The organism is Pseudomonas entomophila L48 (assembly GCF_000026105.1).
Classification (GTDB): Bacteria; Pseudomonadota; Gammaproteobacteria; order Pseudomonadales; family Pseudomonadaceae; genus Aquipseudomonas; species Aquipseudomonas entomophila.
Genome location: NC_008027.1, coordinates 3860172 through 3916267 on the forward strand (window position 1 = coordinate 3860172; position 56096 = coordinate 3916267).

Annotated in this window: 48 protein-coding genes and 1 pseudogene (2 of these 49 cut by a window edge); 14 read left to right on the forward strand and 35 right to left on the reverse strand. The window is 63.8% G+C overall.

Annotated features, from left to right (window positions below; genetic code table 11):
• Nucleotides 1–737: the 5' portion of a helix-turn-helix domain-containing protein gene (locus PSEEN_RS16545; protein ID WP_011534696.1), read on the reverse strand. Its footprint begins 76 nt before the window's first position; only the first 737 of its 813 coding nucleotides appear in the window; it begins with the start codon at nucleotides 735–737; its stop codon lies off the left edge, out of view.
• Between the two features lie 123 nt (nucleotides 738–860).
• Between PSEEN_RS16545 and PSEEN_RS16550 the strand changes: the two genes are divergently transcribed.
• Nucleotides 861–1676, forward strand: coding sequence for a carbon-nitrogen hydrolase family protein (locus tag PSEEN_RS16550; RefSeq protein ID WP_011534697.1), 816 nt, complete (start codon nucleotides 861–863; stop codon nucleotides 1674–1676).
• 51 nt (nucleotides 1677–1727) lie between these two features.
• On the opposite strand, the gene PSEEN_RS16555 is transcribed toward PSEEN_RS16550, so the two are convergent.
• Together PSEEN_RS16555 and PSEEN_RS16560 are read right to left on the reverse strand one after the other, a co-directional pair.
• Nucleotides 1728–2939, reverse strand: a complete 1212-nt coding sequence (locus tag PSEEN_RS16555; RefSeq protein WP_011534698.1) for a contractile injection system protein, VgrG/Pvc8 family — start codon at nucleotides 2937–2939, stop codon at nucleotides 1728–1730.
• Nucleotides 2940–3042: 103 nt separating this feature from the next.
• Nucleotides 3043–4146, reverse strand: a complete 1104-nt coding sequence (locus PSEEN_RS16560; protein WP_011534699.1) for a polyamine ABC transporter substrate-binding protein — start codon at nucleotides 4144–4146, stop codon at nucleotides 3043–3045.
• A 139-nt stretch (nucleotides 4147–4285) separates the two neighbouring features.
• Here PSEEN_RS16560 and PSEEN_RS16565 point away from each other — a divergent pair, with 139 nt between their 5' ends.
• Together PSEEN_RS16565 and PSEEN_RS16570 are read left to right on the forward strand one after the other, a co-directional pair.
• Nucleotides 4286–5074 carry a helix-turn-helix transcriptional regulator gene (locus tag PSEEN_RS16565; protein ID WP_011534700.1) on the forward strand — a complete coding sequence of 263 codons (789 nt, stop codon included), beginning with the start codon at nucleotides 4286–4288 and terminating at the stop codon, nucleotides 5072–5074.
• A 323-nt stretch (nucleotides 5075–5397) separates the two neighbouring features.
• Nucleotides 5398–6117: a hypothetical protein gene (locus PSEEN_RS16570; protein WP_011534701.1), complete on the forward strand. Its 720-nt coding sequence runs from the start codon at nucleotides 5398–5400 to the stop codon at nucleotides 6115–6117.
• Nucleotides 6118–6185: 68 nt separating this feature from the next.
• On the opposite strand, the gene PSEEN_RS16575 is transcribed toward PSEEN_RS16570, so the two are convergent.
• Nucleotides 6186–8378, reverse strand: coding sequence for a TonB-dependent receptor (locus PSEEN_RS16575; protein WP_011534702.1), 2193 nt, complete (start codon nucleotides 8376–8378; stop codon nucleotides 6186–6188).
• Between the two features lie 208 nt (nucleotides 8379–8586).
• On the opposite strand from PSEEN_RS16575, the gene PSEEN_RS16580 reads away from it, so the two are divergent.
• Nucleotides 8587–9633 carry an NAD(P)/FAD-dependent oxidoreductase gene (locus PSEEN_RS16580; RefSeq protein ID WP_011534703.1) on the forward strand — a complete coding sequence of 349 codons (1047 nt, stop codon included), beginning with the start codon at nucleotides 8587–8589 and terminating at the stop codon, nucleotides 9631–9633.
• Between the two features lie 46 nt (nucleotides 9634–9679).
• Here the strand turns inward: PSEEN_RS16580 and PSEEN_RS16585 are convergent, their stop codons facing one another.
• The 6 genes from PSEEN_RS16585 to PSEEN_RS16610 form a co-directional block, all read right to left on the reverse strand.
• A complete protein-coding gene (locus PSEEN_RS16585) occupies nucleotides 9680–10180 on the reverse strand; it encodes a DUF6714 family protein (protein ID WP_011534704.1) in 501 nt (166 codons plus the stop codon).
• Nucleotides 10181–10238: 58 nt separating this feature from the next.
• Complete coding sequence (locus PSEEN_RS16590; protein ID WP_044488253.1) at nucleotides 10239–10586, reverse strand: hypothetical protein; 348 nt, start codon at nucleotides 10584–10586, stop codon at nucleotides 10239–10241.
• An 870-nt stretch (nucleotides 10587–11456) separates the two neighbouring features.
• Complete coding sequence (locus tag PSEEN_RS16595) at nucleotides 11457–11816, reverse strand: hypothetical protein (RefSeq protein ID WP_011534706.1); 360 nt, start codon at nucleotides 11814–11816, stop codon at nucleotides 11457–11459.
• A 17-nt stretch (nucleotides 11817–11833) separates the two neighbouring features.
• Nucleotides 11834–16621, reverse strand: a complete 4788-nt coding sequence (locus PSEEN_RS16600; protein WP_011534707.1) for an RHS repeat-associated core domain-containing protein — start codon at nucleotides 16619–16621, stop codon at nucleotides 11834–11836.
• Entirely contained in the window at nucleotides 16618–19545 is a 2928-nt protein-coding gene (locus PSEEN_RS16605) for a type VI secretion system Vgr family protein (RefSeq protein WP_011534708.1), read from the reverse strand. Before PSEEN_RS16605 ends, PSEEN_RS16600 begins: the two co-directional genes overlap by 4 nt.
• Before the next feature lie 85 nt (nucleotides 19546–19630).
• Entirely contained in the window at nucleotides 19631–20149 is a 519-nt protein-coding gene (locus tag PSEEN_RS16610) for an Hcp family type VI secretion system effector (RefSeq protein ID WP_011536257.1), read from the reverse strand.
• A 411-nt stretch (nucleotides 20150–20560) separates the two neighbouring features.
• Between PSEEN_RS16610 and PSEEN_RS16615 the strand changes: the two genes are divergently transcribed.
• Together PSEEN_RS16615 and PSEEN_RS16620 are read left to right on the forward strand one after the other, a co-directional pair.
• Nucleotides 20561–20755 carry a hypothetical protein gene (locus PSEEN_RS16615; RefSeq protein ID WP_011534710.1) on the forward strand — a complete coding sequence of 65 codons (195 nt, stop codon included), beginning with the start codon at nucleotides 20561–20563 and terminating at the stop codon, nucleotides 20753–20755.
• Nucleotides 20752–21084, forward strand: coding sequence for a low molecular weight protein tyrosine phosphatase family protein (locus PSEEN_RS16620; RefSeq protein WP_011534711.1), 333 nt, complete (start codon nucleotides 20752–20754; stop codon nucleotides 21082–21084). The genes PSEEN_RS16615 and PSEEN_RS16620 overlap by 4 nt, the downstream gene beginning before the upstream one ends.
• 7 nt (nucleotides 21085–21091) lie before the next feature.
• On the opposite strand, the gene PSEEN_RS16625 is transcribed toward PSEEN_RS16620, so the two are convergent.
• From PSEEN_RS16625 to PSEEN_RS16635, 3 genes are all read right to left on the reverse strand, one after another.
• Nucleotides 21092–22315 carry an amidohydrolase family protein gene (locus tag PSEEN_RS16625; RefSeq protein WP_011534712.1) on the reverse strand — a complete coding sequence of 408 codons (1224 nt, stop codon included), beginning with the start codon at nucleotides 22313–22315 and terminating at the stop codon, nucleotides 21092–21094.
• Between the two features lie 313 nt (nucleotides 22316–22628).
• Complete coding sequence (cynS, locus tag PSEEN_RS16630) at nucleotides 22629–23099, reverse strand: cyanase (RefSeq protein WP_011534713.1); 471 nt, start codon at nucleotides 23097–23099, stop codon at nucleotides 22629–22631.
• Between the two features lie 29 nt (nucleotides 23100–23128).
• The gene (locus tag PSEEN_RS16635; protein ID WP_011534714.1) at nucleotides 23129–23788 is read right to left on the reverse strand and encodes a carbonic anhydrase; all 660 of its coding nucleotides are present in this window, start codon (nucleotides 23786–23788) and stop codon (nucleotides 23129–23131) included.
• 110 nt (nucleotides 23789–23898) lie between these two features.
• On the opposite strand from PSEEN_RS16635, the gene cynR reads away from it, so the two are divergent.
• The gene (cynR, locus tag PSEEN_RS16640; protein WP_011534715.1) at nucleotides 23899–24789 is read left to right on the forward strand and encodes a transcriptional regulator CynR; all 891 of its coding nucleotides are present in this window, start codon (nucleotides 23899–23901) and stop codon (nucleotides 24787–24789) included.
• Between the two features lie 3 nt (nucleotides 24790–24792).
• Here the strand turns inward: cynR and PSEEN_RS16645 are convergent, their stop codons facing one another.
• Nucleotides 24793–25131 carry a hypothetical protein gene (locus PSEEN_RS16645; protein WP_011534716.1) on the reverse strand — a complete coding sequence of 113 codons (339 nt, stop codon included), beginning with the start codon at nucleotides 25129–25131 and terminating at the stop codon, nucleotides 24793–24795.
• Between the two features lie 79 nt (nucleotides 25132–25210).
• A complete protein-coding gene (locus tag PSEEN_RS16650; protein WP_011534717.1) occupies nucleotides 25211–26125 on the reverse strand; it encodes a LysR family transcriptional regulator in 915 nt (304 codons plus the stop codon).
• A 207-nt stretch (nucleotides 26126–26332) separates the two neighbouring features.
• Between PSEEN_RS16650 and lysA the strand changes: the two genes are divergently transcribed.
• Nucleotides 26333–27562, forward strand: coding sequence for a diaminopimelate decarboxylase (gene lysA, locus PSEEN_RS16655; RefSeq protein WP_011534718.1), 1230 nt, complete (start codon nucleotides 26333–26335; stop codon nucleotides 27560–27562).
• Between the two features lie 85 nt (nucleotides 27563–27647).
• On the opposite strand, the gene PSEEN_RS16660 is transcribed toward lysA, so the two are convergent.
• The 14 genes from PSEEN_RS16660 to PSEEN_RS16725 all read right to left on the reverse strand — a co-directional run bounded on the left by PSEEN_RS16660 (nucleotide 27648) and on the right by PSEEN_RS16725 (nucleotide 41778).
• On the reverse strand, nucleotides 27648–28343 hold the full coding sequence (locus PSEEN_RS16660) for a response regulator (protein WP_011534719.1): 696 nt from the start codon (nucleotides 28341–28343) through the stop codon (nucleotides 27648–27650).
• Nucleotides 28340–30994 carry a sensor histidine kinase gene (locus PSEEN_RS16665; protein WP_011534720.1) on the reverse strand — a complete coding sequence of 885 codons (2655 nt, stop codon included), beginning with the start codon at nucleotides 30992–30994 and terminating at the stop codon, nucleotides 28340–28342. The genes PSEEN_RS16660 and PSEEN_RS16665 overlap by 4 nt, the downstream gene beginning before the upstream one ends.
• A gap of 118 nt (nucleotides 30995–31112) precedes the next feature.
• Nucleotides 31113–31676: a potassium-transporting ATPase subunit KdpC gene (gene kdpC, locus PSEEN_RS16670; protein WP_011534721.1), complete on the reverse strand. Its 564-nt coding sequence runs from the start codon at nucleotides 31674–31676 to the stop codon at nucleotides 31113–31115.
• Between the two features lie 12 nt (nucleotides 31677–31688).
• Nucleotides 31689–33743 carry a potassium-transporting ATPase subunit KdpB gene (kdpB, locus tag PSEEN_RS16675; protein ID WP_011534722.1) on the reverse strand — a complete coding sequence of 685 codons (2055 nt, stop codon included), beginning with the start codon at nucleotides 33741–33743 and terminating at the stop codon, nucleotides 31689–31691.
• Nucleotides 33744–33753: 10 nt separating this feature from the next.
• Entirely contained in the window at nucleotides 33754–35448 is a 1695-nt protein-coding gene (gene kdpA / locus PSEEN_RS16680) for a potassium-transporting ATPase subunit KdpA (RefSeq protein WP_011534723.1), read from the reverse strand.
• A 9-nt stretch (nucleotides 35449–35457) separates the two neighbouring features.
• A complete protein-coding gene (gene kdpF / locus PSEEN_RS16685; protein ID WP_011534724.1) occupies nucleotides 35458–35547 on the reverse strand; it encodes a K(+)-transporting ATPase subunit F in 90 nt (29 codons plus the stop codon).
• 207 nt (nucleotides 35548–35754) lie between these two features.
• On the reverse strand, nucleotides 35755–36807 hold the full coding sequence (locus tag PSEEN_RS16690; RefSeq protein WP_011534725.1) for an AI-2E family transporter: 1053 nt from the start codon (nucleotides 36805–36807) through the stop codon (nucleotides 35755–35757).
• A gap of 10 nt (nucleotides 36808–36817) precedes the next feature.
• On the reverse strand, nucleotides 36818–37612 hold the full coding sequence (locus PSEEN_RS16695; protein ID WP_011534726.1) for a DUF4892 domain-containing protein: 795 nt from the start codon (nucleotides 37610–37612) through the stop codon (nucleotides 36818–36820).
• A 102-nt stretch (nucleotides 37613–37714) separates the two neighbouring features.
• On the reverse strand, nucleotides 37715–38569 hold the full coding sequence (locus PSEEN_RS16700; protein WP_011534727.1) for an alpha/beta fold hydrolase: 855 nt from the start codon (nucleotides 38567–38569) through the stop codon (nucleotides 37715–37717).
• On the reverse strand, nucleotides 38566–39357 hold the full coding sequence (locus tag PSEEN_RS16705; protein ID WP_011534728.1) for an alpha/beta fold hydrolase: 792 nt from the start codon (nucleotides 39355–39357) through the stop codon (nucleotides 38566–38568). The genes PSEEN_RS16700 and PSEEN_RS16705 overlap by 4 nt, the downstream gene beginning before the upstream one ends.
• Before the next feature lie 99 nt (nucleotides 39358–39456).
• Complete coding sequence (locus tag PSEEN_RS16710; protein WP_011534729.1) at nucleotides 39457–39840, reverse strand: hypothetical protein; 384 nt, start codon at nucleotides 39838–39840, stop codon at nucleotides 39457–39459.
• A gap of 98 nt (nucleotides 39841–39938) precedes the next feature.
• Nucleotides 39939–40397: a phosphohistidine phosphatase SixA gene (gene sixA, locus PSEEN_RS16715; protein ID WP_011534730.1), complete on the reverse strand. Its 459-nt coding sequence runs from the start codon at nucleotides 40395–40397 to the stop codon at nucleotides 39939–39941.
• Nucleotides 40394–40741 carry a DUF4389 domain-containing protein gene (locus tag PSEEN_RS16720; RefSeq protein WP_011534731.1) on the reverse strand — a complete coding sequence of 116 codons (348 nt, stop codon included), beginning with the start codon at nucleotides 40739–40741 and terminating at the stop codon, nucleotides 40394–40396. Before PSEEN_RS16720 ends, sixA begins: the two co-directional genes overlap by 4 nt.
• 11 nt (nucleotides 40742–40752) lie before the next feature.
• Nucleotides 40753–41778, reverse strand: a complete 1026-nt coding sequence (locus tag PSEEN_RS16725; RefSeq protein WP_011534732.1) for an NAD(P)H-dependent glycerol-3-phosphate dehydrogenase — start codon at nucleotides 41776–41778, stop codon at nucleotides 40753–40755.
• A gap of 273 nt (nucleotides 41779–42051) precedes the next feature.
• On the opposite strand from PSEEN_RS16725, the gene PSEEN_RS16730 reads away from it, so the two are divergent.
• The 5 genes from PSEEN_RS16730 (at nucleotide 42052) to fabB (ending at nucleotide 48933) form a co-directional block, all read left to right on the forward strand.
• Nucleotides 42052–44166 (forward strand): TonB-dependent receptor plug domain-containing protein, encoded by a 2115-nt coding sequence (locus tag PSEEN_RS16730; protein WP_011534733.1) that lies wholly within the window; start codon nucleotides 42052–42054, stop codon nucleotides 44164–44166.
• Nucleotides 44166–45056 carry an ABC transporter substrate-binding protein gene (locus PSEEN_RS16735; RefSeq protein WP_011534734.1) on the forward strand — a complete coding sequence of 297 codons (891 nt, stop codon included), beginning with the start codon at nucleotides 44166–44168 and terminating at the stop codon, nucleotides 45054–45056. The genes PSEEN_RS16730 and PSEEN_RS16735 overlap by 1 nt, the downstream gene beginning before the upstream one ends.
• Nucleotides 45053–46981 (forward strand): response regulator, encoded by a 1929-nt coding sequence (locus tag PSEEN_RS16740; protein WP_011534735.1) that lies wholly within the window; start codon nucleotides 45053–45055, stop codon nucleotides 46979–46981. Before PSEEN_RS16735 ends, PSEEN_RS16740 begins: the two co-directional genes overlap by 4 nt.
• Nucleotides 46982–47188: 207 nt before the next feature.
• The gene (fabA, locus tag PSEEN_RS16745) at nucleotides 47189–47704 is read left to right on the forward strand and encodes a 3-hydroxyacyl-[acyl-carrier-protein] dehydratase FabA (protein WP_011534736.1); all 516 of its coding nucleotides are present in this window, start codon (nucleotides 47189–47191) and stop codon (nucleotides 47702–47704) included.
• Nucleotides 47705–47715: 11 nt separating this feature from the next.
• Nucleotides 47716–48933 carry a beta-ketoacyl-ACP synthase I gene (gene fabB / locus PSEEN_RS16750; protein WP_011534737.1) on the forward strand — a complete coding sequence of 406 codons (1218 nt, stop codon included), beginning with the start codon at nucleotides 47716–47718 and terminating at the stop codon, nucleotides 48931–48933.
• A 164-nt stretch (nucleotides 48934–49097) separates the two neighbouring features.
• On the opposite strand, the gene PSEEN_RS27345 is transcribed toward fabB, so the two are convergent.
• From PSEEN_RS27345 to PSEEN_RS16760, 3 genes and pseudogenes are all read right to left on the reverse strand, one after another.
• On the reverse strand, nucleotides 49098–49961 hold the full coding sequence (locus PSEEN_RS27345; protein ID WP_420806627.1) for a methyl-accepting chemotaxis protein: 864 nt from the start codon (nucleotides 49959–49961) through the stop codon (nucleotides 49098–49100).
• Nucleotides 49956–50723: pseudogene (locus PSEEN_RS27350) on the reverse strand (MCP four helix bundle domain-containing protein); the annotation flags it as partial. The gene PSEEN_RS27345 and the pseudogene PSEEN_RS27350, both read right to left, overlap by 6 nt.
• 115 nt (nucleotides 50724–50838) lie before the next feature.
• Nucleotides 50839–51846 (reverse strand): amidohydrolase family protein, encoded by a 1008-nt coding sequence (locus PSEEN_RS16760; RefSeq protein WP_011534739.1) that lies wholly within the window; start codon nucleotides 51844–51846, stop codon nucleotides 50839–50841.
• Between the two features lie 116 nt (nucleotides 51847–51962).
• On the opposite strand from PSEEN_RS16760, the gene PSEEN_RS16765 reads away from it, so the two are divergent.
• Nucleotides 51963–52826, forward strand: a complete 864-nt coding sequence (locus PSEEN_RS16765; protein WP_011534740.1) for a pirin family protein — start codon at nucleotides 51963–51965, stop codon at nucleotides 52824–52826.
• 76 nt (nucleotides 52827–52902) lie between these two features.
• Here the strand turns inward: PSEEN_RS16765 and PSEEN_RS16770 are convergent, their stop codons facing one another.
• From PSEEN_RS16770 to PSEEN_RS16780, 3 genes are all read right to left on the reverse strand, one after another.
• Complete coding sequence (locus PSEEN_RS16770) at nucleotides 52903–53628, reverse strand: dienelactone hydrolase family protein (protein WP_011534741.1); 726 nt, start codon at nucleotides 53626–53628, stop codon at nucleotides 52903–52905.
• A 134-nt stretch (nucleotides 53629–53762) separates the two neighbouring features.
• Nucleotides 53763–55670 carry a molecular chaperone HtpG gene (htpG, locus tag PSEEN_RS16775; RefSeq protein WP_011534742.1) on the reverse strand — a complete coding sequence of 636 codons (1908 nt, stop codon included), beginning with the start codon at nucleotides 55668–55670 and terminating at the stop codon, nucleotides 53763–53765.
• A 94-nt stretch (nucleotides 55671–55764) separates the two neighbouring features.
• Nucleotides 55765–56096, reverse strand: the 3' portion of a protein-coding gene (locus PSEEN_RS16780; RefSeq protein WP_011534743.1) for a PaaI family thioesterase. Its footprint extends 127 nt past the window's final position; the window shows 332 of its 459 coding nt (coding positions 128–459); the start codon falls outside the window, past its right edge — the gene reads right to left on this strand; its stop codon occupies nucleotides 55765–55767.

Genomic DNA, 56096 nt, shown 5'->3' on the forward strand with positions numbered 1-56096 from the left:
ACGTCCAGCTTGCGGTACACGTTGCGGCGATGGACCTTCACCGTCTCGGCCGACAGCTGGAGCTTGATGGCCGTCTCCTTGTTCGAATGCCCCGACAGGATCAGCCGCACCACGTCCAGCTCCCGCGCCGTCAGCACCGACTCCAACTGCCGCCGTGCTTCGTCGCGCCCCTGGGCCAGGCCCAGCGCGGGCTTGGCCGGTGCGCGCTCGGGCAGTTGCTCGAAGTGCAGGCGCTGGCGCAGCAGGCCGATCAGCCAGGGGCGCACCAGCTCCAGCTGGGCGATGGCCTGGGCGTCGAAACGTGAGCGCCCGCCCAGCGACAGGCACAGCGTGCGCCCATCGCCCAGGGCCAGGTTGAACTGCACCTCGTCGGCGACCACGTTGTGGGTGAAGTACAGGCGGTAGTAGTCGGTCTGCTGAAACTGCTCCGGGGCCACGTCGGCCAGGCGCACCAGGCCGGTCAGCGGCCGCTCGCGGCTGCTGATGTAGAACGGGTCGAGCAGGTACAGGCCGTTGGCGTACACGCTCACCAGCGGGTCGATGCCCTCGCGCTCGTAAGGGCTCTGGTCGAAGATCAGCGGCTTGTCGTGGCTGAACAGCAGCGCCACCCAGGTATCCACCTCGACGAAGTCGCCGAGCAGCGTGGCCAGGGTACGCCAGAAGCTCGGCCGGTCGAGGTGCTCGATGCATTGGCCCACACCCTGGTGCCACGAAAGATCCTGCAGGCTCAAGCTCATGCCCTACCCCCGGGTTAACCCGTCGAAGTGATTGTTTTGCCAGTGATTGTTTTCATACTTGCACCACCCTTCGCAAATGTCACTCGCCCGCGGAAGGGTCGGGCCCAGCGAGACGGATTGCCCATGAAGATCGAAGTGGTACAGACGACAACCCGCGACGGCGACACCGCCCACAACCTGCGCGGCATCCTCGAGGCCCTGGCCCAGTGCGCGCCGGACACCGATATCCTGCTGTTTCCCGAGTCGCACCTGACCGGTTTTCTCGCTGAGGACGACGTCGGCATGCTGTCCGAAGCCGTCGACGGCGATGCCGTGCAGGCGGTGGTCGAGGCGGCGCGCCGGCACAATGTCGCGGTGGTGCTGGGGCTGTACGAGAACGACGGCGGCACGTTCTACAACACCACCCTGTTCATCGCCCCTGAAGGCATTCTGCTCACCTACCGCAAGACCCACCTGTGGCTGCCGGAGCACGGCATCGTGGTACCGGGCGACCGCTTCGCCACCGTCGAATGGCGTGGCGTGCGCCTGGGCCTGTTGATCTGCTACGACAGCGAGTTCCCCGAGACGGCGCGGGCATTGAAGACCCTGGGCGCGCAGTTGATGCTGATCACCGATGGCCTGGCCGAACCGGAGGATCATGTGCACCGAGTGTCGGTGATGGCCCGGGCGATGGAGAACCAGGTGTTCGCCGTGGTCGCCAACCGCGTGGGCGATGGGCCGGATGGCTGCGTGTTCGTGGGGGCGAGCCTGGCGGTGGACCCGTATGGCCAAATACTGTTCGAGGCCGGGCGCGGTGAGTCGCGGCATAGCGTGACCCTGGACCTGTCGCTGATCGGCAAGGCCCGCGCCTTCCATGACTACAGCGCCAACCAGCGCATCCAGTTGCCGGGTGAGCGGATCGAGCATGCCAACGGGGTGCGGGAGTTGATCATCAACTAGCCATGGGTATTGATGGCCCAAGGCTTATCCCGAGTTACTCCCGGCCAATAATTATTGGCCGGGAGTAACTCTATCCAAACCTCGCCCCTGACAACTGCAGCACACGCAACCACTGATCAGCGGCTGATCAGGATCGCCCTCAAGAAAAGTCACCCTGACCTCCATCCCCGTCCGAGGCGGCATGCTCTCGCAATGCCAGTCGGAGACCAACCGCAGCCAGCAACTGCGCGTATCGCCCACTCGCTCTTCGCGATCCCAGGGGAACTCGACCTTGACCCTGGCCAGGCGCCGATCATTGCGAACCGCCTCGTCCTCCACGGCAACCACCACCGCCGTCTGGTTGCCGGGCACCTGGGGTTTCCTGTGAGCCAACGGCGGGCGGTAGCTCGCGTGCCACGCATACCCCGTGAAGCGGTTACGGTAACCCTGATCAAAATCGCCCTCGTTGCCAGTGGCGAGGTGTTCACCGGAAAACTGTGGCTGCCGCCCTTCATGGATAACCTGGGTCAGCAACCAGGGAGCGTTCCACGCGTTGTGTGGATGGCCCGTGATTTCCAGTACATGGCCACTGGCCAAGCGGGGCTGGTCACTGTGCCCTTCCGTTCGGCGACAAGCCGCGTGGTGGCGCTCCATCAGGTGCTTGATCACCGGCTCGTCGGCGACGCTGTCGGGCGCTTGCCTGTAGGCGGTCGGGATGCCACTTCTGGTAAAGGCCGACTGATGATCGCCCAGCACCAGCACATGCCCCCGCGGACTGTGTTGAAAGTGGAAGTGGATCCCCTCCTCTTCACACAGGCGCTGGACAAAATGCAGGTCCGTTTCGTCGTACTGGGTGCAGATCTCGCGCACGCGGTAGTTCGCCCGCAGCTCAAGCCGGTAGGCGCCGCCCACTATCCCGTGCTCTTCCAGTATCAAGGCAACGATTTCCGGCACCGATAACCGTTGATAGATCCGTTGGTTGATACGGTGGCGCAAGTAGGACAGCTGCGGCACCAGGGCCAGCTTGTAGCGTGGGTCATCACCGCATTGGGCAACGTGGTAGACCCGTCCATGCACACCGTTGCCCTCGGTATCGAAAGCCAGGAAAGCCTCGCGGTCGATCAGGCTGTCGAAGTCCAGGTCAGCCGGTTCGCCGACCAGTTCCACATTGAAGAAGTATGGCCTGCTGATGGCCTCTTCGCCGCTGAACGCGAGCACCTGAAGTCCATGTTCGACACCGTCGATGGTCAAGCTGAAGTGGGTCTGCCGGGCTGGGTTGAACATCCGCTGTTCCCTCTCTACATAAGCCAAGGATGACGCGCACGAAGCCACTGCCTCCATGAACACGGAGGCAGGCATCGGGCAGCAGGCGAAACGTCAGGTCAGGTCAAACGCCACTTTTCACTTTGGTCCAGACCCGGGTGCGGATTCGCTCCAACTTCAACGGCAGGGGTTCGAGCGGAATCAGCGTGGCAACCGTCTGCTTGTCGGGGTAGATCCAGGGGTTGTCCCGCAGCGCCTGTTCGACGAACTGGGTGGCGTCCTTGTTGGCGTTGGGGTACAGCGTGTGGTTCGAGGTCTTGGCGATCACTTCCGGGCGCATCATGTAGTTGATGAACGCCAGGCCTGCCTTGGGATGGGGCGCATCCTTGAGCAGCACCAGGTTTTCCGACCACACCAACGCGCCTTCGCGAGGCAGGCTGTAGCTGATCTTGCGCCCGGTGTTGTTCTTCTCATTGATCGCTTGAGCGGCCAGGGCGCCGTTGGCCCAGCCGACCACCGCACAGATATTGCCGTCGGCCATGTCGGTATCGATGCGCGACGAATCGAAATACAACACGTACGGGCGGATTTTCATCAGCAGGTCTTGTGCCTTCTGGTAATCCGCGGGGTTGCTGCTGTTGCTGGGCAGCCCCAGGTAGTTCAAGGCAATCGAGATGATCTCGCTGGGCGAGTCGAGCATCGCCACGCCGCACGCCTTCAGCTTGCTGATGTTCTCTTCCTTGAAGATCAGGTCCCAGCTGTTCACCGGTGCCTGGTCACCCAAGGCCGCCTTGACCTTGTCGACGTCGTAGCCGATGCCGGTGGTGCCCCACAGGTAGGGCACGGCGTAGCGATTGCCAGGGTCGTTGACCGCCAGCTGGGCGAGGATGTCCGGGTCGATATGCGCAAGGTTGCCCAGTTGCGCGCGGTCCAGCGGCTGGAGCACGCCCGCCGCGATCAGGGTGGGCAACACGTTGGAGGTTGCCACCACCACGTCATACCCGGTGCGCCCGGCCATGACCTTGCTTTGCATGATGTCGGCGCTGTCGAACGCGTCCATGTGCACGCGGGTGCCGGTTTCCTGCTCGAAGGCCTTCGGGGTCTCCGGCGCCAGTAGCCCGAACCAGTTGTACAGGTGCACCCCGGGCTCGGCAGCCGCCACCGAGGTGCTGATCGCCGCGCAGAGCAGCGAGGCCGAAAAAAGGGTTCGCAAACGTGAGGTTCTCATGCAACATCCTTGTCCAGACGATTGTTGTCTCATGGCCATCCCAAGCCTTGGCACCGACTATACCGGGCACGCCCGGAGAGTAAATACCTCGAAATACTTACCTCCGGCCTACGCATCCTTAACCCAAAAGGGGTAGAAAATGCCGTTCGACCTCCATGGACTGGCGTGGCACCGAACGATCGGCAAGCTGATCATGCAACTGAACCGGCCGGAGTTCTGGAGTTCGCTGGTTCGGGTGTTGAATGAGTACGTGCAGATCGACAACTGGGTGGTGTTGATTTTCAGCAGCCAGCACGTGGAAGTGGTGAGCCTGCCTGAAGTCGCGGACGCTGAAGAGGTGGATGCGTTCATTCACCGCTATGTGACGGAGCTGTATCTGCTGGACCCGTTCTACATCGCCAATCGAGAGAACCCCCAGGGCGGTTTCTTCCACCTGCTGGATATCGCGCCGGAGTACTTTCTCGAGACAGAGTACTACCACCAGTACTTTGCCCAGTACATCTCGGTGGATGAAGCGCAGTACAACGTGCAGCTCGACGCCGACAGGACGCTGTGCATTTCCATCGGCAGCAAGGTGCGCTTCAGCCAAGAGCAAATCACCATTCTCGACATCATCAAGCCCTGGGTGACGGCCTTGATGCACCAGCGCATGTGCTTTGAAAGCGATGCCGAGAAAAACCTTGCCGAGCCGCCGCCACGGCAAGAAACGCTGGCCCAGTTGGGGGCGCAGTTGACGACGCGGGAAAGCGATGTGCTCAGGCTGCTGTTGAGCGGTTTCTCCAACAAGGAGATAGCCGGCAAGCTTGCGCTCTCGGCGGAGACAATCAAGGTTCACCGCCGCAACATCTACGCCAAGCTGAATATCAAGTCGCAGTCTGAGTTGTTTACTCGGTTCTTCATGCCCCGCGCCTACCCGACAGCCCCTTGACCACGATGTACAGCAGCGGCCCGATTAACACGAAGCAGGCCACACTGTGTATGGCACCGGCGTCGCCGGTGTTCGCGGGTAAACCCGCTCCTACAGGTACCCCGTAAACGCCAAGATCAACGCCGTACCGGTAGGAGCCGGCTTGCCGGCGAACGGGCCATTGCGGTCAACACAACACGATGGTTTCGCTGCGGATCGGGCATCTGACAACCCCTGATAGCGGCATGGCGAGTTGCGGGTTATCCGAGCCAGCCGCAACCGTCGACTAGCGAACCATGCCCTCCTAGAATGCCACCTCCCCAATCGCGACAGGACGTTGCCCGATGACTTTCGATGTGCACCACTACGCCAAGGCCTACTACAGCAACATCCAGCCGGCGCCAGGCAATCTTTATCCAAGGCTCAAAGCCTGGGAATTCCTCTACGAGTACATCTGGGACGATTCCCGTACCCGCTGGTCCGAACTGACATCGAAGACGCAACTGGAGACGACCGCGCTGCACATCGGCTTCTACCTGGCGAACTGGGGGATGTTCCGGGGCTCCTCGGGGCTGCTGCAGAACAGCAACCTGGACCTGATGAAGGCCTTGGCCAAGCTGCTCTTCGAAGGTCAGGGTGCCAAGTTGCTGGAACTCTCGCTGGAAGACTTCGGGCCTGACAACCCACATCGGGCCCAACATCAGGAACTGCTGGATTCCGTGCTGGGCTCCATGGAGTCCCTGGCGACCAACGTCTCCTGGACGAACACCCTCAAGACCAAGATCCTGATGGGCGTCTGGGGCGAATGCCCGGCGCTCGATCGTTTCTACATCGCGGCATGCCGCGATCTGTTCCCGCGCCGGCCCTCCATTACCAATGCCAGTGGCAAAGGCCTTGCCGCGTTGGCGGAACTGGTCGAGGAACTCGCCGTTCCTCCCCTGCCCATGCGCACCGGACGCCTTGGGCTGCAATACCCCACCGCGCGGATCATGGACATGGCGATGTTTCAATACGGAATTGAATTGGAACAGGGTTTTGACGATCAAGCTGCCGCGGTGGTTTAGGGCCGATAGCGGTCTGCCGTGCGAGCCTCACAGGGTTGTCGCACGGCCGCTCGATCAGGTAGGCCGCGTCAGAAATCGATAGTGCCCGAGAACTTCACCAACCGCGGATCACCCTGGGTCATGTAGCCGCCGTTGGCCGAAGCCCAGTAGTTCTTGTCGGTGAGGTTCTCCACGTTCACCCGCAGGGTCAGGTCCTTCTCGGACACCTTCAGCTTGTAGCGGGCGCCGGCGTCGAAGCGGTTCCAGGTCGGCAGGCTGAGGTTGTTGGCGGCATCGACGAACTGGCCGCCGGTGCGCAGCATGCGGGCATTGAGCGCCAGGCCCGGCACGCCCGGCACATCCCAATCCACACTGGCATTGAGCTGGAAGGTCGGCACGCCGATGGCGTGGTTGCCGTCGTTGGTGCCGTTGAGGGTCTTCTTCTGCTCCGAGGTCATGCGCGTGCCGCCAGCCATCAGGCGCAGGCCGTCGATGGGCTCGCCGAACACGCTCAGCTCGATGCCTTTGTTGACCTGCTCGCCATCGCGGATGAAGCGGTTGCCGAGGGTGTAGCCGTCCGACGGTTTCTCGATGCGGAACACGGCGAGGTTGGCGCCGTAGGTCTGCTTGTCGAGCTTGATGCCGGCCTCGAGCTGCTTGGTGCGCCCTGGCGGGAACATCTCGCCGGCATTGACCACGTTGGCCGGCGCGGTCGGGCCCTGGGCCAGGCCTTCGATACGGTTGGCGTACAGCGAGACGCTGTCGGTGGCCTTGAACACGATGCCGTAGACCGGCGTGGTAACACTTTTGACATAAGCCGGGCCACTGCGGCTACCGTCGTTGGCCGGGTTGGCAACACCGTTGAAGGTCGTGCCGTCATAGGTGTAGTTCTCTACACGCAATTGTTGGCGGCGTACGCCGTAGGTCAGCAACAGGCGGTCATCGAACAGGCCCAGCGTGTCGGACAACGCGATACTGCGGTTGCGGGTTTTCCCGGTGACGCCAGGGTCGCCCATGTCGCCGCCGGTCATGCTGACATCGGTAGGCCGGGGCAACTTGCCGGTGTTGTAGATATTGGTGTTGCCGGTGGTCGAGCGATAGAAGGTGTAGGCGTTTTCCGCCTGGGTCCACATGGTGTTGGCGCCCAGGGCGATCTGGTGGCTGACCGGGCCGGTCTGCAGGCGGCCGTTGAGGCCGGCGCTGAAGCTGGTGTTGTCTTCGCCGTGGACGATATCCGAGCCGCCGAGGGTCGCCGTGCCGCTGTTGCCCACCAGCACCGGCGTGCCGTAGGTGCCGTGCTCGCGGGTGTGGCGGGCGCCACCGGCGAGGTAGGCGGTCCAGCTTTCGTTCAGGTCCCATTCGCCACGGACCATGCCGAAAGTGTCTTCCGACTCGCTGTAGGTCCAGTCCTGGCCGTAGTTGTGGCTGGCGTCCGGCGCGGTGGGCACCTTGGTGGCGGTGCCGGGGCGCACGGAGTTGCGCAGGTGGTTGATGCGCTGCTTCTGGTAGCCGAAGTCGGTGGACAGGCGGAAGTCGTCGCCACGGTAGTCCAGGCCGGCGACGAACAACTTGGTGCGCTGGTCCTGGTCGTCGACGGCGGTTTCGCCTTCGCGCTGGCTGAGGTTCAGGCGCGCACCGAAGCGGTTGTCCTCACCAAAGCGCTGGCCGATGTCCAGGTGCTCGCCGATGCGCCCGTCGCTGCTGATGTCCTGGGTGTAGCGGCGGGTGGGGGTGTCGCCGGCGCGCTTGGGCTGCAGGTTGACGTTGCCGCCCAGGCCGGTGCCGGTCGGGCTCGCGCCGTTGAGGAAGGCATTGGGGCCCTTGAACACCTCAACACGCTCCACCCCGTCGGTGGACATGATCTGGCGCGGCAGGATCCCGTACAGGCCATTGAAGGCAATGTCGTCGCCCGCCAGTGGCAGGCCACGGATCACAAAGACCTTGGACTGGTTGCCAAAGCCATACGACTCGCGCACCGACGGGTCGTTGGCCAGCACGTCGCCGATGTCCTCGGCCTGCTGGTCCTCGATCAGCTTCGAGGTGTAGCTGGTCAGGGTGAACGGCACGTCCATGTTGTCCTGGTTGCCCAGCACGCCCATCTGCCCGCCACGGGCGACCTGGCCACCAGCGAAGGCTTCGGGCAATGCGTTCGGGGTGGGTTTGACGGCGTCGGCGTTGACGTCGGTGGCCTCGAGCTGGATCGGCTCGGCGGCCTGCGCCATCAAGGTGACGGAACAGCAGAGCGCCAGCAGGGCTGGGCGGGACGGGAAGCGCGACGCCATCGTGGGGATCCTGACAGGGGAATTAAATGAGGGCGTGAATGGTAATGCTTCGCATACGCAAACATCAACCTATCCAATTGCGTTATGCCATCTTCGGGATCAACGGCGGATCGAGCCTACACAATTCAATCGAGTGGGTCCGCAGAGAGAGCCCAGGGTGCTTGCCTCCCCGAGGTATGATCGGCGCCTCGACGAACAGGAGGTTGCGATGAGCCAAGGCGACGGAATGCGGGTGATCGTGGTGGGTGCCGGCATTGTCGGCGCGTCAATCGCCTACCACCTGGCCCGCAAAGGGGCACGGGTGACGGTGGTGGAGGCCGGTGAGATCGCCTCGGGCGTGACCGGCCGCTCGTTCGCCTGGATCAACACCTGCGCTGCCGGGCCGGAAGCCATCGCGCCGCTGCGCAATGCCGCGATCGATGACTACCGCCGCCTCGAGCGCGAGCTACCTGACCTGACCGTGCGCTGGACGGGCTCGCTGTGCTACGCGCAGCCTTCCCTTGCTGAGCCGGACGCCTCGTCAACCGTGGTGGTTTCCCGGCAGCGGATCCGCGACCTGGAGCCCAACCTCAGGCATCCGCCCGAGCAAGCCATGCATGCGCCACAGGAAGGCGCGCTGGACGCCGTGGCCGCCACCCATGCACTGATCGCAGGCGCCAAGGCCCATGGCGCCACGGTGCTGACGCAGACCCAGGTGCTCGGTATGAGGTTCGACCGCGACACCCTGTCGGGCGTGAACACCTCCCAAGGCCCCCTGGCAGCTGATCGGGTGGTGCTGGCTGCCGGCACTGGCTGCGCGGCGCTGGCAGGTGCGCTGGGGGTGCCACTTGCCATCGGGCCCTCTCCCGCCCTCTTCATTCGCTACCGCGCCCGGCCAGGGCTGGTGCGCGGCATCATTTCGAACGCGGCCATGGAAGTCAGGCAAGGGGCGCAGGGTTGGCTGTTGGCGGCCGAGGATTATCTGGGCGATGGCCCGGAGCATCAGCCTGAGGTGGTGGCACGGCGCACGGCCGAGGCCATTTGCGGTGAACTCGAAGGCGTGGGCACTCTTGAACTTGCAACGGCATGCGTTGGCTGGCGACCGATGCCTAAAGACGGTATTCCGCTGATTGGCCATGTGCCCGGGGTGTCGGGGGTTTACCTATGCGTGATGCACCCGGGCGTGACACTGGCGGCGGTGGTGGGCAGGCTGGTCAGCGAAGAGATTGTCGATGGCAAGACACATACCCACCTGGTGCCTTGCCGTCCGATGTAACGCATGCGCGCCTTGGAAATCGAGCGCAGAGATCCCTCCTCGGCCGTCATCCCGTCTTGGGAGAGATCTGCCAGTATTCCGCTATGGTCTCCAAAGCGGCCTGCGCATCCTCGTCGTCATACGCTTCCCAGATAAAACTCATCACGCTGGCGACGGCGTTTTTCTGTGCCAGGCTCAACGAGCTCAACTCATAGTGCGAATCATATTTCACATAACCCTGCATGCTCCATGACAACATTTGAGTCAAGATATCGCCCTCATAGTAACTCTCCGTCGCCATCAACAGGTAAGCCGGCAAATAATATTTTATGCCTGCAGGCGCCATAAAACTGAGACAAGCGGATTCATCCCCAACATAGTTTTCACGAAATTCTTTCAGGCTAAGCTCCCACCAGCGCTTTCCTGCAAAGTAATCACGGATCTGCAACGGCTCCGGGTACCGAGATTTTACAATCTGATCAGCTTCTGGCGGCTCTGCCTTACCAAAGGCAGCCTCCACTTCTTTTCGGATAATAACCTGCCTTCTCTTGATCACTTCTTCTTGCATAGCGCTACACTCCCACATACCCCGCCCTCTTTTAACGATGCCGACTTAACCACCTTAGTCAATTAGACCCATTACGAATAAACCTTACAAACGCGAACAAAGCCAACAACTCAACAAGCTGGACGCCCCAATACATGAGGCCATCGTAATGCGCCGAAACCGCGAACAAATAATAGTGATAAGCCGTCAAGCCCAGCGCTGCCATCACCGCCTTAAGCAGAATTTTTTCTTCAGCAAAAAACATTACTCCCAACCACGCACACAACGGCGCCAGCCCACCAACGAGAATGGCGTGGCGAATAAATTCAATAGGAGCGGTCGCTCCGGCATGAACGGCCGCCCAAATAAAAAACGCATACACCAAAACCAATGGCGACGCCAGCATCACCTTCAAGAACACATTCACTTTCGCCTCCACTTAGTCTAAAAAAAAATGGGGCAGATTTATGTTTTCACTCTAACTTCGGCCCACCCCGCCTCACCTGATCGACACCATTTCCCGTGATTCGAGGACCGTCCATAAACGGCGAGTGCCCGTCAGTTTCCGCGTTGGATAGCCAATCGAATCAGACTGCGCTCTTGAGCTGAAATTACCTGATGCTCCGTGGTCTCTACGGCCACGCATAAGCAGCTATTGGAGTGTAAAAAGTAAATCCGTCCCCTTTCCCCCGCCTTTTTTCTTCATGCTATTTTTGGCAAAACCAGAATACCACCCATTAGCAATAGCCAAAAAGGTAGTTAGACGAACAAACACCACAACCCCTAGTCAATAGAAACCGCTTAAGCCTCGCCACATACGCCCAAACATCACCCCACACTCCCTTTAACTCGAATATCACACCCCTTAGATTGCGCATAGAAAATCAATACAATCAAGCCAACACCAATAACCGCACCACCACACATAGAAAAAATAAACAACCAGACAACACTCTATCTTTAAACTTAAATACATGACCAAGCAACTCAAAAAGCCCAGGGAAAGTATTCATGTTTATTCCATTCCTCCCTGAGTAAAAATGCCCGTAGAGCACAGTAACAGCCAACATAATTGCCAGACCCCAAAACACCATCTCAACCGAGTTCACCAACCACCCACACACAATAAAATCTCACTCAGCACCAAAAAAAATAGATGCATACGAATCTGGACTGCATTAAACCTTTAGCTCAGGACCAACACCAGTGGAAAAAGGAGATGGATTTATTTCCTCTACTTTAGAGCAGCAAAAATAAATCCACACTTTTTGTTCGAGCCGCAATTAGAGCAAAAACCTCAAGAAGCGCGCACCCAATTCCCGACCTTATTAAGAAAATATAAAAACAACAAAAACTCCCCAGCCTGCAGAACCCAGTAACCAAACTGGTCATGCGCAGCAAACACAACCAAAACATAATGATAAGCCATTAAGATCATCACCGACACAACCGCAAATAATAATTTAGAAAACCCCAATCTAAACAGTGCAACAAGAAACGTAATCAATGGTAAAAGACCACTCACGAGGACCACCTGCAGCCCAGCCAACGCTGATAGTTCGTAAGCGGAGTGAAATCCCAGCGCACATAGCAACCCATACACTACTAAAGAAACCAGCACCACTATCCATTTTATCAATGATAACACCACCCGCATTTTCACCCTCCCCCTGACTATTTTGAAGCGCATCCTACCGATTGCTCAGGATCTGCTTTGAATAACCAGTTTCTCGGATCATACGACCAACCATTAGTGGGATCATATGGAACTGGGTTAGGACGAACCGCCTGCGGCCAGTTATTACCTCCATAGAAGCCCTTACCTAAACCTGCTTCATCAAACGCCTTATCGTGATATGCATCAATCATATCCCCTGTTACGCCATCCACACCATGAACAGATACTTTCTCACGATCACTTTCAATCAAGCTTTTTCTTATGCGATCATAATACTCGGCCTCTGACACCTCACTCCCCTTCAGCCAAGCAGTTATCACTCCCGCACTTACAGCGCTATTCACGATAAGATTTTCACCTCTGCAAATCTCCGCAGCACTGCCATAATATCGACTCAACTCCCCCTTGGTCTGGCACGCTCGACTATCATAGTAAGTACACAAACTTGTATCTCCCGTACCGTTCCACTCCCACGATTTCAAACCCATCGGATCGGTAGCAGTCACGGGACTCCCTCCTGTATATGTATAAGCATTCGCGCCCCCCATGAACCCTATCGGATCCTTCGACACGTATCGCGCGCTCTTGGGATCGTAATAGCGGAATCGGTTGTAATGCAGCCCTGTTTCTTGATCTTGATATTGCCCTTGGAAGCGTATCGGGTTCCTCGCATTGCTCATGGCAACAGAACTACCAGGTAATTCAGCAAGATCCCCCCAAGCTTTATAGTGCGCCGCCCACACCACGTGCCCTTCCTCATCCGTCAGCTCCATCGGCGTGCCCAGATGGTCGCACTGGTACCAGAAGATGCTATCAAACGCTTGAGGTTTCACGTCTGTTTGCCATAAGGGATCTTGCTCAAAGTCATACTCACGCCCACTCCAGTCGGGTCGCTTGTGCAGGCGAACCGGGCCATTGCGCACCGCTTGGGCCACAGGCACAAAACTGCCTGGCAGATACAGGTAATGCACGGTGCTGCCGGTATCACCGTCGTCACGCGCCGGGGAACTCTCCCAGGCAAGCGCGTTGCCATCCCAGCCGAACAGCGTAAAACCGCATTTCAACTCGCGCTGTCGTTTGGCCCGTTGCATCTGGTTCCAGCCAGTGCCTGCATCAGGCTTGTCCCAGTAATGAGCAACGGAATGCTTGTGTAACCGTCGCCCTAGTGCGTCATAGCTGTATTCGACCTTGAGCCGATCATCGTTGTAATGCGCCAGGCGATCAAACAGGTCCCAGGCCAGGTGTGCGTGTTTGCCCTCACGCAGCCGATGGATCAAGTTACCCCGTTCGTCATACTTGAAATGGGTACCATCGAACTGACGTAAACGGTTGTCCATCAACTTCCCATTTCTGGCATTTTCTTCCAGGGGGCGGTTGAGCTGCAGGGCTTCATCAACAAGGTTGCCCGCAGGGTCGAAGGAGAAAGTTTCAACGCCCAAGCGACTGTTCGCCTGGAGCAATCGGCCAAGTGGGTCGTATTGATAAGTCAATTGCCCACGACGCGTATCGTGAATGCCTGCCAGTTGGCCGACCGTGTCGTACTCATACCCTCGTTTGAGCAAGGTGGTTTCGCCATCGGCACCGCCAATCACTTGTTCCAGCGGCCTCCCACGCATACTCCACTGCTGCTTGTGCATGAGCTTGTTGCCTTGATGGCGAACAATCTCCCGGTGTAAATCGTCACGCTCGAAGGCAAGCATTTCGTGATGGTCCAGCATCATGCCCAGCAGATGTCCGCTGCCGTAAGTCAACCAGCTGACCTTGTGGCCATCGGGGCGAAGGGTGGCCACACGCCGGTTCAACACATCGTACTCATGCTGCCAGACGGCGACCATGGGCGTGCCAATGGCCAGGTAGTGCTGATGCTCACGGACCATGTTGCCGGCTTCGTCATGGAACCATTGCAACAGGCTGGCGGCATTGCGGGCCTGTAGCAGTTGGCCATTGCCGTTGTAGGCATAATGTTCCGATTCCACCTGTTCACCCAGGCTGGCAGTACGTTCGATCAGACGGCCCATGCGATCAAAACGCATGGTTATGCGGCGCTGACCAACTTGGGTATGAGCGAGGCGTCCGGTCAGTGGGTCATAGTGATACTGCTTCACCAGGCCATCGAAACCGGTTTCCGCCAACAAGCGTCCAACCACATCGTAGCTGAATGTCGCCCTGCTTTCGTTCTGGTTGTCCAAGCCGACCAATCGCCCTAGCTTGTCCCAGTGACAGCGCAATGTGTGCTCTGTTGCATCGACACGCTCGCTCGGCAACCCCGCAGGGGTATAGCTCCACGTCGTACACCGATCCAACGCATCGACATGGGCCAGCAACCGCCCTTCGGCATCGCGCTCGAAGCGTTCTTCGGTCTGGTCCGGGTGAGTGACCTTGGCCAGCTGCCCGGCCTTGTACGCGTACTGGACCTGCTCGCCCATGGCGTTGGTGGCCTGCACCAGCCTGCCGAACTCATCGTAGGCCCACTGGCTGCTCTTGCCGGAACAGTCGGTGTATTCGAGCAACTGCCCGGCGGCGTTGTACGCCAGCTTTTTCTCGTTGCCGTTGGCGTCCTTGATCGCCTTGAGCTGCCCGGTGGAGGTGTAGGCGAACTCGGTCTTGTTGCCCAGTGGGTCGACCGTCTCGACCAGGTTGCCGACGGCGTCGTAGTCGCGCCGCCACAGGCCGCCCTCTGCGTCGAGAAGCTTGATCAGCTGGTCCTGGTCGTCGTAGGCGTAGTGCACCACGCTGTGGTCGGCGCGGATGTGCTGCAGGCGATTGCTGCGTTCATCGTAGACGTAGCGGTCCTGGCCGCCGTCGGCGTGCAGGTGGCGGATGACGTTCTTGCGGGTGTCGCGGAACAGCCACTCCGAGCGCCCGTCGGCATGCTGGATGCGGTAGGTGTAGCCCTCGGCGTCGTAGTAGTGGCGGGTCTGGCCGCCGTGGGCGTCGGTCACGGTGGTCAGGCGGATGTGCGTGTCCCAGGCCAGGCGGGTTTCGAAGCTGCCGTCGTCGGCCCATTCGCGGATCGCCCGGGCATGGGGGCCGCTGCCATCCCATTCGAGGTGCTGGCCGCGGCCGGTGCGGTCGGTGTAGCGGGTGATCAGGTGGTGCTGGTACTGGTACTGCCAGGCGGCGCCGTGTTCATCCTGGGCGGCGATCAGGTCGCCGTGGTCGTCGTAGTGATAGGCGCACAGCTGGCGCAACGGCTTGCCGTCGACCACCTGCCACAGGCCCTGGATATGGCCGTGCTCATCGAGCAACGTGCCCAGTTGCAGGTGCACCTTGGTCGGGTCGTCGTCCTGGTAGGTATTGATGTCCGACAGCACCGGGCGGCCTTCGTGGAAGTGCTCGTAGTGCAGCGTGGCGCCGACGCCGTTGCGCATGCGGATGTGCACCAGGTAGAAGCGCTCGCCGACGCGCTCGTAGGTCTCGCGGCGCTCCTGCCCGCGCGAGAGGATGAGCTGGCTGTCGGTGGTGCGGGTCAGGCCGCGGTACTCCACCGGGTCGTAGTGGGTCTTGCCGACCTTGAGCAGCGGGTAGGCGTGGCTGCGGCCGTCGATGTCGTGCAGCAGCAGGCCGTCGTCCCGCACGTCGATGCAGGTGGTGAAGGCGGTGATCCAGCGGGCGCCGAGGCTGCCGCCGTCGAGGGCGGCCAGGCGCGAATGGTAGGTGCGGGTCCAGCTGACCGGGAACGGGCCGGGCAGGCTGAAGTCGGTGTGCTGCAAGGTCTCGCTGCCCAGGGCGAAGTCGATGCTGTTGCAGGTGCCGGTCGGGGCGCCGTTCTTGCATTGGTTGGCGGCCTGCAACGCGGGCGCCTGTTCCTTCTGGGTTTCGACCTTGCCTTCGGCCACTTGGTGGCGGGCCTTGCTGGTGCTGCCAGCCTTGACGTTGGCCACCACCACCTGGGGGTTGCGCTTGCGCCATTGCGCGACGCTGCTGGCCAGGGTCAGGCGCAGGGCTTCGATGGAGCCGGGGCTGCCAGCGTCGCCAAGCTTGAGGATGGCGCCGCGCACCAGTGGCGCCAATGTGCGCAGCTGCGCGATATGGGCGAGCAGTTGGGCCTTGGCCGCCGCACTGAGGGCGGGGCTGAGGTTGGCGCTGGTCATGCCCTTGCCGGCGCTCTTGTAGGCGTTGAAGGCGCCGGCCAGGTAGTTGTCGATGCTGGCCTGGGGGTCGTGGACCAGCAGGTTGCCCCCGGCGGCTGCCGGGGTGGCGGGCGCCGGGCCGGTACTCGCCGCCAGCGCGGCCAGGCCGGTGGCGATGTCGAGGATAAGCTGCTCGCCCAGTGTGGCGGCGTCGCTCAGCGCCGCCTTCAGATGGCCGGCGGTCTGGCTGACGAAATCGTCGAGGCTGCCGACGATGTCGGCGTTCAGGTGGCCGGCCATCAGCTCGATCAGCGCATCGCCAAGTACCTGCTTGCCCTCCTGGCGCACGATGAACAGCATCGGCCGCAGGGCCATGCGCGCCGCCGCGCCGCTGGCCGGCGCACGGACCAGGCCGATCAGGTTGATGGCGAAGGTGGCGCAGGCGACCGGGTCGGGCACCTTGTTGCCGGCCAGGATCACGATGTCCCCCAGGGCATCGACCAGGGCGATGCTGTTGCCTGCCACGGCCACGTTGCCAGCGACGCCCTTGAGGCGTTCGAGGGTGACGAAGCTGGCGCTGGTCTGGCGCAGCCAGGTGTCGAACACCACGGCGCCGCGGCCAACGTCTTCGACCTGGATCTCGGCCAGCGGGGTGATGGCCACCTGCGGGGCGCGGAGGTTGTCGTTTGCTGCGGGGGTCTGTGTGGTCATGAAATCAGCTCGCGTGGCATCAGGTCAGTCACGGGGTTCAGGCTGGGGGGCTTGAAGGCGGGGAGTTTGGGCAGGGCACCCGGCATGGCGGCCCCGGCCTTGCGGTTGACGCCCAAGGCCCTGGAGGCGGCCGTGGCCAGTTGCGGCAGGCCGGCGACGCCGCCTTTGAGTGCGCCTTGCACCTGCTGCATGCCCTGCAGCGCGTTCTGCCCGGTCTTGAGCAGGCTCATGCCGGTCTTGGCTGCGTCCATGCCGCTGCTGGCCAGCTGCTTGACCTTGGCCATCGCCGCGCCGCCGCCCTCGGGGGTGAGCGCGTCGGGCATCGCCTCGAACATCGAGGGTGTGCCCTCTTCGGTCGCTGCCAACTTCGGCCAGGGCAGGCCCTTGGCGAAGCTGCCGAGGCTCCAGGTGTCGGCCGTGTCGAGGCCGAATTTCGCCAAGGCTGGCCCGGGCGCGGCGCCGGACACGGCGTTGAAGCCCTGCCCGTCCAGCGAGCCCTTGAGCACCGTGCCCAGGGCGTCGGTGACTTCGTAATCGCCGGCCTTGATGCCTTTGGTGTTGGCGTACAGGTTGAACAGCTCCAGCGCGCCCTTGCCGGGCTTCGGTGGCTCGGGGAAGGTGCCAGCCATGCTCGCCGCGCCGATATGGGCGAACTGCGCCGCATGGGCGGTGTAGTTGGCGCTGGTGACGTGGGTGATGCCGCTGGCGTTGTAAGTCGTCGCGCTGCCGCCGCCCTGTACCACCAGCTCGGTCTTGGCCTTGAGGATGATGCGGTCGGCGTTGGCAGTGATGTCGAGCTTGGCCAGCAGGTTGATGTTGTCCTTCAGGGCGCGGAAATCGATATCACCCGAGGCAGCGACCAGACGGAGGCCGAGGCTTTGGATGAACAGGCGCATGCCCTGGCTGGCGCTGGCCAGCAGGCGCTTGCCGATCGACATACTCGTGTGGCCGGTACTGCTCAGCGCCAGGTGGCTGCCGCTGGTGAGGTGGTTCGGGCCGGGGGTGGTCAGGGCGATACCGGCCGGGCTCGACACCACGAGGTGCGGCTGGGTGAATTCGGCGAACTCGTTTTTCGTGAGGTCGCCCGGGCCGCTGCCGAGGATGCCTTGGTGCTGCTTGTGCAGGTCCTTGGCCACGGCGTCCTGGTCGCCCGGCTCCTGGGCCTGCATCTGCTTGGCCAGTTCGGCCAGGCTGTCCTGCTGCTCGCTGGCGGTAGCCAGGCGTTCGGCGGTTTCCGGCAGGTCCTTGTGGTGCTTGGCTTCGTTGGCGCGGGGCTCGGTGGTGATCAGCAGGCCGCCCGCGGCGCGCACGGCGCCGTGGCGGTCGGTGCGCAGCTCGAAGCCTTCGCCACGGGGGGCGCCGCCACTCGGGCGTGGGTGCGTGAGGTAACCGAGGTTCAGCGCACTGGCGCCGTGGTCACTGCGCAGGGCGATGCTGATTTCGCTGGTGGTGTCGTCGATGCGCAGTTCGTTGCCACGGCTGCCCTTGTATTCCTTGCTCTTGATCGTGGCCAGGGTCTTGAGGTCGGGCAGCTTGTAGTGCGGCATGTTCACGCCGTGGTACAGGCAGCCGGTCACCAGGGGCTGGTCGGGATCACCTTCGAGGAAGCTGACCAGCACTTCCATGCCGACCCGGGGCAGTTGCAGGCCGGCGATGCCCTGCCCGGCCCAACTGCTGGCCACGCGCATCCACACGCTGGACTTGTCGTCCGAGCGGCCCTCGCGGTCCCAGAAGAACTGCACCTTGATGCGGCCGTATTCGTCGCAGTAGATCTCTTCGCCAGCCGGGCCGCTGACCACGGCGCGCTGCTCGCCCAGCACCTTGGGTTTCGGGTGGTTCAGCGGCGGGCGGTACGGCTGCTCCCACGGAGTGACCACAAAGAAGTTGCGGTAGCCCTGCTGGAAGCCGTCAAAACGCGGGTCGATGTCGCTGGTGATGGCTTCTTCCAGCACCTGCGGCTGACGGCCCTGATGACGTAGCTCGACCAACAGCCAGAGATCGTTCCAACTTGCGTTGGGGTGGCTCGCGAGGGTCAGGAAATGGCCACTGGCGAGCAGCGGCTGGTCGCTGTCGCCGCTCGCCTGACGGTAATCGCTGCGGTGGCGTTCCAAGGCGCGATTGGCCAGGTGCTTGCCACGGGGGCGGTCAAGGAAGCGCCCGGGGTAGTCGTAGTCTTCCAGGGCCGGCTCGTCGTGGCTGTCGGCCTCGCCTTCGAGCTGGATCAGCGGTTTCTTGAAGTCGTAGTCGCGGCGGCTGACGCTGCTGGTGCGGGTCTCCAGGCGCAGGGCGAAGCGCTTGATCATCGGCGTGTCGGCGACCAGCCCGGAGTCGTGCTGGAACTGCACCGGGGCCAGTTTCGGGAACACCGTCTGGTCGTCGCCGAACACCAGCTGGTGGCCGTCGGCGCTGTGGCGGAAGTGGTAGTGGATGCCCTCTTCTTCGCACAGGCGCTGGATGAACTGCAGGTTGGACTCGTCGTACTGCACGCAGTACTCGCGCTGCGGGTACGTCGCGCCCAGTTGAAATTGGTAGGCGTTGGCGAGGATGCCATGCTCCTCGAGCACCTGGGCGATGATCTCCTGCACGGTCTTGTGCTGGAACATGCGCTGGTTGATGCGGTGGGCCAGGTAGGCCAGCTGCGGGCGCAGGGTCACCTGGTAGCGGGTCAGGCGCTTGCCCGCCTCGCCTTGCGCGGCGCGGTAGATCAGGCCGTGCAGGCCGCGGCCGTCGTCACCCAGCTGGAGGAACGCGGGCTTGTGCAGCAGGCTTTCCAGGTCACGCGAGGGGTGCTCGCTGACCAGTTCCAGGTCGATGGCGTAAGGTTGGCTGATGGCCTCCTTACCGTCGAAGGCAAGCACCTGGAAGTCGTGCTCCAGGCCGTCGATGTGCAGGCTGAAATGGGTCTGGTTCGCGGCGGCAAACATCCCTGTCCCTCTGTTGCGAAAATTCGATGGCCAAAACGACCGCAGCCCGCGGCGCGAACGCGGCGGGCTACGGTGGAGTCCAGGCTTAGCCTGCGACCGGCGCGCGCCAGTCGTCGGAACCGGAAGTACCGGACACTTCGTGGGTCCAGGTGATCTTGCGGTAGGTGAAGTGCACGTCTTCCAGGTGGGTGAAGTGGGCGTTGCCCGGGTCCTGGCAGTTGTGCATGTAGTCCTTGATGTCGACGATGATCGCGTCTTCCAGGACGGTGGTGTAGTAGTGCTCCTGAGTGCCCTGGGCCGAGGTGCGGTACCACTTGATCTCGACCTTGGTCATGCGCTCGCCCGAGGTCAGGGCGGCCAGCAGCAGTGGCGAGGCCTTGTCGAAGACCTTGGTGATCTTCACCGGCTTGTGCACGCGCTGGCCGGTCGGCTGGCCGGACTGCGGGTCACGCGGGATGATCACTTCGTGTTCGAAGCCCTGGACCATGACCTGGTCTTCGTGGCCTTCCTGGTAGGTGTTGCCCACCGAGTCGGCGGTGAAGGCGCCAGCAGTGATCAGGCCTTGTTTTTCGCCGGTAACGGCCATGTAGGCGGGAGTTGCCATGTGTTGCTCTCCTTGCTTGAAAAAATCACCCGGTGGCAAACATTTGCCAAGCGGGAGGTCCATAAACGCAAACATCATGTCACTGAATTTTTTATTCTTTAAAATTCAGTCAATTAAAACAACATCCAAATGAGTGAATAGCGCGAGACAAATCACTCGAAAGTTGCGCAGTTGATCGAAAAATTAAAAACCATGACTGCAGCGCAGCAACGATAGGGAATGGGTACCTCATTGGGAAGCCAGGCGACTTCTCTTAATCATGAAGGAATATTCCAACGTTATAGCCCTGCAATAAACATGATTGACTGTTGTGCTTCGACACAATCTGGCCACCACGCCGATTAACGTGTAACCTCCTCCCCACTCGTATTGCCGTGGCTGCTGAACCCGGTTAACCACGAGGAATCACCCATGGAAAGATCACGCGCCTGGCGACGCGCCCAGGCCCGCAAGCATGCTGAATACACCGCGGTGCGCCCGCTGGTGTTCAAGCCGGAAAAGAACTGGAAGCTGCTCTACACCCGCGCCTCGAAACTGGCGAGGGCACGCCAGCTCGGCTTCAGCTATCCCATCCGCACCACTCGCCAACTGTTGGACCAAGCGTGACCAACCTCCTGTTCATCTGCAGCCGCAACCAGTGGCGCAGCCCCACCGCCGAGATGATCTGGCGCCGTCGCCCGGGCTTTGCCGCCCGGTCGGCGGGTACCAGCCCGAATGCGCGCAAGCCTGTCAGCCCAGCGGACATTCGCTGGGCCGACGTCATCCTGGTGATGGAGCGCAAACACCAGCAACGCTTGCTGGCCCAGTTCGCACGCTTGCTCGAACACAAACGGCTGCATGTGCTCGACATCCCCGACGACTACCACTACATGGACCCTGAGCTCGTGCTCATCCTGGAAGCAGCTGTGGCACCGCACCTGGCGCAGGAACCGTAGCCACCGCTCAGAACACCACCGAGCGGCGATGCTCGGCCGTCGCCACCACCCTCCCACGCTTGAGCACCGCCAACCGCGCCGGCAGGTCGAGGATCACATTGCTGACGCGCTGGGTATCCACCAGCACCAGGTCCGCATCCTTGCCCACGGCCAGGCCATGGTCGCGCAGGCCCAAGGCCCTGGCCGGGTTCGTCGTGAGCATCGCCAACACCGTGGCCTGGTCATCCGCCCCGCCCAGGTGGCAGGCGGGGATGGCCAGTTGCGCGATGTTCAGCAGGTCACCCGTGCCATAGGGGGTGAAGGCGTTGCGGATGTTGTTGGTGGCCAGGCACACGTTCACCCCGCCATCGCGCAAGGCGCGCACCGGTGTCAGGGTGCGGCGCACGTTGTGGCTGTCGCCACGGGCGCCCAGGTGCAGGTCGGTGGCCGGCAGGCACATCACGCTGATACCGGCCTCGCGCAGCAGCGCGACGATACGCGCCTGCCGTTCGGGCTCGACGGCCGCCAGGCTGGTCAGGTGGCCGACGCACACCCGCCCCTGGTAACCCTCGGCGAGGGTCCGGCGGGCCACGTATTCGATGGTCATCTGCTCGGCGTCATCGGCGAAGTCCTGGTGCAGGTCGATATCCCTGCCGTAGCGCTTGGCCAGGTCGAAGACAAAATCGATGTGTTCGAGGGGCGATACATCGTTGTAGGGAATGCCGCCGACCACATCGGCGCCCTTCTCCATCGCCTCGACCATCATCGCTTTCATGCCGGGCAACTTGAGGATGCCTTCCTGGGGAAAGGCGACCACCTGGATATCGATGACATCGCGCAATGTTTCCCGCAACTCCAGCACCACATCCAGGCCAGTGAAACCCTGGGTGGGGTCGAACTCGGCGTGGGCCCGTACATGGGTGGTGCCGGCCTGCACCAGCGCGCGCAGCACCTGGGTCGAGCGCTCGCGGATGTCTTCGCGGGTGAGCGTGGGCTTGAGCGCGGCGGTGACGGCGATCGCCTCCTTCAAGGTGCCGGAGCGGTTGGCCTTGCGTTGCATGACGTTGGCTTTTTCAAGGTGCAGGTGGCCTTCGACGAAGCCTGGGATCAGGACATTGCCGTTGCCTTGGATTTCCTGGGTGGCCGTTGCGGTGATCGTCGGGGCGATTTCAGTGATCTTGCCGTTGTGCACGGCCACATCCATCAAGGGTTTTGCATCGTCGATGCGGACATTTCTGAAGATCAGGTCCATGCCGTCGTTTCTCCTCATCAGGCATTGCAGCCCGCTCTCATGGAATAAACCGTAAGCCATTGATTTAGCTGGACCCTGTGGGAGCGGCCTTGCGTCGCGAAAGGGCTGCGCAGCAGCCCCAGCAATTTCGATGGGGACTCGGAATCTGGGGCCGCTGCGCGCCCCTTTCGCGACGCAAGGCCGCTCCCACGGGGGACAGTTCCCTGCGTGACAACGTGGCCAAAGGGCTGGGCAATCTCCTACTGGGGTCAACAGCGTCCGAGGGGATGGCCCGGCCACCCTGTGGTGGTCGGGCCATGTCCCTACAACTGGATCAGAACGGCTTGGTCGGCAGGTACTTGCCATCCAGGGTGATCACGGCGCGGGAACCGCCTTCCGGGTCGTCGACCTTCTTCACGTCCAGCTTGAAGTTGATGGCGCTAATGATGCCGTCACCGAACTTCTCGTGGACCAGCGCCTTGAGCGTGGTGCCGTACACCTGGAGCATCTCGTAGAAGCGGTAGATGGTCGGGTCGGTCGGCACGCCGCCTTGGATGCTGCCGCGCAGCGGGATGGTCTGCAGCAGGGCGATGCCGTCGGCGTCCAGGCCAAGCTTGTCGCCCACCACCTGGGCGGCGCTGGCCGGCAGCGGGTGCTGGCCCAGCAGCGCGGCGGTGACGAAGGCTTCGGACAGGCCGGTGCCCTCGGTAATCTGGGCGAACGAAAGATCCTTGCGGGCCTTGGCCAGGAGGATGACTTCGCTCAGGGCAAGACGGGCGTTCTGGCTGATTTGCGACTGGATCATGGGGTGTCTCCTTGGGTTGAAAATCGGGTTCAGGCAACGTGCCGGGAAGCGTGGGAAACAGCGCGGACTTCTGGGTTGTCCGCCAGGGATACGAACTGGCCGGTGCGCCCGTCGAAGGCGTCGATGCGGCCGCTCTCGATGTCGTAGATCCAGCCATGCAGGGCCACGCGGCCCTCTTCCAGGGCCAGGCGCACCGAGGGATGGGTTTGAATGTTGGCCAGCTGGGCGATCACGTTCTCGCGCACCATGGCCTCGACCTTGGCGTGGGGGCTTTGATGCTGGCGGGCTTCGTTCACCACCCGGGCCGAGTCGGCGTAGCGCAGCCAGCCGGCTACGGCGGGCATGTGGTCCAGGCACTTGCAGGTGGCGATGGCGGTCATGGCGCCGCAGTCGGAGTGGCCGCAGATGACGATGTCGGCCACTTGCAGCGCGGCGACGGCGTACTCGACCGAGGCCGACACGCCGCCGGGCTCAGGGCCGTAGGACGGCACGATGTTGCCGGCGTTGCGGATGACGAACAGGTCACCCGGTTCGCGCTGGGTGACCAGTTCGGGTACCAGGCGGCTGTCGGAGCAGGAGATGAACAGCGCCCGTGGGCTTTGCTGGGTGGCCAGGTCCTTGAACAGCTTGACCCGCTCTGGGAAGGCGTCGCGCTGGAACTTCAGGAAGCCGTCGATGATGTCTTGCATGGCTGATGCCTCAGTGTCGCGGTGTGTGAGGCAAAGGTTATGCAACGGATTACATAAGGTAAAAGTCTCATTTATGATGCATGTCATCAGATTATCTTATGGGACGTGAAATGCTCGCCCGGCACATCCAGTACTTTCTCGCAGTCGCGCAACACCACAGCTTCACCCGGGCGGCGGCAGCCCTGCATGTCTCTCAGCCAGCCCTTTCGCAGCAAGTCAGGCAACTGGAGGAAAGCCTGGGGGCGCAGTTGTTCGATCGCTCGGGGCGCACGACGCGGCTGACCGATGCCGGAGAGGTCTATCTGCGTTATGCGAAAAGGGCGTCGCAGGAACTGCAGGAGGCCAAGCGCGCGATCCATGACGTGGGCGACCTCAGTCGGGGCTCATTGCGGGTGGCGGTGACACCCACCTTTACCAGCTATCTGGTCGGCCCCCTGGTCGAGGCTTTTCACAGCCGGTACCCGAACATCACCCTGAACCTGCGCGAAATCGCCCAGGAACGCATGGAGGCACAGCTGCTGGAAGACGCGCTGGATGTCGGTATCGCCTTCGACGAGCCCCAGGCCCAGGACATCGACACCTGCCCACTGCTGGTCGAAACCCTGGCGCTGGTGGTCGGCAGCCAGCACCCGTTGGCCCATGCAAGTGCCATCGGGCCGCAGACTTTGAACGATGAATCGATGATCCTGCTCAGCGCTGAATTTGCCACCCGCGAGCAGATCGAGCGCTACTGCCGCCAGCACGGTATCCGCCCGCGGGTAAAGATGGAGGCCAACGCCATCGGCGCGGTCATCGAAGTGGTGCGCAGGACAACACTGTCGACGCTGCTCCCGGCCAACATCGTCCTGGCCCATGACGACCTGGCCGCCATCGCCCTCGACCCGTTGCGCCTGCAACGCACGGCCGTGCTCATGCAGCGCAAGGGTGCCTACCGGACCGCGGCGGCGCAGGCCTTCATCGAGCTGGCCAAGCCGGTGGCTGCACGGCTGGATCGGCGCTGATACTCAGCTCAATTGCGCAATCAGCACCGCGTTGGTGTAGATCAGGCTGCCATCGCTGGCCCGATGCCCGACCAGGTGGAACTGGCCACGCGCGTCGTTGCTCAGGTAGACGCGCAGGCGGCAGTCGGACAGCGGGCCGTAGCCTTCGGGCAGGATGAGGTTCAACGTGTCCATGTCGACCTCCACCATCGCCTCGGGCTCGTGGCTTTGCTGCAGGCGCTCTTCGGCCTGTTCCAATGCCGTGTGGGTCGGGCCCTGGATGTCGAAGTGAATGTCGCCCACCGGCGTGGACCTGCGGTCGCCGTTACTTTTGCACCAACCTTCGATCGTCAGGGTACTCATGGCGAATCCTCGATTGAACACTGTCGAAGGGGTGGACTGCGGCCCGCTTCGAATCGTTCCAACGGCCCGCCCGGCGTGATCAAAAGCCCTTCGCCAACGCCCCCGCCATGGCCCTGGCCTGTACCCTGAGCGCTTCGCAGAATGGCGCCAGCACTGCTGACGCCGGGCGCAGTTCCGGGCGGATCAGCATCACCTGGTACGGCACCGAGAGGCTCAAGCGCCGAATCGGCAACCCGCCCTGCCCGGCCTCCAGCCCACTCAGCGGGTTGATGATCGCCACGCCCAGCCCCTGGCGAACCATGGCACACACCGAGGCGGCGCTGGTGGTTTCGATCACCGTGCGCCTGTTTACTCCAGCCTCGCGGAAGTGGCGGTCCAGCTGTTGCCGGTAGCTGTCCAGGCTGGCCAGGTTGATGAAGTCGACCTCATGGAAGTCGTGCAGCTCGAGCACCGGCTTGGCCAGCAACGAATGATGCTCAGGCAGCACGCAGACCATGTCGGCACTGAATAGCAGTTCCCCGACCGCGCCCCTTGGCACCTGCCCGGTTTCAGTCAGGCCGAGGTCGTGCTGCTGGGCGACCAGCGACTCTTCCAGCAGCGGCGATTCCTGCGCGGTGATGCTCACGCTGACGCCCGGATGTTGCTGGTGGAACGCCTTGCAGACCTTGGGCAACAGGGTTTGCGAGAACAGCGGCAGGCAGGTGATGGCCAGCCGACCCTGCTCGAAATTGCGGATGGCCTGGGCGAAGCGGTCGATGCGCTCCAGGCCGATGAAGGCGCGCTCGACTTCCTCGATCAACAGCAAGGCCTGGGCAGTGGGCACCAGGCGCCCGCCTTCGCGCTCGAACAGGGTCAGGCCGGTGACCTGCTCCATGCGCGCCAGCTCGCGGCTGACGGTGGGCTGCGAGGTGAACAGCAGGCGGGCGGCACCGGTGACGCTGCCGGCGGCCATGATGGCGCGGAACACTTCGATGTGGCGGAGGGTGAGTTTCATGAAGGTACGCAGGATCTCTGGGGCTTGCTGTCACTTGTGGGGCAAGGGACAGGGGAATGGCACCAGCGTAGCCGGTGTTCGCGGGTAAACCCGCTCCTACAAGGGTAGCGATGCATATCAGATATGAATTGAGATCAGAAAAATAGCTATTTTTCTGGATCGAGCAACTCAATCAAGATCGGTGTATCCATTACAAGGAACACCACCATGACCACCCCCCTCCTGGCCCAGGCCGTCCGCCAGCACGGCTCCCCGCTGTGGGCCTACGACGCACAGACCATCCACCAGCGCATCGACCAGCTCCTGCAACACTTCGACACGGTGCGTTTCGCGCAGAAGGCCAACCCCAACCTGCACGTCCTGCGCCTGATGCGCGAGCGTGGCCTGGTGCTCGATGCCGTGTCGCTGGGTGAGATGGAGCGGGCCTTCGCGGCCGGGGCTGCGGTGGATGGCGAGCCGGCCGGCGTGGTGCTGACCTGCGATGTGCTGGACCAACCGACCCTGGCGCGGGTAGTCGACACGAAAATCGAGGTGAATGCCGGCTCCATCGACATGCTCCGCCAGCTGGGCGAGCGCTCCCCTGGGCACCGCGTATGGCTGCGCATCAACCCCGGTTTCGGCCACGGCCACAGCCGCAAGACCAACACCGGTGGCGAGAACAGCAAGCACGGTATCTGGCACGAGCAGTTGCCCGAGGCGCTGGCCTGCGTGAAACAGTTCGGCCTGCACCTCGTGGGCGTGCACATGCATATCGGCTCGGGGGTGGATTACCAGCACCTGGAACAGGTGGCCGGTGCCATGGTCGGGTTGATCGGCAAGCTGGGCATGGACATCGAAGCCTTCTCCATCGGTGGTGGCCTGTCCACGCCTTACCGTAGCGATGACCAGCCAGTTGACCTGCAACGCTACGCCCGTACCTGGGCAGTGGCGCGAGCAGAGATCGAGACCATGCTCGGCCACTCCGTGCGCATGGAGATCGAGCCGGGGCGCTACCTGGTGGCTGAGTCGGGGTACTTGGTGGCCGAGGTGCGCGCCGTCAAGCAGATGGGCGACAAGCACTACATCCTGGTCGATGCGGGCTTCAACGACCTGATGCGCCCGGCGATGTATGGGGCCTATCACCGCATGAGCCTGTTCGATGCCGTGGGCCGGCCTGTAAGCCGACCATTGCAACCGACCGTGGTGGCCGGGCCGCTGTGCGAGTCGGGGGATGTATTCACCCAGAACGATGAGGAGCTGACGCCTCAGGACCTGCCCCAGGCCAAGGTGGGCGACCTGCTGGTGATTCACGATGCGGGGGCTTATGGCGCGTCCATGTCGTCGAACTACAACAGCCGGCCGCTGTTGCCTGAGTTTCTGATCGAGAACGACAGCTTGCGCATGATCCGGCGGCGGCAGACTGTGCAGGAGCTTCTGGCGCTGGAGTTGAATCTGTAAGGCCTGTAGGAGCCGGCTTGCCGGCGAACCGGACAGCGCGGTGGATGGCACCGGCTACGCCGGTGTTCGCCGGCAAGGCCGGCTCCTACGCAGAGGGTGCCACCAGCCGGTACCCCACGCCCGCCTCGGTGACGATGAACCGTGGTGCCGTGGGATCATCCCCCAGCTTCTGGCGCAGATGCCCCACCACGATGCGGAGGTAGTGGGTGTCGTCCACATGGGTCGGCCCCCAGATATCCTTGAGCAGTTGCTGCTGGGTGATCACCCGCCCCGGGTGCCCGGCCAGCTGCGCCAGCAGCGCGTACTCCTTGCGCGTCAGCGACACCTCGACACCCTCCAGCGTCACCTTGCGGAAGGCGAAATCCACCACCAGCGGCCCGAAGCTCGCCGTCGACGTCGCGCTGCCCACCTGTGGCGCCTGGCGCAGCAGTGCCCGCACCCGGGCAAGAAACTCCTGGATGCCGAACGGCTTGGTCACGTAGTCGTTGGCCCCACCATCCAACGCATCGACCTTTTGCACCTCACTGGCACGCACCGACAGCACCATCACCGGCACCGCGCTCCACTCACGCAGCTCGCGCAGCACCTGCTGGCCATCCATGTCCGGCAACCCGAGGTCGAGCACCACCAGGTCAGGCTTGTTCAGGGCGGCCTGGGTCAGGCCCTCGCCGCCGGTGGCGGCCTCGATCACCTTGTAGCCCTGGGACGCCAGGCTGATGCGCAGGAACTTGCGAATCTGCGGCTCGTCGTCGATGACCAGCAGGGTGGCGGCTTGGCTCATGGGGCTTCACTTTCGTTTTCAGGTTGGGTGGGCAGCGGCAAGCATAGAGTGATGCAGGTGCCGTGGCCATCGATGCCGTCATCGACCAGGATGCGCCCGCCATGGGCGCCGATCATGCCCTGGCAGATCGCCAGGCCCAGGCCGGTGCCCTGCCCGCCGCGGTCGCCGCGGGCGGCGGTGTAGAACATGTCGAAGATCTTCTCGCGCTCGTCCTGGGGAATGCCGGGGCCTTCGTCGGCGACGGCGAAGCACAGTTGCTCGTCGCGCACCGAGACCTGCAGCTCAAGGCGGCCCTGGGGTGGCGAGAAGCGGGCGGCGTTCTCCAGTACGTTGATCAACGCCTGCTCAATCAACGCCGCATGCACGAACAGCAGCGGCAGCTCGGGCGGCACCTCGGTATGCACGCGCAAAGGCGCCAGCACCACGCGCAGGCGGTTGAGGGCGCTGCCGACGATATCGGCCGGGGATACCCAGTCGCGGGCCAGCTTGAGGGTGCCGTGGCCCAGGCGGGTCATGTCCAGCAGGTTCTGGATATAGCGGTCCAAGCGCTCGGCTTCGTTGCGGGTGCCTTCGAGCAGTTCGCGGCGATCGTCCGGGGGAATGGCATCACCCAGGGCCAGCAGGCTGTCGATGCTGCCGCGCATGGAGGTCAATGGGGTGCGCAGGTCGTGGGACACCGAGGCGAGCAAAGCGCTGCGCAATTGCTCGGTTTCACCGTGCAGGCGCGCGGCTTCCAACTGCTCGCCGAGACGGGCGCGGGCCAGGGCCTGGGCCAGGGGTTGCGCCAGGGCGGTGAGCAGGCGGCGGCGTTGGGCGCTCAGCGGTTCGCCGTTGCGTGGACGTATGCCGAGCAGTGCCAGGGGCTGCTCTTCCACGGCCAGCGGCCACCACCACCAACGGCCGTGGGGCAAGGTGTCGCTGCCAAAGCCTGCGGCCTGGCCATGCTGCCAGGCCCATTCGGCAGCGGCGCGCTCGTTGTCGGTGAAGGCATGGTTGCCGCCGCTGGCGACTTGCAGCAGGCCGTCGTTACTGCGCTCCATCAGGCATACCTGCACGTCCTGCCAACCATCCATATGCTGGCCGGCGGCGCTGAACACGGCCTGGCGATCGGTGGCTACCGTGAGGCGCCGCGACAGGTCAAGCAACTGGTTGGTCTGCGCCTGGGTTTCGCGCAGGGCCTGCAACTGGCGACGCTGACGCGCGGCGAGGTTGCCAGTGAGCGCGGCCATCAACAGGAAGAACACCAACGTGAGGACGTCTTCCTCGCGCTGAATGGCGAAGGAGAAGTTCGGTGGGATGAACAGGAAGTCATAGGTGAGGAACGACAGCGCCGCGCAGGCCAGCGCCGGGCCGAGGCTGCTGCGCACCGCCACCAGCAGCACGGCAGCGAGGAACACAAGCGAGATGTTGGGCAGCGCCAGCGTGCTCGATACCGCCCAGGCCAGCCCGGTGGCCAGCACGGTGGCGAGCAGCGCCAGCAGGTAGTGGCGCCATACCCACACGCGCTTGGCCACCGCGCTGGCAGGTTGTGGTTGGGTATCGCGGTCGAGCACGTTGATTTCCAGGCCGTGGCTCTCGCGCAGCAGGCGGGCAGCGACGCCGGCACCGAAGAAGCGCCGACGCAGCAGATCGCGGGACTGACCCACCAGCACCAGGCTGGCGCGGCGTTCGGCGGCGTGCTGGATCAGCGTGCGGGCCACCTCGCCCGCGCGCAGCAGCACCACTTCGCCGCCAAGCCGTTCGGCCAGTTGCTGGGCGGCCTGCAGGCGATGGCGGGCAGTCTCGTCACGCAGGCGGCCATTGTCGACGTGTACCACGCTCCAGGGCAGATGCCGGCGTTGAGCAACGCGACTGGCGTGACGCACCAGCCGCTCGGCCTGGTCGTCACCATCGATGCCCACCAGCAGGCGGCCGCGCAGGGCCGGGGCTTCCTGGCCGCGCTGGCGATAACCGCTGGCCAGGTCCGCGTCCACCTGGGCGGCGGCGGTCTGCATGGCCAGCTCGCGCAAGGCGGTGAGGTTGGTCTGGGAGAAATAGGCCTCGATGGCCGCCCGTGCCTGCTCCGGCACGTAGACCTTGCCCTCGCGCAGGCGCTCGAGCAGCTCGCGGGGCGGCAGGTCGATCAGCACCAGCTCGAAGGCTTCCTGCAGCACCCAGTCCGGCAGCGTCTCGCGCACCTGCACGCCGGTGATATCGCGCACCTTGTCGTTGAGGCTTTCCAGGTGCTGGACGTTGACCGTGGTGTACACGTCGATGCCGGCGGCGAGCAGTTCCTGCACGTCCTGCCAGCGTTTGGCGTGGCGGCTGCCAGGGGCGTTGGTGTGGGCCAGCTCGTCGACCAGCACCAACGGTGGCGCGGCCTTGAGCAGGCCGTCGAGGTCCATCTCCTCGAGCATCACGCCGCGGTATTCGCTGCGCAGCAGCGGTTGCTGGGTCAGGCCGCCGAGCAGGGCCTCGGTTTCGGCGCGGCCGTGGGTCTCGACCACCCCAGCCACCACCTGCACGCCCTGGCGTTGCTGGGCGTGGGCGGCTTGCAGCATGGAAAAGGTCTTGCCGACCCCGGGCGCGGCGCCGAGAAATACCTTGAGCCTGCCGCGGCCTTCCCGGGGCAGGCCCGCCAACAGCGCGTCTGCGCGGGCGGAGTCACTCATGTTTCATCCTTTGCTTGTTCAAGGATCGGCTGTTCGCCGGCAAGCCGGCTCCTACGGCCACATGCCAGGGCGGCACAACACCCGTAGGAGCCGGCTTGCCGGCGAACAGATCCCACTATCAACGCGCAGCTAGCGGTGCCAGGCGCTCAAGCGCCTGGTTCAGCGCCAGAACATTGACCACCGGCGGCCCGATCAGTGGACGCAGGGTGGCGTCATTCACCAGCACTTGCAAGCGCTCCTCCGAGACCTGCCGCGCCGCCGCCACGCGCGGCAGTTGATAGGCGATGGCCTCGGGCGGCAGGTGCGGGTCCAAGCCGCTGCCCGAAGTGGTCAACAGCGCCTGGGGCACCGGTCCCTGCTGCGCCTGATATTGCGCGGCGGCATCGGTCTTGACCCGCTCGGCCAGCGCCGGGTTGCTCGGCGACAGGTTGCTCGCACTGCTGGCCACGGTGGCATAGGCGCCGGCCGAAGGCCGCGACTGGAACCAGCCGTCGCCCTTGAATTCCTGGGCGATCAGCGCCGAACCCCGCACCTCGCCTCGGTCATCGCGCACCAGGCTGCCGTTGGCCTGCTTGGGGAAAGCGACCTGGGCGATGCCGGTCACCGCCAGGGGGTACAGCGCGCCGGTGACCACGGTCATCAACAGGATCAGGCTCAGGGCCGGGCGTACATAAGCAGTCATGTCAGTCTCTCCTCAGACCAGGTGCAGCGCATTGAGCAGCATGTCGATCAGCTTGATCCCGGCGAATGGCACGACGATGCCACCCAGGCCGTAGATCAGCAGGTTGCGCCGCAGCAGGTGGGCGGCGCTGGCGGCCTGCACCCGCACCCCGCGCAGGGCCAAGGGGATCAGCACGATGATGATCAGCGCGTTGAACACGATGGCCGAGAGGATCGCGCTCTGCGGGCTGGCCAGGTGCATCAGGTTGAGCACGCCCAACTGCGGGTAGATGGCGGCGAACAGCGCCGGCAGGATGGCGAAGTACTTGGCCACGTCGTTGGCGATGGAGAAGGTGGTCAGCGCGCCACGGGTCACCAGCAGTTCCTTGCCCACCTGCACCACGTCCAGCAGCTTGGTCGGGTCGCTGTCCAGGTCGACCATGTTGGCGGCCTCGCGGGCGGCCTGGGTACCGTCGTTCATGGCCATGCCCACGTCGGCCTGGGCCAGGGCCGGGGCGTCGTTGGCGCCGTCGCCGCACATGGCCACCAGGCGGCCGTCGTTCTGCTCCTGGCGGATACGTGCCAGTTTCTTCTCCGGGGTGGCTTCGGCGAGCACGTCGTCCACGCCGGCCTCGGCGGCGATGGCAGCGGCGGTCAGCGGGTTGTCGCCGGTAACCATCACGGTGCGGATACCGAGCTTGCGCAGTTCGGCGAAGCGCTCGCGGATGCCGGGCTTGACCACGTCCTTGAGGTGGATCACGCCCAGCAGACGCTTGTCGACGCACACCAGCAACGGCGTGCCACCGCTCTGGGCGATGCGCTCCACTTCACGGGCCAGGGCGGCGGGCAGCTCCAAGCGTTGCAGGCCGCAGAAGGCCAGCACCGCATCGACGGCACCCTTGCGGTAGCGGCGCTGCTGGAAGTCGATGCCCGACAGGCGAGTCTCGGCGCTGAAGGCGATGGCTTCATATTGCGTGTTCAAGGGCTCGTCGAAGTCGTGCAGTTGGCGCAGGTACTCGACGATCGATTTGCCTTCGGCAGTGTCGTCGGCCAGCGAGGCGAGCAAGGCGCCCTCCCCCAGCTCCTTGGCGGTCACGCCCGAGGCGGCATGCAGGGCGCTGCAACGGCGGTTGCCGAAGGTGATGGTGCCGGTCTTGTCGAGCATCAGGGTGTGCACGTCGCCGGCTGCCTCTACTGCACGGCCGGAGCGGGCAATCACGTTCAGGCGCACCAGGCGGTCCATGCCGGCGATACCGATGGCCGAGAGCAGGCCACCGATGGTGGTCGGGATCAGCGTCACCAGCAACGCGGCGAGGAAGATCAGCGGTAGCTCGCCACCGGCGAAGCGGGCGAACGGCTGCAACGTCACCACCACGATCAGGAAGATCAGGGTCAGGCCGATCAGCAGGATGTCCAGGGCGATTTCGTTGGGGGTCTTCTGGCGCTTGGCGCCTTCGACCAGGGCGATCATGCGGTCGAGGGTCGATTCGCCTGGGTTGCTGGTGATGCGCACCAGCAGCCAGTCGGACACCAGGCGAGTGTTGCCGGTCACCGCCGAGCGGTCACCGCCGGACTCGCGGATCACCGGGGCGGACTCGCCGGTGATCGCCGACTCGTTGACCGCGGCGATACCTTCGAGCACCTCGCCGTCACCGGGGATCATCTCGCCGGCCACGACGCGCACCACATCATCCTTGCGCAGCTGGGTGGCGGCGACGGTCTCGAAGCTGCCATCACTCTTGCGGCGCTTGGCGGTCAGGCCCTGGCTGCCGGCCTTGAGGCTGTCAGCGCGGGCCTTGCCGCGACCTTCAGCCAAGGCTTCGGCGAAGTTGGCGAACAGCACGGTGAACCACAGCCAGACGGCGATCTGCACCGCCACGCTAGTGCTCACGCCGCTGCCGGGGGCGAAGCACAGCACGGTGGTCAGCACGGCGGTGAGAGCCACCACCAGCATCACCGGGGCGCGCTTGAGCTGGCGCGGGTCGAGCTTGACGAAAGCCTGGACCAGCGCCGGGCGCCACAGGGCGGCGAAGCGGGTCTGGTCCTTGGCGCTCTGGCGCGCCTTCACTTCAGGAATGGGCATGTTCATTGTGTATTCCTCAGAAACCCAGGCTCAGGTGTTCGGCGATCGGCCCGAGGGCCAGGGTCGGCAGGAAGGTCAGGCCACCGACCAGCAGGATGGTCAACAGCAGCAGCGTGGTGAACAGCGGGCCGTGGGTGGGGAAGCTGTTGAGGCCTTGCGGCGCGCTCTTCTTCGCCGCCAGGCTGCCGGCCAGGGCCAGCACCGGCAAGATGTAGCCGAAGCGGCCGATGAGCATGGCCAGGCCGATCATCACGTTGTGGAACGTGGTGTTGGCGCCGAAGCCGGCGAAGGCCGAACCGTTGTTGGCGGTGCCGGAGGTGTAGGCGTACAACAGCTGGCTGAAGCCATGGGCGCCAGGGTTGCTCACTGCACCGGCCGGCCCAGGCAGGCTGGCGGCGATGGCCCCCAGGATCAGCACGCCCACCGGCATCACCAGCAGGGTGGCCACCAGCAACTGCACTTCACGGGCCTGGAGCTTCTTGCCCAGGTATTCCGGGGTGCGGCCAATCATCAGGCCGGCCAGGAACACGGCGATCAGCACGAACAGCAGCATGCCGTAGAGGCCTGCGCCGACACCGCCGAAGATCACCTCACCCAGCATCATGTTGACCATCGCCACCATGCCGGTCAGCGGGTTGAGGCTGTCGTGCATGGCGTTGACCGACCCGTTGGAAGCCGAGGTGGTAGTCACCGTCCACAGCACGGAACCGGTGGTGCCGAAACGGCTCTCCTTGCCTTCCAGCGGTGCGCTCTGCCGCACCTGGGCGCTTTCCAGGGCCGGGTTGGGCTGGTGTTCCGACCACAGCGCGGTACTGCCGCCGATCAGGAACAGCGCCAGCATGCAGGCGATGATCGCGCGGCTCTGGCGCAGGTCCTTCACGTAGTGGCCGAAGGTGAACACCAGGGCCACCGGGATCAGGATGATCGAGGCCACCTCGAACAGGTTGCTCCAGGCGGTGGGGTTCTCGAATGGGTGCGCCGAGTTGACGCCGAAGAAGCCGCCACCGTTGGTGCCCAACTGCTTGATGGCGATCTGGCTGGCGGCCGGGCCGAGCGGGATGGTCTGGTCGGTGCCTTGCAGAGTCACGGCGTGGACGTAGTCGGCGAAGGTCTGTGGCACGCCCTGCCACACCAGCAGCAGCGCCAGCACCAGGCACAGCGGCAGCAGGCCGTAGAGGGTGGCGCGGGTCAGGTCGACCCAGAAGTTGCCCAGGGTGCCGGCCGAGCGACGGGCGATGCCGCGGCTCAGGGCAACCAGCACGGCAAGGCCGGTGGCGGCGCTGACGAAGTTCTGCACGGTCAGGCCGATCATCTGGGTCAGGTAGCTGACCGAGGCTTCACCACTGTAGGACTGCCAGTTGGTGTTGGTCATGAAGCTGACCGCGGTGTTGAACGCCAGCGACCACTCCTGGCCTGGCAGATGCTGCGGGTTGAGCGGCAGCGAGCCTTGCAGCAGCAGCACGGCGAACAGCAGCAGGAAGCCGGCCAGGTTGAAGGCCAGCAGGGCCAGGGTGTACTGCTTCCAGTTCTGCTCCTGGTCGGCGTTGACGCCAGACAGGCGATAGCAGCCCCGCTCCACAGGGCCGAGGATCGGCGACAGCCAGGTGCGCTGGCCTTCCATCACCTTGTAGTAGAAGCGCCCGAGCCAGGGCGCTGGCAGCAGCACGATGGCGAAGAACGCCAGCAGCAGCAGGTAATCGTAACTGTGCATGGTCGCCCCTTAGCCGCGATCGGCGCGCAGCAGCGCCACCAGCAGGTAAACCGCCAACGCCACCGCCAGAAGCAGTGACAGCCCGTCGAGCATGTACATGAGTGAATCTCCCCTGATTGCGGCGTGAGGGCCGCTTTGGGGAAATTGTCCGAGGGAGGGGCGTAAAGGGGCGAGACCAGGGGTGGGGGCGGGACATAAAGAATGCGTAAAGATCAGGTCTTGCGGTGCCTGTACCGGCCTGTTCGCCGGCAAGCCGGCTCCTACGGGGTGATCGCTGTAGGAGCCAGCTTGCTGGCGAACAGGGCCTCAGCGCTGCGGTGTGTGCTGCGCGGAATTGCGGCTCCAATCAAGCAGCAGGCTGTAACCCACCGCCAGCAAGGTCGGCCCGATGAACAACCCGATGAAGCCGAATGCGATCAGGCCGCCGAATACCCCCAGCAGCACGATCACCAGCGGCAGGTTGCCGCCACGGCTGATCAGGTATGGCTTGAGCACGTTGTCCACGCCACTGATGACGAAAGTACCCCAGATGCCGAGGAACACCGCCATGCCATAGTCGCCCTTCGACACCAGCCAAGCCGTGGCCGGAATCCAGGCCAGCGGCGGCCCCATTGGGATCAGGCTGAGCATGAAGGTCACAAGGCCAAGCACGATGGCTCCCGGCACGCCAGCGATCAGGAAGCCGATCAGCGCCAGCAACGCTTGCGCCGCGGCGGTGCCGATCACGCCGTTGACCACCCGCTGCACGGTGCCAGCGACCAGGTCGACGTAGTATTCGGCGCGCTCACCCACCAGCCGGTGCAACAGCCGGTGCACAAAGGCCGCCAGGCGCGGGCCGTCGCGATAGAAGAAGAACACGAACACCAGGCTGAGCGTGAGCTCCAGCACCCCACTGCCGATCTGCGCGCTGCGCGCCAGCAGCCAGTTGCCCACCTGGCCGAGATACGGCTTGGCGGAAGCCAGCAAGGCCGCGCCCTGCTGGTCGAGGGACTCCCACCAACTGACCAGGCGCCCGCCGACGAAGGGGATGCTACCGACCCACGCTGGCGCGTCAGGCAGGCCGTCAACCTGCACATCACGCACGAAGGCGGTGGCATCGCGGATATGATCGGCCAGGTTGAACCCCAGCCACACCAGCGGCAACGCGACCAACAGTATCCACACCGTGGTCAGCAGGCTCGCGGCCAGTGTCTCGCGCCCACCGAGCAAGCGGGTGAGCAGGCGCATCAACGGCCAGCTGGCGAAGGCGAGAATCGCGCCCCACAGCAATGCCGAGATGAACGGGGCCATCACCCAAAGCGCCGCGCCAAGCAGCGCAAGCAGCAGGATCTGGATCAGCAGGCGGTCATTGTTGGCCATGGGCGCTCACTCAACGGATCAGTTCCAGGTGCAAGCCTTCGGTTGGCGCATCGCCGACTTCCAGCCGGGCGCTGCGCACACCGGCCTGGACCAGTTGCTCGCGCCAGGCCTCGGCGCCGCTGCCACTGAGGCTGGCGCGTAGCGTGCTGTCGAGGTTGAGGCTGCGGGCCAGCAGGGCGGCCCAGGTAGCCTGGGGCTTGGCCAGGTCAGGGTAGTCGAGTTTGCCGGTGTCGCGCAGTTCACGCAGCACCGTGGCTGGAGTGGGCAGCAGCTCGCCCAGCGGGCTGGCGGCGACGAACTCCTCGACATGCAGGTAGGCGCGGCGGTTGCCACGGGTCACGCTGTACAGCGCCACCAGCGTATCGGCTTCTTCGGCGGAGCGGCGCAGCAGGATGAACGCCTGCTGCTCGTCACCACCGTTGAGCCGGGCATTGGCGAACACGTCGTTGGCCCACAGGCTGGCTTCACCGCAATCACGGCCCTGGCACCAGAACAACGGGTAGCCGCCGTCGTGCTGCAGTGCCTCGCGAGCGCTGGTGAAAGCTTCGCGTGCCGTGCGCTCGACCGGCAGTTCATAGGTGACCGAGCTGACCTGGCCGCGGCTCTCGACCTTGTCGTCGACCCGCAGGCGGCCGCTGATCTTGCGCAGCGGGCCCAGCGGATAGACACGCTCCTGCTCCACAGCCGGGCGCTGGTCGACCACTTTGGCGTCGACGGGGACAGGCAGGTTACCCGCAAACAGCAGCGGGCTGACGGTGGCGAGGCAGACGGCAATGGCGCCGCGAATGAAAACAGGTGCGCTCATCGACCGCCCTCGCAGAGGCCGGGGCAAAGCGCGTGAATGTCTGGCAAGTACATGGTTGTCTCCCTTTCAACCCGCCAAGCCTCGACACTTGCCCGGTGCAAGTCAAGGAATGCCAAAGAAGCGATTGAAACAGTCTGCGACAAGGGTCGCGCCCTGGGCGTCGTTCAAGTGCAGATGATGCCCGCCTGGCAGGGTCACCTGCTCGAAGGGTAGCTGTTCCAGCATTTCCGTGTGGCGCGCCAGCATGCCGTCGCCCGCGACCACCAGGCAGGCCGGGCAGGCGACGCGCTGGACGAAGGCCATGGCCTGGGCCTGGTTCAAACGTGTGGGCGACGGCAGCGTCAGGCGGCTGTCACTGCGCCAGCTGTAGCCGCCGGGCACCGGCATCAGGCCGCGCTGGGCCAGGAGCTCGGCGGCCTCGCGGCTGACCGCGACCATGCCTTTCATGCGCGCCTCGACGCCCTCTTCCAGGGTCGTGTACACCGTCTTGCGCTTGCCCTCAAGGCGCAACTGCGCCTGCAAAGCCATCCCCAGACGCTCGGCGGCGTCCTGCTCGGCGATGGTGGGTGGGATGACACCATCGATCAGGGCCAGATGGCTGATGCGCTCGGGCAGCGCCCCGGCCAGCTGCACCGAGATGATCGCACCCAGCGAGTGGCCGAGCAGGCCGAAACGCTGCCAGCCCAGCTGTTCGGCGACCCTCAGCACGTCATGGGCGTAGTCGGCCAGGGCGTAGCCGGCACCCACCGGGCGATGCTCCGAGTAACCGTGCCCGGCCAGGTCCAGGGCGACGATGCGCAACCCTTCCAGTTGCGGCGCCAGGCGGGCGAAGCTGTTGGCGTTGTCCAACCAGCCATGCAGGGCGATCACCGGCAGGCCATCGGCCGGCCCGAACAGGTGCGCGGCCAGTTCGATATGACCAAGCGCCAGGCGGATCTCCTCGACCTGAGCGCTCATGGCTGCTGGCTCCAGCGGTCGAACAGTCCCTTGATCAGGCTCGCCGTATCCCCGGGTCGCTCCAACGGGAACATGTGCCCACCCGGCAGGCTGTGGTACTCGCCCTTGGCCATGCCGCGCACCGCCAAACCATGGTGCTTGCGGATCACCCGGCTCTGGGCGCCACGCACCATGGCCAGTGGCACCTGCAACTGACGGGGGGGCGCCGGGCTGATGTGGGGGATGCTGCGGTAGATGCTGATTTCGGTGGCGGGATCGAAGCGCAGACGCAGCCCCTCGTCCGTGCTCACCAGGCCGTGCTCGAGATACGCCTCGAGGCATTCAGGGTCGAAATGGCGGAACAGGGTCTTGCCCGAGAAGTACTGGCGAGCGCTGTCGCGGTCAGGAAACGCCTCGCGTCGGCCCAGGGTACGCCCGGCCGGGGTGATGCGGTCAATGAAGCCCAAACGCTTGGCCGCCTGGATCAGCCATTCGTCCACCCGGGTCAGCACAGGCGAATCGAGCATCACCACCCCTCGGTAGTATTCGGGACGGCGCAGCGCCGCATGCAAGTGCAGCACCCCGCCCAGCGAATGGCCGACACCCCAGACGGGAGCATCCTGTTGTTCGAGGTGATGCAGCAGTTCATCGACCAGGCTCTGCCAGTTCTCGTTCACCGGAAAGCGCGGGTCGTGGGCATGCTGTGCCAGGTGCCGGACCTCGTAGTCCGGTGCCAGCGCGGTGAACAGCTTGCCGTAGGTGGCCGACGGGAAGCCATTGGCGTGGGCGAAGAAGATCTGCTGCGACATGGCCGCCTGCTCTGCACGGGGAAAGGTTGGCCCATTGTCGACAAGGTGGCGGATGGCGGCAACGTCCGGAAAGGTCATCACCAAGGGCGATCAGGTCATTCAGAACTCGCCTAAGCTCTGCATCGAGCGGCGCAGGCAGGCTTGAATATAGGCCAGTTGCTGCTCCAGGGCGTCACGTGCCAGGTGCTTGTCCTGATGATCCAGGCCCAGCCTGCGCAGGGCCAGGCAGCTGCTTTGCAACAGATGCGCCATGCGAATGCTGGCATCCTGCAGGCGGCGCAGGTCTTCCTCACCCTCGAATGCCGAGGACTGACCAGTGCCCTGTCGTTTACGCACCTTGCCCATCAATTGATAGAGCTTGGCATCCGCCGACTCGCGCAACAGGCTGTACTCGGCAAAGTCCAGCACGCTGTCACGCTGCACCTTCTCCAGTGTGGGTCGTAGATCAACCGAGCACACCAGCTCCAATCTTCGGCTGTTCATCCCACGCTCCCGGGTCCTGCCGCACATTCACATCCTGGCGAAGACGCTAGCAAGCAGGCAGCACGTGCGACAACTGGCAAAAATGCCAGTTGCCTGCATCAGCTTGGAGCGTGCAAGGCACGCAAGGTCATCAGCCCTGCCAGCGGCCAATCCCCGTCCAGCTCGGCCAGGCTGGCCGTGCTCATGGGGGCGGGTTGCTGGCCGTGACCGTGCTCGAGCAACCCCACCAACGTGCCCACCAACGGCTGGTGGCTGACGAGCAAGACATGCTCCAGCCCCAACCGTTCGATTTCACCGATCACCTGCCGCGCATCGCTGTCCGGGGTGAGCCATGGCACGGTGCGCACCGGCTCGGCGAAGCCAAGGGCTTCGTGCACCAGCGCCGCGGTCTGCTGCGCCCGCACATAGGGGCTGGCGATGATCGCCTGCAGCGGCTGCCCCAGCAGCCGGGCGGCGCTGCGCAGCACCTGCTCGCGACCATGGGCGGTCAGGCGCCGCTCGGCGTCGGAATTGGCGCGCGGTTCGGCCTCGCCATGGCGCAGCACCCAGAGCTTCACAGCTTGGGCTCCTCGTCACGCACTGGGTGCGGTGCCGGGGCCACGGCATGGGGCGTTTCGCCTTCAGGGGCGCGTGGCGCCGGCCAGTCGGCGAACGGCCAGGGCTTGCTGTCGGTGTGGAAGCTGCCGAAACGGCCGATCTGCGCCAGGTACTGGCTGAGGCTGTCGCCGAAGTTCATCAGGCTGGCGCTGGGGGCGCCGTAGATCAGCCGGTAGACCAGCTGGACCAGCACCAGGCCACCAAGCAGCAACTCAGCCAGTTGCCAGACCACCAGGAACACCAGCATCCACAGCACCCGCAGGATGATCGACTCGCGCTGGGCGCGCTCCGGGGTATCGTTCATAGGTCGCTCCTTCAATTGAAACCACTGGTGGAAATGAAATCGACGTCGGTCTTGGGTTCGGCACGCATCAGGTGTTCGATCACCTGGTTGAGCGTGCGGCCTTCGAACAGGATCGCATGCAGGCCCGCCACCAACGGCATGTAAACCTGCACTTCCTGGGCCTTGGCCTTGAGCACCTTCAGCGTGTTGACGCCTTCGGCCACCTCGCCCAGGCGACTCACCGCCTCTTCGAGCGTCAGCCCCTGACCCAGGGCATGGCCGACCTGGTAGTTGCGGCTCTTGGGCGAGGAACAGGTGACGATCAGGTCACCGACGCCGGCCAGGCCCAGGAAGGTCATGGGGTTGGCGCCCTGGCTCACGGCGAAACGGGTCATCTCCGCCAGGGCACGGGTGATCAGCATGCTTTTGGTGTTCTCGCCCATCCCCAGCGCCACGGCCATGCCGGCGATGATGGCGTAGACGTTCTTCAGCGCGCCGCCCAGCTCGACACCAAAGCGATCAGTGCTGGCATAGACACGGAACGTGCGGCCATGCAGCACTTCCTGCACCTGCCTGCACAGTGCTTCGTCCTCGCTGGCCACCACGGTGGCAGTCAGCGCATGCTCGGCGATCTCGCGTGCCAGGTTGGGGCCCGACAGCACACCGATACGCGCCTCAGGCGCGATCTCTTCGAGGATCTGGCTCATCAGCTTGAAGGTGTGCGCTTCGATGCCTTTCGTGAGGCTGACCAGGCCCTTGCCGCGCAGCAGCTCGGCGTGGGGCGCCAGCACGCTGCGCAAGGCGCTGGAGGGCAAGGCGACGAAGATCAGCTCGCTGCCCTGCAGCGTGGCAAGCAGGTCGTTGACCGGCTGCACGCCGTCATGCAGGCGAATGCCCTTGAGATAACGCGGATTCTCGCGATTGACGCGCATCGACTCGGCCTGGGCCGGGTCGCGCATCCACTGGCGTACCGGATGGCCGTTTTCCGCCAGCAGGTTCGCCACGGCGGTGCCAAAGCTGCCGCCTCCAAGAACTGCAACAGGTTGCTGTTCAGTCATATCCAATCCGTTAACCAATAAAGTAAATGGCGACCTGCGCATTATACGGGGCACATGCGACAGAACCAGTGTCGCATCGCAAGGCGTGGGCGCAACTGCCTTCAATATGGAAGCTGGCCCGGCTTTGCCGGGCATCGCCAGCAAAGCTGGCTCCTACAGGTTTGCAGTGAGGCCCAGGCATCCGCGATGCGGCAATTCGCCAGCCGCCGATCGCTGGCAAAAGCCTCACGGTCGGTTAACATGCCTGATTAATCTCTGAAACAAGGCCGTTTCGTGTTCCCTGGCACGCCCCCTTATCCGCGCCTGTTGCTGCTGACCGCCCTGCTTGGCGGCCCGGCCATGGCCGACGATCTGTTCATCGACAACCAGGACCTGCCCCAGGTTCTGACCGCCACGCGCCTCAAGCAATCCCCGGCCGCGGTGCCCGGCAGCATGACCGTGCTCGACAACGAGCTGATCCGCGCCAGCGGCGCCCGTGATATCCCCGAGCTGCTGCGCCTGGTGCCCGGCATGATGATCGGCTACGGCGCCGGCAACCAGCCGACGGTCAACTACCACGGCAGCAACGTCAGCGACGCCCGGCGCATGCAGGTGCTGATCGACGGCCGCTCGGTGTACCGCGCGGGCCTGGCCACGGTGGACTGGAGCGACATTCCCGTGGCCATGGAGGACATCGAGCGCATCGAAGTGTTCCGTGGCCCCAACACCGTCAGCTACGGCGCCAACGCACTGATGGCGGTGGTCAACATCCTCACCCGCAACCCCGCCGACAGCCATGGCACCCGGGTGAAGATGACGCGCGGCCAGGACGGGATCAACGATTACTACACCAGCCAGGGCTTTGGCTGGGACAGTGGCGACCTGCGCTTGTCGCTGTCGGGCCAGCAGGACGACGGCTTCGACGAAGACCAGTTCGGCCGCGACTACCGCGACAGCCGCCGGGCCAACCGCATCAACATCAATGCCGTGCACAGCCTGGCACCGAACCAGACGCTGGATTGGCAACTGGCGGCGAAGGAAGGCAGCAACCAGCGGCCGTATACGTATCAACCTGTGTTCGGCAACTACCGGGCCGGCGACAATGCCGACGTCAACGCCAAGGACTATGCCGGCTCGGTGCGCTGGAACATTGACTTTGACCCAGAGCACAGCCTGTACATCCAAGGCTCGGCCCAGCACTTCGACCGCCAACAGGTGTGGGGGGCCTGCGATGCCGCCATCGCCTTCAGCCCGGAGCTGACCCAGATGTGGCGACTGGACCCTAACTTCACGGAAAAGGTCGCGCGCAACCTGTACACCGGCAACCTGCCCACCACCAGCGACCCGACGCTCGCCACGCTGATGGGCCAGGTACGGGACCAGTGGTCCAACGGCGGTCGCAACACCATCTGCGGCGACGTCGACCAGAGCACCCGCGAAACCCGCTACGACCTGGAGATCCAGGACACCCTGAGCCTGACCGACAGCCTGCGCCTGGTCAGCGGCCTGAACTACCGCTACGACCGCGCCGACTCGCAGACCTATTTCAACGGCAGCCTCGATGACCAGACCTGGCGCCTGTTCGGCCAGCTCGAATGGCGTGCCGACGAACACTGGATCCTCCAGGGTGGGGCGATGTACGAGCACTCGCAACTGTCGGGCAACTCGCTCACCCCACGGGTCGCGGTGAACTACCTGATCACCCCCCGCCACGGTTTGCGCGCGGTGTACTCCGAGGCGATCCGCTCGCCGGACATGTTCGAGAACAACGTCAACTGGAGCTACACGGTCAAGAACCTCACGCCCAACCGCTACGGCCTGCAGAACGGCGAATACTTCGTCAAGACCCGCGGCCCCGGCAACCTCGACCAGGAGCGCATGCGCTCGCGCGAACTGGGCTACAACGGCTACTTCACCGACCTCGACCTGAGCATGGACGTAAAGCTGTTCTACGACGAGATCACCGGGATGATCAGCGAACCGTTGAAGAACAACCAGTTCATCGCCAGCAACGCCAACAAGGCACGCTTCACCGGCAGCGAGGCGCAGTTCGACTGGCGCGCCACCCAGCGCGACCGCCTGCGCGTCACCTACGCCTACGTCGATGCCTGGGCCAGCAACCCCAACGACCGGCGCCTGAGCGCACGCAACAGCGGTTCGGCCGGCTGGCTGCGCGAATGGGGGCGGGGTTGGTCCAGCGCGCTGTTCTATTACGGGGACGACGCGCTCAACCAGTACCGCTATGAGCGTGTCGACCTGCGCCTGGCCAAGCGCTTCAAGGTCCAGGGCAGCAACCTGGAGCTGGCCGCCCTTTGGCAACAGCGCCTGGATGACGAGCCGGTCACGCTGGAGCAGAACCGCTACGACAGCCGCCACCGCCTGAGCGTCAGCGCGGAGCTGGAGTTCTGATGATCGGCCTGCTGCGCTTGCTGCTGCTCTGCCTGCTGCCACTGGGATCGCTGTCCGCCAGCGAGATCCTGCTGGTGGGCGCGGAAGATCAGCCCGGCATCCGCAGCTTCGCCGCGGCCCTGGAAAAACGCCGGCCGCAGGACCAGGTACGCTTCCAGACCGTGGCGCAGATGCCACGTCCTGGCCAACTGAGGGGCGACACCCGGTTGATCCTGCTTGATGGCCCGGCACTGGAGTGGCGCCTGGGCGAAAGCGCCGGGCCGCCTGCGCTGGCCCTGCGGGTCAGCCGGGTTCAGGCCGAACAACGCCTGGGAGCCTCACGCCCGGCTTTTCTCAGCCTGCTATGGAGCGATCCGCCGCTCTCGCGGCAACTGCGCCTGGCCCGCTACCTGTTGCCGCAAGCACGGCGGATCGGTGTGCTGTACGGTGAACACAGCCGCTTCCTGCTCGATGAACTGCGCCAGGCCGCCACGGCGCAAGGGTTGGAGATCGTCGCCCAGGACTGGCCCGACCTGCGCGACAGCCGTCCGCTGCAGCACCTGCTGGGCAACAGCGATGTCCTGCTCGGGCTCGACGACCCTGAACTGTACAATTCAAAATCCGCGAAGAACGTGCTGCTCAGCAGCTATGCACGGCAGATGGCCTTGATCGGCCCAAATGTGGGCTTCGTGCGCGCCGGCGCCCTGGCCAGCACCTTCAGTGACCAGGATGACTGGTTGACTGTGCTCGGGCAGCTGCTCGACCAACCGCCGGCCCGCTGGCCGCGTAGCCTCTATCCCACCCACTTCGGCGTCAGCGGCAACCAGCAGGTCGCCCGCGCCCTTGGCCTGGAAGCGATCGACCCGGACGCCGCTGCCCTGGCCGTGGCCGAAGGAGAAACCACGCCATGAGCAAACGCCTGAGCTGGGACATTCATACCCGCACCCAGATCATCAGCCTGGGCCCTGCCCTGCTGCTCACCTTGCTGCTGATCAGCTTCTTTACCTTCGTGCGCATCCAGGACTTGCGCCAGGAGCTCAACCACACCGGGCAACTGATCGCCAACCAGCTGGCCCCTGCCTCCGAATATGGCGTGATCTCGGGCAACAACGAAGTGCTCGACAGCCTGATGCGCGCCACCCTGAGCATCCCCCATGTGCGCTTCCTCGAAGTGCAGGACAGCCGCAATCACATCCTGGTGTACGTGGAGCAGCCGGACGAAAGCCTCAACCGCGCGCAACGGGTGGAGGTGTTCCAGGCACCCATCCGCCTGCAGCAGATCCGCCTGGACAATGACTTCCTGCTCGGCAAGGCACCGCCACCGACCATCGGCGACGATTATCTGGGGCGGGTGATCGTCGGCATGTCCGACGACGCCTTCAGTCAACGCCAGCAGGAAATCGTGATCAAGGCTGCCATCCTGGCGCTGTTCGCGCTGTTGTTCACCTTCTTGCTGGCGCGGCGCCTGGCCATGAGCCTGTCAAAGCCGATCAGCGACATGGGCCACGCGGTGCGGGCAATCCAGCAGGGCGACTTCAATGCGCCACTGCCGGTGGTCGACGACAGCGAACTGGGCCACCTGGCGCGGCACATCAACAACCTGGCCAGCGCCCTGGACCAAGCCGCCCACGAGCAGCAACAAGCCATGGGCCAGTTGATCCAGGCCCGCGAGGAAGCCGAACAAGCCAACCGCGCCAAGTCGGACTTCCTGGCCATGATGAGCCATGAGCTGCGCACGCCCATGAACGGCGTGCTGGGCATGCTGCAACTGCTCGAGACCACCCAGCTTACCAGCGAGCAGACCGAATACACCGCGGTGGCCAGCGAGTCCACCGGGCACCTGCTCAAGGTGATCAACGACATCCTCGACTTCTCGCGGATCGAGCGCACCACGCTGGAGCTCGAACATATCGACTTCAACCTGGGCGAGCTGATCAGCAGCAGCGTCCAGTCGTTCCAGCACACCGCCCAACAACGCGGCCTGGACCTGCACCTGCAATTGCCCGCAGGCATCGACCACCTGCAGGTGGTGGGCGACCCGACGCGAATCCGCCAGATCCTGCTGAACCTGGTAGGCAATGCCCTGAAGTTCACGGAGCGTGGCGAAGTGGCGGTGGAGGCACGCTGGCAGGTGCTCGACCGCCAGCTCCTGTGGTTCACCTGCACCGTGCGCGACACCGGCATCGGCATCGACAGCAATCGCCTGGAAATGATGTTCGTCGCCTTCCAGCAAGCCGACAGTTCGATCTCGCGGCGCTACGGCGGCACCGGCCTGGGCCTGTCGATCGCCCGCACCCTGGCCGAGCGCATGGGCGGCCAGTTGCGTGGCGAAAGCCGCGAAGGGCTTGGCTCAACCTTCACCCTGGAAATGCCATTGGCGCTGGCCGCCGCGCCGGCCAGCCTGTTGCCCGGCACGGTGCTGGATGCCCCCTGCGGCACTGAAGGTGGACGGATCCTGCTGGTGGAGGACAATCCGGTCAATCAGAGCGTCATCGAAGCCATGTTGCGCAGCCTGGGCTACGAGGTCAGCCTGGCCATCGATGGCGCCCAGGCGGTCGAGCAGGTAGGCCAGCAACGTTTTGTCGCAGTGCTGATGGATTGCCGCCTGCCGCACGTGGATGGCTACGAGGCGACCCGGCGCATCCGCCTGTTACCGCAACACGCCGACCTGCCGATCATCGCCCTGACCGCCAGCGCCCAACAGGGCGACCGCGAACGTTGCCTGGCGGCCGGCATGAACGATTACCTGAGCAAGCCGTTCAAACGCACCGACCTGCAGCGCATCCTGCGCCGCTGGTTGCCCGGTCAGACAGCCGCGACTGGCGATAAATGCTAAAGTGCGGCAGTCTTAGGGACTGGACAGGACCGCCGCTGGGCCTGAAAATAACATTTCAGTGCACACCTGTACTCTTTTTGCCAGGTGCGCTGTGACTTTCACCACAACGCAATAGTCTACCTGTAGGCTGCCGCCCCAGAATGCTAAGCGCTTCGGGCCGGCCGGGAAGATTCATCCCCTGCCACAGGGGGTTATTGAGGAGCTCGCATGACCAAACAAAACGCCTTTACCCGGGAAGACCTGCTGCGCTGCAGTCGCGGTGAGCTGTTCGGCCCCGGTAACGCGCAACTGCCCGCCCCGAACATGCTGATGGTCGATCGCATCACGCACATCAGCGAGGAAGGCGGCAAGTTCGGCAAAGGTGAATTGGTCGCCGAGCTGGATATCAATCCGGACCTGTGGTTCTTCGCCTGCCACTTCGAAGGCGATCCGGTGATGCCGGGCTGCCTGGGCCTGGATGCCATGTGGCAGCTGGTTGGCTTCTTCCTCGGCTGGCAAGGCCTGCCGGGTCGTGGCCGGGCGCTGGGTTCGGGCGAAGTGAAATTCTTCGGCCAGGTACTACCCTCCGCCAAGAAAGTCACCTACAACATTCACATCAAGCGCGTCCTGAAGGGCAAGCTGAACATGGCCATCGCCGATGGTTCGGTCAGCGTCGACGGTCGCGAGATCTACACCGCCGAAGGCCTGCGGGTCGGCGTGTTCACCTCCACTGACAATTTCTAAGGGTTATTCGCATGCGCCGCGTCGTGATCACTGGTCTGGGCATCGTATCGTGCCTGGGCAATGACAAAGCTACCGTCACCGAAAACCTGCGCAACAGCCGTCCGGGTATCCGTTACAACCCGGAATACAAGGAAATGGGGCTGCGTAGCCAGGTTTCCGGTTCCATCGACCTGAATCTGGAAGAGCTGATCGACCGCAAGGTCTATCGCTTCGTCGGCCACGCCGCCGCCTACGCGTACCTGGCCATGCAGGACGCGATCAAGGACGCCGGCCTGACCGAAGAGCAGATCTCCAACCCGCGCACCGGCCTGGTCGCCGGTTCCGGTGGCGCCTCCACGCTGAACCAGATGGAAGCCCTGGACACCCTGCGCGAAAAAGGCGTCAAGCGAGTCGGCCCATACCGCGTCACCCGCACCATGGGCAGCACCGTGTCGGCGTGCCTGGCCACCCCGTTCAAGATCAAGGGCATCAACTACTCGATCTCGTCGGCCTGCGCCACTTCCGCACACTGCATCGGCACCGCCCTGGAGCAGATCCAGTGGGGCAAGCAGGACATCGTCTTCGCCGGTGGCGGTGAAGAAGAGCACTGGAGCCAGTCGTTCCTGTTCGATGCCATGGGCGCCCTGTCGACCAAGCGCAACGAAACTCCCGAGCTGGCCTCGCGCGCCTACGACGCCGACCGTGATGGCTTCGTCATCGCCGGCGGTGGCGGTATGGTGGTGGTCGAGGAGCTGGAGCACGCTCTGGCCCGTGGCGCCAAGATCTACGCCGAGATCGTCGGCTACGGCGCAACCTCCGACGGCTACGACATGGTCGCCCCAAGCGGCGAAGGCGCGATCCGCTGCATGCAGCAGGCGCTGTCCACTGTCGACACCCCGATCGACTACCTGAACACCCACGGCACCTCCACTCCAGTCGGCGACGTCGCCGAAATGAAGGGCGTGCGTGAAGTGTTCGGCGCCAAGGCACCGAAGATCAGCTCGACCAAGAGCCTCTCGGGCCACTCGCTGGGCGCCGCGGGCGTGCACGAGGCAATCTACTGCCTGCTGATGATGGAGAACAACTTCATCGCCGGCTCCGCCAACATCGACGAGCTGGACCCGGAAGTGGCGGACCTGCCGATCGTACGCAAGACCGAAGACGCCAAGCTCACCACCGTGATGAGCAACAGCTTCGGCTTCGGCGGCACCAACGCCACCCTGGTGCTCAAGCGCTGGGAAGGCAAGTGATCGTTTGATGCGCTGAACAAGAAGCCCCGGCCTTGGCCGGGGCTTCTTGTTTCTTGCCCCCTTGTAGGAGCCGGCGTTGCCGGCGAATCAGACGCCACAATGCATGGCACCGACTACGTCGGTGTTCGCCGGCAAAGCCGGCTCCTACAAGGAGCGCGCCGCCTTCAGACCGAGAACCGCTGCACCAGGGTATTGAGGTCCACTGCCAGCCGCGACAGTGCCTGGCTGGCTGCCGAAGTCTCCTCGGCCCCCGCCGACGACTGGTGCGCCAGGTCACGGATGGTGGTCAGGTTGCGGTCCACCTCTCGTGCCACTTGGGCCTGCTGCTCCGACGCGCTGGCAATCACCAGGTTGCGCTCGTTGATCTGGCCGATGGCGCCGGCGATCGCCTCCAGCGCCGCACCTGCCGCATGGGCGCCATCGAGCGTCGAGCGGGCCTGGGCATCGCTCTGCTGCATCCCCTGTACCGCGCGCTCGGCGCCACCGCGAATGGCGACGATCATCTGTTCGATTTCCTGGGTGGACGTCTGCGTGCGATGCGCCAGCGCCCGCACCTCGTCGGCGACCACGGCGAACCCGCGCCCAGCCTCCCCGGCCCTGGCCGCCTCGATGGCCGCATTGAGTGCCAGCAGGTTGGTCTGCTCGGCGATCGAGCCGATCACATCCAGCACCTTGCTGATGTCATGCACTTGCTGGGCCAGCCGGCCGACCTCCTCGGCATTGTCCGCCACGCCACTGGCCAGCGTCTCGATGGCGGTCACCGTGGCCTGTACTTGCTGGCGCCCCTCCCGGGCGATTCGGTCGGACGCCTGGGACGCCTCCGACGTGGCCACGGCATTGCTGGCCACCTCCTCTACCGCAGCGGTCATCTGGTTGACGGCGGTCGCTGCCTGCTCGATCTCCTGGCTCTGCTGTTGCAAGCCACGCGTAGCGTCTTCGGTCACCGCGCTGAGCTCCTCGGACGCCGAGGCCAGCTGGCTGGCGGAATCGGAAATCTGCCCGATGGTGCTACGCAGGCTCTGCTGCATGCTCTTGAGCGCCGCCAGCAGGCGCGCGGGCTCATCGTCGCCCTGCACGGTGATCTGCGGCGTGAGGTCACCCGTGGCGACCGTCTCGGCGACCTCCAGCGACTGCCCGAGCGGTCGTACGATGCTGCGGGTCAAGGCCAGGGCGAGCACCACGGTGAGGCTCAGGGCGATCACCAGCAGCACGCCGACCCACACCTTCGCGCCGTTGTACACGGCCTCGGCCAGGTCGGTGGCGGAGTTGGCCTGGTGGTTGTTCAGCTCGATCAACTCGTTGAGCGTGGCCGTCATCTGGTCGGCCAGCTGGTTCATCTCGCCGTTGACCAGCGCCGCCGCCGCCTGGACATGCCCATCGGTGGCCAACTGCACGACCTGCCCCTGCAAGGTCATGTATTGACGCTCGAGGACTTGGTAGCGGTCGAACAAGGTTCGCTCCTCAGGCAGCACGATCAAGGCGTCGTAGTGACTCTGGGCCTTGCTCAGCCCTCCCTTGATCTCGTCGATGCGAGCACGGTTCTGCTGCTGGGCAGCCGGGTCGGTGTTGACCAGCAGCCGCAGGGTCAAGGCGCGAATGCGCAGCATGTCCTGGGTCATGCGGCCCACCGAGATCACGCTCGGCAGCCAGTTGTTATCAACCTGCTCGGACTGCTGGCGCATGCTGGTCATCTGCTGCAGCGCGAAGCCGCCCAGCGCCACCACCAGCAGCGCCATGATGCCGAAGCCCAGGCCAGCGCGCGGGGCGATATTCAAGCGTCTGAGGCTCATTTCCAGGATCCCTCCCAAAAAGCGTTGTTCCGTCGCTTAATGAAGGTATCGGGCCGCCTGAAAATTGCGTAAGACGAAAAGGCGATATCAAAAAGCTATCCACTGCTAAAACTCGCTACTTCACCGCTTTTGGCAGCAGATTGATAAAATTTGTCCGACTCACCTGCTCCGCCACCGCTGCCGGCAAGGCATCGAGGAACGGGTCGAAACCGTGCATCTGCTCACCCAGGCTGTCGAACCGCCCCACCAGGTCGGAGCCGAGCACGAAACGCTGCGCAAAGCGCTCCACCAACGCCACCCATTCCTGGCGCGGCACACCCTGCGGGCCAAGCAGGTAGGGCTCGCGCACACTCCAGGACAGGTCGACATACAAGTTCGGGTAGTCTTCCAGCAACCGGGTCAGCACTGGCAGGAGAAAATCCATCTGCTCCTGGTGTCGATGGATCTCCAGGCTGCTGCCGGCGTGGGCCCAGATGAAACGGGTATGCGGGTGGTTGCGCAGCGGCTCTTCGATCTCCGCCAGGTACAACGGGTTGCGCTCACGCTTGGAGGTGATGTTCGAATGCAGCAGCACCGGCAGGTCGCGCTCGGCGGCCAGGTGATAGATGCGGGTCATGGCTTCGTTGTTGGCCCGCGGCGTGTCGCCGCTGGTCAGGGCAGTGAGGTCGTCGTGGCGGGTGAACACTTCGCCGATGCCCTGCCACAGCCCCGGATAGAGCTCGAGCATGCGCTCGATATGGCTGACGGCGTTCTTGTCCACCGGATTGAAGCCAGTGAGGAACGGGTGGAAGCGACGGCGCTGCTCCGCTGGTAGCTTCTGCAACGCGTCGGCGACATACAGGTCGGTGGCGCTGTACCAGTAGGCGTCGGCATCGTCGCCCGCATAATAGCGTGGCCGCTTGGGCTCGTCCTCATGCCATTTCTTGGCCACGGGTATCCCCGAGATCATGGACTGCTCCACGCCCGCCGCGTCCATGGCCGCAAGCAGGGCCGGCATGCCCTCGGTCTCCTGGAAGAAATCCACGTAATGCAGGTGCGCGTCGCTGTAACGATAATCGCGCCCCTGCGCCGCCTGGCACAGGCAGCCACCCAGCAAAAGGCAGGCAAGCGTTCGGACGATCATCGCTGGCTCCATACACAGGCAGGAAAAGAGTAGACCCGACACCAACGGCAACGGTTCAGCCGTAGCCTGCGAACCGTTATGCTGGATACCAGTCCCGCCCATCCGGAGCAAACCCCATGAGCAGCCCCCTGGTCATCCGCCCACGCGCCGAATCGGTCGAGGGCCAGCCGATCCTGCGCCCTCTGCCCTCGGCCCAATGCCGCAGCGTCGGCCCATTCGTGTTCTTCGACCATATGCTCGAGACCGAGTACGCGCCGGGCAGCGGCATGGATATCCGTCAGCATCCGCATATCGGCCTGTCGACCCTCACCTACCTGTTCGAGGGTGAGATCCAGCACAAGGACAGCCTGGGGTCGGATCAACGTGTGCGGCCAGGTGAGGTCAGCTGGATGACAGCGGGCGCCGGGGTGGCCCATGTCGAGCGCACGCCCGCCGAAGTATTGCGCAAAGGCTCGCGATTGCATGGGCTGCAGGTCTGGCTGGCCTCGCCCCGTGAGGCGGAGCAGGGGCCGGCCAGTTACAGCCACCACCCCCAAGTCAGCCTGCCTAGCAGCGACAGCCTTGGCGTGCGCATCCGCATGATCGCCGGCAACGGCTTTTGCCTGGAATCACCGGTCCCAGTGCTCTCCCCCACCCTCTATGCCCACGTGCACATGCAGGCAGCCACTACCCTGATTGTGCCGACCGAACACGCGCAACGCGCGCTGTACCTGCTTGAAGGCGAATTGATGCTTGACGATCAAGAAGTCGAGCCTTGTAGCCTGGTCGTGCTGCCTGAGGGCGACGAAGTGGCCTTGTTTGCCGAGGAAGAATGCCAGCTGGTGTTGATTGGTGGCGCCGCACTGGATGGGCCACGGCGGATGAACTGGAATTTCGTCGCCAGTGATCCGGCATTGATCGAGCAGGCGCGGGCACGCTGGGCGGCCGGGGATTGGCCGACGGTGCCTGGAGAGCACGAACGGATCGAATTGCCGCGTTAGTGCCACGGTTCGCCGGCAAGCCGGCTCCTACAGGTGTTGCGCGCTTTGCGTAGGAGCCGGCTTGCCGGCGAAGAAGCTAGCCTTGGAACACTTCCCTGAGCAGGTTGTGCATCGAGCGGAATGCCCGCTCCGATGTGCGCCGGTCATACTGCATCTTGCCCGGTACATTGGCGTTCGGGTCGGTGAACGAATGCACCGCCCCGCCATAGCTGAGCAACTGCCAGTCGACCTTGGCGGCATTCATCTCGTCTTCGAAAGCCGGCAACTGCTCCTTAGGTACCAGCGGGTCGGACGCACCATGCAGCACCAGAACAGAGCCCTTGATACGCTTGGCATCTTCTGGGTTCGGGGTGTCCAGCGTGCCATGGAACGACACTGCCGCCTTGAGATCAGCACCGGTGCGTGCCAACTCAAGCGCGCAGCAGCCGCCGAAGCAGAAGCCGAAAGTTGCCACCTTGCCTGGTGCCAACAACGCCTTGGACTGCCCCACCAGCTGGGCCAGCGCTTCCTGCATGCGCTTGCGCAGCTCGCCACGATCATTCTTCAGCGGCATCATTGCCGCACCTGCTTCGTCAGCATTGGAGGGGCGCACCGACTGCCCGTAGAGGTCGGCGATCAGTACCACATAGCCTTGCTCGGCCACTTCCTTGGCAATACGTTCAGCCCCCTCGCCGATACCCATCCAGTTCGGTGCCATCACCAGGCCCGGCTGCGGCAGCGCGCCCGGGGCGTAAACCAGGCGGCTTTCATAGGCTTTACCGGACAGGTGATAGACCAGCGACTCGACGATGACCTTGCTCATTCAACACTCCTTGGCTTGCACGGTTGTGCGAATTCTAGACCGTATTGCCCTTTTCGCAGGGTAAGCCCGCTTCCGCGGATAGACTGTGCGCATAAATGAAAAAGCCCGCCGAAGCGGGCTTTGTCTGCTTCAGATCAAGCGGACAGCTCGACCAGCAGCTTGTTGAGGCGACGCACATAGGCCGCCGGGTCCTTCAGGCTGTCACCAGCCGCCAGCGCCGCCTGGTCGAACAGGATGTGCGAAAGCTCGGCGAAGCGGTCTTCGCTCTGCTCGCCATCGAGTTTCTCGATCAGCGGGTGGGTCGGGTTGAACTCGAAGATCGGCTTGGACTCCGGCACTTTCTGCCCGCTGGCCTCGAGGATCTGGCGCATCTGCAGACCCAGGTCCTGCTCACCAATGGCCAGGATCGCCGGGGAGTCGGTCAGGCGGTGCGACACGCGCACTTCGGCGACGCTGTCACCCAGCGCGCCCTTGAGGCGCTCTACCAGGCCTTCCTTGTCCTTGGCCACTTCTTCCTGGGCTTTCTTGTCCTCTTCGGAGTCCAGCTTGCCCAGGTCCAGGTCGCCACGAGCGACGTCGACGAAGGCCTTGCCATCGAACTCGTTGAGGTAGCTCATCAGCCACTCGTCGATACGGTCGGTCAGCAGCAGCACTTCGATGCCTTTCTTGCGGAAGACTTCCAGGTGCGGGCTGTTCTTGACCTGGGCATGGGATTCGCCGGTCAGGAAGTAGATCTTGTCCTGGCCTTCCTTGGCGCGCGCCAGGTAATCGGCCAGGGCGACGCTCTGCTCGCCGCTGTCGTCGTGGGTGGAGGCGAAGCGCAGCAGGCCGGCGATCTTCTCCTTGTTGGCGAAGTCTTCGGCCGGGCCTTCTTTCATGACTTGGCCGAAGTTCTTCCAGAAGCCCTTGTACTCCTCGGGCTTGTCCTTCGCCAGCTTCTCCAGCATGTCCAGCACGCGCTTGGTCAGCGCAGTCTTCATCGAGTCGATGATCGGATCTTTCTGCAGGATCTCGCGGGAGACGTTCAGCGACAGGTCGTTGGAATCGACAACACCCTTGATGAAGCGCAGGTACAACGGCAGGAACGACTCGGCCTGGTCCATGATGAACACACGCTGCACGTACAGCTTCAGGCCACGAGGTGCTTCGCGCTGGTACAGGTCGAACGGCGCACGGGCCGGCACATACAGCAGCGAACTGTACTCGAGCTTGCCCTCGACCTTGTTATGGCTCCAGGACAGCGGGTTCTCGAAGTCATGGCCGATGTGCTTGTAGAACTCCTGGTACTCCTCGTCCTTCACCTCGGTGCGCGGGCGGGTCCACAGGGCGCTGGCGCGGTTGACGGTCTCCCACTCCTGCGCTGGCTGCTCCTCGCCTTCGGCGGCCGCAGGCTGTTCCTTCGGCAGTTCGATCGGCAGGGCAATGTGGTCGGAGTACTTCTTGACGATGTTGCGCAGGCGCCAGCCATCGGCGAACTCGTCCTCGCCCTTCTTCAGGTGCAGGACAATACGGGTGCCACGCTCTGGCTTGTCGACGGTGGCAACTTCGAACTCGCCCTCGCCTTTCGACGACCAGTGCACGCCTTCGCCAGCCGGCAACCCGGCGCGACGGCTGAACACATCGACCTTGTCGGCGACGATGAACGCGGAGTAGAAGCCCACGCCGAACTGGCCGATCAGGTGCGAATCCTTCTTCTGGTCACCGGTAAGGTTCTTCATGAAGTCGGCGGTGCCGGACTTGGCGATGGTACCCAGGTGCGAGATGACGTCTTCGCGGCTCATGCCGATGCCGTTGTCCTCGAGGGTCACGGTATTGGCGGCCTTGTCGAAGCTCACGCGGATCTTCAGCTCGGCGTCGCCCTCGAGCAGCTCGGGCTTGGCCAGGGCCTCGAAACGCAGCTTGTCGGCGGCGTCGGAGGCATTGGAGATCAGCTCGCGCAGGAAGATCTCCTTGTTCGAATACAGGGAATGGATCATGAGGTGCAGCAGTTGCTTCACCTCGGTCTGGAAGCCCAGGGTTTCTTTTTGAGTCTCCACACTCATGGTCTTCAAACTCCAATCTGTTGGTTGGTGACGCCTGGCGGACAAAAAGGCCTGCTTTCAATGGCGGATGACCAGCAGATGGGGGCATGGCCGACTATTTCAAGGGCTTTTCAGGTTCTATCTTGAAATGCGCCCGCGCCGTGGCGATGGGGGCCTCGCGATCCCCCTGCCAGGCGGTGATGGCGACATTGGTCACGCGCCGGCCCTGGCGCCACAGCTGGCACTGCGCATAGGTGTCGCGAAAGTGCCCGGCACGCAGGTAGTCGATGGAGAAATCGATGATCTTGGGGATGCTCGCGCTTTCGCTGTAGATCAACAGGTACAGCGCCGCAGACAGCTCCATGAAACCGGCGATCACGCCACCATGAATGGCCGGCAGCAACGGGTTGCCGATGTTGTCCGGGTTGGCCGGCAGGCGGAACAACA

What these genes read in the sequence shown, in the direction of transcription:
- PSEEN_RS16550 (WP_011534697.1), top strand. Translation starts at nt 861, where the DNA reads ATGAAGATCGAAGTGGTACAGACGACAACCCGCGACGGCGACACCGCC.
- PSEEN_RS16555 (WP_011534698.1), bottom strand. Translation starts at nt 2,939, where the DNA reads ATGTTCAACCCAGCCCGGCAGACCCACTTCAGCTTGACCATCGACGGT.
- PSEEN_RS16560 (WP_011534699.1), bottom strand. Translation starts at nt 4,146, where the DNA reads ATGAGAACCTCACGTTTGCGAACCCTTTTTTCGGCCTCGCTGCTCTGC.
- PSEEN_RS16565 (WP_011534700.1), top strand. Translation starts at nt 4,286, where the DNA reads ATGCCGTTCGACCTCCATGGACTGGCGTGGCACCGAACGATCGGCAAG.
- PSEEN_RS16570 (WP_011534701.1), top strand. Translation starts at nt 5,398, where the DNA reads ATGACTTTCGATGTGCACCACTACGCCAAGGCCTACTACAGCAACATC.
- PSEEN_RS16575 (WP_011534702.1), bottom strand. Translation starts at nt 8,378, where the DNA reads ATGGCGTCGCGCTTCCCGTCCCGCCCAGCCCTGCTGGCGCTCTGCTGT.
- PSEEN_RS16580 (WP_011534703.1), top strand. Translation starts at nt 8,587, where the DNA reads ATGAGCCAAGGCGACGGAATGCGGGTGATCGTGGTGGGTGCCGGCATT.
- PSEEN_RS16585 (WP_011534704.1), bottom strand. Translation starts at nt 10,180, where the DNA reads ATGCAAGAAGAAGTGATCAAGAGAAGGCAGGTTATTATCCGAAAAGAA.
- PSEEN_RS16595 (WP_011534706.1), bottom strand. Translation starts at nt 11,816, where the DNA reads ATGCGGGTGGTGTTATCATTGATAAAATGGATAGTGGTGCTGGTTTCT.
- PSEEN_RS16600 (WP_011534707.1), bottom strand. Translation starts at nt 16,621, where the DNA reads ATGACCACACAGACCCCCGCAGCAAACGACAACCTCCGCGCCCCGCAG.
- PSEEN_RS16605 (WP_011534708.1), bottom strand. Translation starts at nt 19,545, where the DNA reads ATGTTTGCCGCCGCGAACCAGACCCATTTCAGCCTGCACATCGACGGC.
- PSEEN_RS16610 (WP_011536257.1), bottom strand. Translation starts at nt 20,149, where the DNA reads ATGGCAACTCCCGCCTACATGGCCGTTACCGGCGAAAAACAAGGCCTG.
- PSEEN_RS16615 (WP_011534710.1), top strand. Translation starts at nt 20,561, where the DNA reads ATGGAAAGATCACGCGCCTGGCGACGCGCCCAGGCCCGCAAGCATGCT.
- PSEEN_RS16625 (WP_011534712.1), bottom strand. Translation starts at nt 22,315, where the DNA reads ATGGACCTGATCTTCAGAAATGTCCGCATCGACGATGCAAAACCCTTG.
- cynS (WP_011534713.1), bottom strand. Translation starts at nt 23,099, where the DNA reads ATGATCCAGTCGCAAATCAGCCAGAACGCCCGTCTTGCCCTGAGCGAA.
- PSEEN_RS16635 (WP_011534714.1), bottom strand. Translation starts at nt 23,788, where the DNA reads ATGCAAGACATCATCGACGGCTTCCTGAAGTTCCAGCGCGACGCCTTC.
- cynR (WP_011534715.1), top strand. Translation starts at nt 23,899, where the DNA reads ATGCTCGCCCGGCACATCCAGTACTTTCTCGCAGTCGCGCAACACCAC.
- PSEEN_RS16645 (WP_011534716.1), bottom strand. Translation starts at nt 25,131, where the DNA reads ATGAGTACCCTGACGATCGAAGGTTGGTGCAAAAGTAACGGCGACCGC.
- PSEEN_RS16650 (WP_011534717.1), bottom strand. Translation starts at nt 26,125, where the DNA reads ATGAAACTCACCCTCCGCCACATCGAAGTGTTCCGCGCCATCATGGCC.
- lysA (WP_011534718.1), top strand. Translation starts at nt 26,333, where the DNA reads ATGACCACCCCCCTCCTGGCCCAGGCCGTCCGCCAGCACGGCTCCCCG.
- PSEEN_RS16660 (WP_011534719.1), bottom strand. Translation starts at nt 28,343, where the DNA reads ATGAGCCAAGCCGCCACCCTGCTGGTCATCGACGACGAGCCGCAGATT.
- PSEEN_RS16665 (WP_011534720.1), bottom strand. Translation starts at nt 30,994, where the DNA reads ATGAGTGACTCCGCCCGCGCAGACGCGCTGTTGGCGGGCCTGCCCCGG.
- kdpC (WP_011534721.1), bottom strand. Translation starts at nt 31,676, where the DNA reads ATGACTGCTTATGTACGCCCGGCCCTGAGCCTGATCCTGTTGATGACC.
- kdpB (WP_011534722.1), bottom strand. Translation starts at nt 33,743, where the DNA reads ATGAACATGCCCATTCCTGAAGTGAAGGCGCGCCAGAGCGCCAAGGAC.
- kdpA (WP_011534723.1), bottom strand. Translation starts at nt 35,448, where the DNA reads ATGCACAGTTACGATTACCTGCTGCTGCTGGCGTTCTTCGCCATCGTG.
- kdpF (WP_011534724.1), bottom strand. Translation starts at nt 35,547, where the DNA reads ATGTACATGCTCGACGGGCTGTCACTGCTTCTGGCGGTGGCGTTGGCG.
- PSEEN_RS16690 (WP_011534725.1), bottom strand. Translation starts at nt 36,807, where the DNA reads ATGGCCAACAATGACCGCCTGCTGATCCAGATCCTGCTGCTTGCGCTG.
- PSEEN_RS16695 (WP_011534726.1), bottom strand. Translation starts at nt 37,612, where the DNA reads ATGAGCGCACCTGTTTTCATTCGCGGCGCCATTGCCGTCTGCCTCGCC.
- PSEEN_RS16700 (WP_011534727.1), bottom strand. Translation starts at nt 38,569, where the DNA reads ATGAGCGCTCAGGTCGAGGAGATCCGCCTGGCGCTTGGTCATATCGAA.
- PSEEN_RS16705 (WP_011534728.1), bottom strand. Translation starts at nt 39,357, where the DNA reads ATGTCGCAGCAGATCTTCTTCGCCCACGCCAATGGCTTCCCGTCGGCC.
- PSEEN_RS16710 (WP_011534729.1), bottom strand. Translation starts at nt 39,840, where the DNA reads ATGAACAGCCGAAGATTGGAGCTGGTGTGCTCGGTTGATCTACGACCC.
- PSEEN_RS16720 (WP_011534731.1), bottom strand. Translation starts at nt 40,741, where the DNA reads ATGAACGATACCCCGGAGCGCGCCCAGCGCGAGTCGATCATCCTGCGG.
- PSEEN_RS16725 (WP_011534732.1), bottom strand. Translation starts at nt 41,778, where the DNA reads ATGACTGAACAGCAACCTGTTGCAGTTCTTGGAGGCGGCAGCTTTGGC.
- PSEEN_RS16735 (WP_011534734.1), top strand. Translation starts at nt 44,166, where the DNA reads ATGATCGGCCTGCTGCGCTTGCTGCTGCTCTGCCTGCTGCCACTGGGA.
- PSEEN_RS16740 (WP_011534735.1), top strand. Translation starts at nt 45,053, where the DNA reads ATGAGCAAACGCCTGAGCTGGGACATTCATACCCGCACCCAGATCATC.
- fabA (WP_011534736.1), top strand. Translation starts at nt 47,189, where the DNA reads ATGACCAAACAAAACGCCTTTACCCGGGAAGACCTGCTGCGCTGCAGT.
- fabB (WP_011534737.1), top strand. Translation starts at nt 47,716, where the DNA reads ATGCGCCGCGTCGTGATCACTGGTCTGGGCATCGTATCGTGCCTGGGC.
- PSEEN_RS27345 (WP_420806627.1), bottom strand. Translation starts at nt 49,961, where the DNA reads ATGCAGCAGAGCCTGCGTAGCACCATCGGGCAGATTTCCGATTCCGCC.
- PSEEN_RS16760 (WP_011534739.1), bottom strand. Translation starts at nt 51,846, where the DNA reads ATGATCGTCCGAACGCTTGCCTGCCTTTTGCTGGGTGGCTGCCTGTGC.
- PSEEN_RS16765 (WP_011534740.1), top strand. Translation starts at nt 51,963, where the DNA reads ATGAGCAGCCCCCTGGTCATCCGCCCACGCGCCGAATCGGTCGAGGGC.
- PSEEN_RS16770 (WP_011534741.1), bottom strand. Translation starts at nt 53,628, where the DNA reads ATGAGCAAGGTCATCGTCGAGTCGCTGGTCTATCACCTGTCCGGTAAA.
- htpG (WP_011534742.1), bottom strand. Translation starts at nt 55,670, where the DNA reads ATGAGTGTGGAGACTCAAAAAGAAACCCTGGGCTTCCAGACCGAGGTG.